The sequence below is a fragment of the Candidatus Scalindua japonica genome (genome assembly GCF_002443295.1).
In the GTDB taxonomy this organism is placed as follows: domain Bacteria; phylum Planctomycetota; class Brocadiia; order Brocadiales; family Scalinduaceae; genus Scalindua; species Scalindua japonica.
In genome coordinates, this window is sequence record NZ_BAOS01000014.1 from 57,672 (window position 1) to 115,342 (window position 57,671).

Genomic DNA, 57,671 nt, shown 5'->3' on the forward strand with positions numbered 1-57,671 from the left:
TCAGAAAACGGTAGATCATGTTGAAAACTTGATAGGAAGTATACATAATCAGAAGTTTGTAAATTCCGGGAAACAGGCAAAGGTTCCAGAAGGCGGCATTATTATCCATAACACTACTGGAACCGCTCAGGGTTTTCTTGTAAAAATTTCTCAAGTCAGTATTATTTGCCTACCTGGTGTTCATACGGAAATGGTACGAATGTTTGAAGACTGGGTTGTACCATATATTCTTAGAGAATCAGGAGAACGTAAGAAAAGATATACAAGAGTATTTAGCACATTTGGTATGCCTGAATCTATACTTGATGAAAAAGTCAATCGATTAGTTAAACCAGATAAATACGTATCTTATAGTACGCTTGTAAACAATAGTACTGTTTTAATTCGCGTCACATTATGCGATAGAGATGAGATTAATGCTGGCTCAATACTTGATAATATTGAAAATGAAATTTGTAGAGAGTTGGGAGTGTCTGTTTTCAGCACCCACGAAGATACTCTTGAAAATGTCATCTCTAATATTTTTAAAGAAAATACTCTGACTTTAGCGGTAGCTGAGTCTTGTACTGGAGGCCTGGTTTCTAACTTATTGACAAATGTCCAAGGCAGCTCAGCTTACTTTTTAGGAGGGATAGTATCATATAATAACAAGGTAAAAGAACGACAGCTCAACGTTTCAGAAAAACTCATTAAGGAATTTGGTGTGATAAGTGCAGAGATTGCAAAAGCTATGGCTTCCGGTGTGAGAGAACGTTTACAGGCAGATATAGGCCTCTCAGTTACCGGAATAGCAGGGCCTACTGGTATTGACATAGGGGTTGATCAAAAAAGGCCTGTCGGACTGGTCTATATTGCAACTGCAATAAATGATGATTTGGAGTGTAAAGAGTATCGCTTTTTTGGGTCCAGAGCAGATATTAAAAACCACGCTGCAAATACAGCCCTGAATACGTTAAGACTATCTTTGTCAGGAAAAACAGCAAAACAGTAAAAATATAACTTTACATAGTCATGCTACGTATTAAATTTTCTTCCCTTTGCTCTTCTTCTTTTAAGTATTGCCCTTCCACCTTTTGTTCTCATTCTTTTTCGAAAACCACACATTCGCACTCGTTTTAGAGAGCTCTTTCTGATTCTTATTTTCATAATTTTGTCCTCTGTTGTATATAATAGATCTCTAGCGTTTAAACTGGCAAGATCTCAACTACTCAACTAAATAATGTCATCCGATTTAATAAGCTAAATGCCTTTTTAGCCTATCCTCTCTATAAATTCCATAAATGGATAAAGTCCCTATTCTATAGAATGATAAATATTTGTCAAATAAAAGATGTGTAAAAAAAAAAGAACCTTTTATAAAAGTCATAAAATCCTGTTGACATAAGTATTTAGACTTGATAGCATGTCCCGAAAGCTTTCAATATTTGTTATAAAGGCTTTCGCAAATGAAAGGGGAGAAAGAGAATGCAGACTACAACAAAGAGAGATTTATGTGAGAAAATTGTACGAAAAACTGACAACTCACAACTATTAGTTAAAGAAACGATTCAAATGTTTCTAGACAGAATTGTTCATGAGTTATCACAAGGTAATCGAATAGAATTGAGGGATTTCGGAGTTTTCGAGGTCAAGAAAAGAGCGGGAAGAAAGGCAAGAAATCCTCGTACAGGAGAAGAAGCTTTTGTGCCCGAAAAAAATGTAGTTGTTTTTAAAGTCGGAAAGTTAATGAAAGAGAAGGTAAACAATAACACAACAAGTCCAGAACCAACTGATATTAATAATCAGGTATAGCACATCACAGCAATACAACTTTCATAACATTTTACTCTTATTTTGTAATGTTGGCATCAGAAAATATTTGACTACCACTTCTAATAAATCAAATCCTACCACCATTTAGTCCAAAAAATATATCACATTCAATTCATAACCATAATACAGGGACAAATACCGTCCGCAATCTGATTGAAACAAACGTGAAAGAACATCTCATTAGTTACATCCAAGATCATGAAAAGGAGATAATTCGCCTGGCGACTGAGCTGATTGGAGCCAATACGGTAAATCCACCCGGCAATGAATATCTGGCTGTCGATATTATTAAGAAGTATTTCAACACTCATGGAATCAAGTATGATATTTTTGAGAAGATTACGGGAAGAGCAAACATAATTGGATATATAGGCAATGGAAGCCCAACATTACTTGTTGCATGCCATATGGATGTAGTTCCACCTGGCGACGGATGGGACACAGATCCTTTTAATTCTGTAGTAAAAGACAACAGAATTTTCGGGCGCGGAGCAAATGACAATAAAGGGCAAATGGCTTCAATGCTGGTCCTGTCGAAGTTGTTAAAAGAGAATGAATCTAAACTTAATGGTAGTTTATTAGTAATTGGCGCAGCTGATGAAGAAAAAGGTTCAGGACTGGGACTGGAATACCTGCTTGACGAGTGTGGAATATCTGCTGATTACGCAATTATACCGGATGTTGCAAACAATATGAAAATAATAGACGTTGGAGAAAAAGGGGCTTTGTTTTTAAATATAATATCATACGGCAAGCAGTCCCACGGTTCAACACCGGAAAAAGGTGTTAATGCTATATGGAATATGATTGAGCTACTTAATCAATTAAAAAAATTAAGATATAAATGTTCAACCCATGAGCTGTTTTCTCCTCCAACACTAAACCTGGGCACTATCACCGGCGGAGCAGCACATAATATTGTTCCTGCCAGGTGCGAAGTAAAAATTGATATACGTTATTTACCAGGTGAAACAGAAAAAGAAATCCTGAAAAAAATTTATGAAATTATTACTTCAATTAATAAACATAATCCAACGGCAAAGTTTGACATTCATGTTGATACGCATCTTCCTCCTACCCAGGTACCTGTAGATAACCCATTGATCAGTTTGATTTCAAAACACACTGAGTCAATCCTTGGGATAAAACCAATACCCATGGGATACTCAGGAGTAACGGTATCCAAACAACTAATAGAAAAAGGTATCATGGCCGTTGGGTTTGGCCCAGGCGATGAAGATCAATCACATATTGCAAACGAGTCCATTGAAATCCGGGAACTGATTGATTTTGGAAAAATAATGGGTCTGATAATATTCGATATACTAAAGTAATTATTTATTTTTAAAGAAAAACAAAATTCGTCTTGACTATGATTCTTTGAAATATATAATTTTACTAATAACTGGAAACGGAATACATTAAGTCAGGTATTTCGCATCACAAAAACCTTTTAAGCTTCATTATTAATGTTTTGCTTTTTGCAGTTTAAAAAGTAGTAAAAGATGGCTTCCAATTTAAAAGTAAATTCTAAAAAGAATTACGATAAAACAGAAAGATTGGCTTTCTTAAAAGAGAGGTACAAAAAACTTATATTAGAACCGAGAAAAGAGATAGAATCTGAGATAGAGAAAGACTTAAACGAAGAAGATATAATCGAAACATCATCTGTAGACAGTCTCTATTAGTTGATAGTTTTAACATCTATAATTACTCAACTATTCTAAATCATTCCTGATGAAATATAATATTTTTTATTAACATTCCTTAAAGTAATGGAGTATTAGTAATCCACTTCTCTTTATTAAGAATCTTTTTTTGGATAATAAGTTGTTTCTTAAAAAACAACTTAACATATATCCTGTATACCATAGAATTCAATCATGAGTATAAATGTCGGGGCGTGGCTCAGCTTGGCTAGAGTGTCCGCCTTGGGAGCGGAAGGTCGCTGGTTCGAATCCAGTCGCCCCGACCATTTTACCAGACTGAAGAAAAAAGAAACAGAAGCACACATAATCTGCCACATATACTAATAACAGGTTTGATTTTTGGCTTTTCAAAAAACCAAATCATGATTGCATTTTCCCTGGACAAAAGATACTGAGGACGTTATTCAGACATCATTGTTTCTGGATTTTCCCGATAACAATTTTGAAATGAGTGTAAATAACAGATTTTAACTTTCTAACAAAGTATCCGAGAATCAATATGCGTGTAGCAATGTATTACAACAACAGTGATATCAGAGTGGAAGAGATGCCTGTTCCACAGATTGACCCAAGTGAGGTTTTACTAAAATCACTGGCTTGCGGTATATGCGGCAGTGACGTAATGGAATGGTATCGTATCCACAAAGCACCACTTGTACTTGGACACGAAGCGACCGGTGAAATTGTTGAAGTAGGAGAAGATGTCACTAAATTCAAAAAAGGAGACAGGGTTTTTGTTTCACACCATGTTCCCTGTAATACATGTCACTATTGTTTAAACGGCAATCATACTGTGTGCGATACCCTGCGAACTACAAATTTTGATCCAGGAGGTTTTGCTGAATATGTTCGAGTACCAGAAATCAATGTGGACAGAGGGATTTTTGTACTTCCTGACAATATGTCACTGGAAGATGGCACCTTTATAGAACCTTTGGCCTGTGTGGTTCGAGGCCAGAGGGTTGCGCGTATTGAGCCCGGGCAGACTGTAGTTGTGATCGGCAGTGGAATGTCAGGACTTCTTCATATACTGCTTGCTCGATCACTTGGTGCCGGAAAAATAATAGCGACTGACATAAGTGAATACCGAATGGAGATGGCAAAAAAATTTGGTGCTGATTATGCCATTTCAGCCCATGAAGACCTGCCTTCACATCTGCTCAGTGTAAATAATGGCAGGCTGGCAGATCGTGTGATAGTTACTGCCGGAGCTATCCCTGCATTAAATACCTCCATTAAGTCAGTAGATCGTGCAGGTACCGTGCTTTATTTTGCGCCAGGTGGTCCGAACGATACACTCAACATACCGTTTAATGATTTCTGGAAAAATTGTATTACCTTAATGTCTACCTACGGTGCCAGCCCTCTTGATATTGATGTGGCAATTGAGCTGATTAGTTCACAGCGTGTTCCTGTCAAAGAGATGATTACTCATCGTTTAGGACTTACAGAAACACAACATGGATTTAAACTGGTTAGTGAAGCTAAAGAGTCGATTAAAGTAGTCATTGAACCTCATAAATGAGTATCTTCTGATAAATCAAACCTCAAAAGCTTCAAAAAAATCTCACCCAAATACAATGCATGAACCCGCTCGTTTGTCCACTGATAAAATAAAACAAAATCTTCGTACAAAAACAATAGGTCAGGAAATAATTATACTTGATCGTACGGCATCTACAATGGACATTGCAAAGAAAATGCTCAAAGAGGGAGTCCCGGAGGGAACAACTATCTTTGCAGAAGAGCAGATTCGGGGAAGAGGACGGTCTGGGAGAGAATGGTCATGCAAAAAAGGGAAAGGTCTGTTGTTAACTACTGTCTTAAGACCGGTAATCCAACCGGAAAAATCTTACCTTTTGATGGTTTTTACTGCAGTTGCAATTGTAAAAACTATCAGGGACATCTTCAACTTACCGGTTGAAATTGACTGGCCTAATGACATTGTAATCAACAAAAAGAAATTAGGCGGAATAATTGTAGAAACACAAATTCATACCGGGAAACCAAGGGACTACATTGTAGGAATAGGTATTAACGTCAACTTACAAAAACATGAACTTCCTGCTCATATAGATCAACCGGCAACATCTCTTACAATTGAAAAAGAAACATTTATTGACCGTACCAGTTTTGCCAGGGCATTGCTGCAAAACCTCGACTCCTGGTACTTAATATTTAAAGATGAACGTTGTGAGTATATTGTGGAGAAATGGCAGGAATTTTGTGTAAATATTGGAAAAAAGATCAACGTCTATTATAAAAAAAAGAATTTTGCAGGTATTTTTCTCGGCATTGCGAATAATGGAGATTTGATATTACTACTAGACAATGGGCACAAGAAAAAATTTAAAGTTGAACATACTGTCATAGAAAACCAAAAAGTATAACCTGCAATCTCGGATCAGATTTTTGCGTGTACAAAGTTTACTACTATTTTTTCACCATACATCATCTAGTTTTGTATCCTCGTAGTTAATTAATCCCTCATCAAGCTGTTTTTCTACAATCTGCAGCTTTGTCTCTAATTTATTAATTTGTTTTGTCAAATCTCTATAAACTATGAAACCAAGGATTAATAATAAAACCGTGTACACAATTACAAATGCCGTTGCGGGGCTGTCTTTTTGTACTGTATCACGAGACTTAGTAGAATAACCATATGCATCCTTACCTAAAACAGTTTTTCGATTTATCTCTGTTATGTCACTGGATTCAAAAGTTTCCTCTTGCCGCAGGCGGCTGGATCCCTTTACATTATCAGACCGGTCACTCTTGTTCCTCTCCTGTTTAAGCGTATCTGATACATTAATAGGTTCGCATGCCTGCTTTTCCTGTTTTTTTTCATGTTCTACGCCTGTTTTTTGTTTATCATTAACTATTTCCGGAGACTTTTCTGCCTGTTTCTCCTGACTACCAATATCCCCCTTCTGGCTCTCAGCATTTTCTTTTTTATTTTCTTCCTTTAACCATTTTAAGGGATCCGACCCAAGCACACTTTTCTTTTGCATTATGCCGCTCCTTTAAGATACTTTTCCTCTTGAGCAATTATCTCTTTAGTTAATGCCTGATAATCCAGGGCGCCATTGGATTCTGGCGCGTATTCTGTAATTGGCATACCATGGCTTGTTGATTCTGAGAGTTTAATATTCTTTCTAATATTAGTAGCAAACACCTTATCTTCAAAATATTCTTTGATCTTATCAAGCACTGCCTGTCCCAATTTTGTTCTGCTATCATACATACAAGGTATTATTCCAGTAATCTCCAACTTACTGTTCAACCGCTTCTTGATAACATCAAATGTTTGTAATAGCTTGCTTACACCCTGCAAAGCAAAAAACTCGGTTTGTAACGGAATGAAAATTTCATTAGCTACAGTAAGTGCGTTCAGGGTTAGAAGTCCTAATGAAGGCGGGCAGTCAATCAAAACATAATCATACATGTCTAACATCTCTTCAATATAGAACTTAACGATTGTTTCTCGCCCTACCGTGTTAACAAGTTCAACCTCCGCACTTGCAAGATCAATATCAGAAGGTATGATGTCCAGACCACTTACAGATGTTTTTATTAACACTTCAGATGCCTTCTTTTTACCGCACATTAAATGATAAACAGAAGAGTCTTTCCCTTGCACGTTAACTCCGAAGTGGATACTCAAATTGGCTTGAGGATCTAAGTCGATCAAAAGTACTTTTTTGCCAAGCGCAGCCAGACACGCTCCGACATTTGCCGTTGAAGTCGTTTTTCCAACACCGCCTTTTTGATTTATGAACGCAATGCTACGCATTCTGGCCTTCTTATCTTATATGAAATGTATTCTCTGTGGTATATGTACTATTGAAAATTCTATCCTTAAAAATATAGATGTCAAGCATATTTATATAAAAAGCTCACACTAATTATTATATAAAGCCCTGTGATCTCAAATACTTATACATATATTGACAGAAATGTGCCGTTTCTATCCCAATGTTTTTTTCGCGTACATATATTGAAAAAGTACTTGTTAGCAATGATTTCCACACCGACTCCAAATTCCTTCCGTCTGAAAAGTATAAATAATTTTACTGATAGTAATGATACATACCGATAAACATTGTAAATTGTCCTAAGATTGTTATTGACATATCGATATAAGTTTGTTATTTTTCCTGTTTCAATAATTTTCATTATTATTATCATAATCAAATTTCATCAATATTATTTAGATTTAGGCCAGCAATTTTTGTAAAAAAACAACTCCATAAGTACCAGTTTACTGTTTTTTGATTGGTATTTTGAGTAATAGTTAGATTTCTGGTTGTTTATTAGGGAGGTAAAATATTGTCTATAGAGAACTTAGAGAAAGATATTACCGCAATTGTAGCAGAAGTAACAGAGTTGGAAGAGAGCGAAATATGGGAAAAGAGGGATGCTGATTTTTTTAAGGATTTGGAGATTGACTCCTTATTGGCACTGGAAATCCTGGCCCTTATAGAAAAGAAATTTAAAGTCCAAATTCCAGAAGAAAAACTCGTAGACATTACTTCATTGAATGCAACAATTGAAATGACAAGGTCTACACTTGAAGGAAAATAGAAATTAGCAAGTATAATGCTTCTTAATCATCTACATGCCTATCCGCATACGATATTAAAGGACTGGCAGTGACTATCAAAATAGAACGAAAGGTTATTATAAATGTTGAATTTTGAGGAAGTGAGAGAGTTGGTTCCTCAAAAATACCCCTTCTTATTCATTGATAAAGTTATTGAGCTTCAAAAAGAAAGCAGAATTGTTTGTCTAAAAAATATCACTGGTAATGAGTCTTTCTTTTCTGGACACTTTCCTGATTTTGCCATAATGCCGGGAGTTTTAATCGTAGAAGCCCTGGCGCAAGCCTCTATTATCCTTTTCAAAAAGAGCTTTGATACTGAGCAGAACAAAGATAAAGTCTTTTTGCTAGCTTCCGCCAACGTACGTTTTTCAAAGCCTGTTTTTCCTGGTGATCAGCTTTCTCTGGAAATTGATATAGAAAAAGTAGTTTCAAGTGCGGCAATAGTTAAGGGAGTTGCTAAAGTGGGAGACAAAGTAGTGACAAAAGCAACTTTGAGCTTTGGTGTTGCAAATAAAGATTCATTAACAAGTTGAAAATATTTGTATTTGTAAAAAGCAGAAATATATGGAAAAAAGAATTGTAATTACCGGTGTGGGCGTAATTTCACCTATAGGAAACAAAAATGATCTGTTCTGGAATGCATTAATTTCAGGTACATCCGGTGTATCTGAAGTTACATCATTTGATACATCTCCTTTTAAAGTACATAGAGGATGTTTCGTTAAAGATTTCAATTATAACGATTATATAAATAATGGCTCTAATCGGGAGATTGGCAAAGGTTCTCAATTTGCTATAGCAGCTGCTAAACTCGCTATTGAAGACTCTAATATTGGCCTAAAAAATATTGACCCCGAAAGAGCGGGTGTTTCAATTGGAACAACAGCAGGTGAAATCCAGATACTGGAAAAAGTTAACTATATCAGACATGAAAAGGGGGCAGATAGCGTTGACCCAGGCCTCTTCCTGAAACATCCTTGTGTTAATATGCCCTCTAACATATCTATTGAATTTGGTTTTAAAGGACCAAGCACAATAATACCTACTGCATGTGCTGCAGGCAACTATGCTATCGGTTATGCATGTGACCTGATAAAATTGGGAAGAACAGATATAATGTTAGCCGGAGGGTCAGATCCGTTTTCAAAAGTAGCTTTTGTTGGTTTTAGCAGACTAAATGCCATTGCACCAGAAATTTGCCAACCTTTTGATAAAGACAGAAAAGGCCTGTTAGTCGGAGAAGGTGCAGGAATGCTGGTATTAGAATCCCTGGAAGGAGCACTTGCCAGAAACGCAAATATATATGCGGAAATTCTCGGTTATGGCTTGAGCTGCGACGGTTATCACATAACAATCCCGCATCCTGAAGGAAATGGTGTCACTTCGGCAATGGAAAAGGCCTTGAAGAATGCTAAAATCAAGCCTGAAGATGTTCAGTATATGAGCGCGCATGGCACCGGAACAGTTGCCAACGACAAAGCTGAAACAATATCTATAAAGAAGGTCTTTGGTGAACATTCAAAAAAGCTGGCTATAAGCTCTATAAAATCAATGCTAGGCCACACAATGGGGGCTGCCAGTGCTATAGAGGCGATAGCGTGCGCTATGGCGATAAAAGAGGGTGTTGTGCCTCCAACGATAAACTACGAAACAAAAGACCCTGAGTGTGATTTGGATTTTGTCCCAAATGTTAAACGCGACATGCAAGTCGATATCGCCATGAATAATGCATACGCTTTTGGTGGTAACAACAGTAGTCTCATACTGAAAAAGTTTAAAGGTTAATAATATATGAATAATCGCCTAGTTATAACAGGAATAAGTATCTTGTCACCAATCGGTGTAAACAAGGAAGAGTTTTGGGATAATCTGACGAATGGTGTTTCCGGAATAAAAGATATCACGTTATTTGATGTTTCAAAATATAAAAGTAAAAAAGCGGGTGAAATATCTGATTTTGACGCAAAGGCAATTTTAGGTAAAAAGGGTATTCGCCACATAGACAGAACATCGTTATTGGTATCCTCTGCGGCAAAGCTTGCCATGGATGATGCTAAGATAACCACCGAAATCTACAGTGAGGATGAACTGGGAATAGCAATCGGATCAACGTATGGCAGTATTGATAGTATCAGTTCATTCGACCTGGAAGGATTACAGGAAGGGCCGACTTTCGTAAATCCAATGGATTTTCCAAATACGGTCCTGAATGCACCGGCTAGCAGGGCTTCTATTTTCTGTAATGCGACAGGCTTAAATTCTACCATATCTACTGGAACTGCCAGTGGATTGGATGCTATAATTTACGCTTCAGATTTTCTGAAACTGGGCAGAGGCAAGGCAGTGTTAGCTGGCGGAGTTCATGGTTTAACAGCCGATATGTTCTGGGGAGCTTATCGTTCAGGAATATTGTCAGGAAGCAGTAATAGCGATATTGAACTTTCCGCACCATTTGATAAAAGACGTAATGGCTTCATAATCGGTGAAGCAGCTGCGCTCATAGTGATAGAAAGGCTCGAAGACGCATTAGAAAGAAACGCAAAAATCTATGCTGAGATAAAAGGATATGGTTGTACATTTAATCCTGACAAGGCTTCCCAAAATGAAATAGACACTACTCAAGGAGTAAGATGCATCTCTCTGGCAATGGAAGATGCCGGGATAAAAACCGACGAAGTTTCTTATATTTCGGCATGCGCTAACTCAAGTGTAACCGGTGACAAAATGGAAGCCAGGATCATTAAAGACTATTTTGGTGATAATACTGGCAAAGTCCCTGTTAGCGCAATTAAGTCAATGACAGGTGAATGCCTTGACGCATCAGGGTCATTACAGTGTGTTGCAGGCGTATTGGCAATCAATAATGGTGTTATTCCACCAACAATAAACTATCAGGAAATAGATGAAGAATGTAGCCTGGATTGCGTGCCTGACAAAAGCAGAGAAGCGGAAGTAAAAAACGTGCTAATCAACTCCTTTTCAGACACAGGAAACATTTCATCCATAATCATCTCAAAATATTCATAAATCCAATACGGCAGTTTTCATGACCAATTTTTCCCTGAACAAATCTGATATTAAATCCAAGTATGATGTAATTGTAATGGGAGCTGGAATTGCAGGTCTAATCTGTGGAACTTTCCTGGCAAAACATGGGAAAAAAACACTTATTATTGAGAAACATAGTATTCCCGGTGGTTACTGTACCTCATTTAAGAGAAAAGGTTTTATTTTTGATTCGGCAGTTCACCATATTGGTGGATGTGGAAAATGGAGTGTAGTCGGCAGATGCCTCAAAGAGCTTGACATAAATATTAATTTACAGCAGCTTGATCCTATGGACAGCATACATTTCCCTTCGTTCTCAATAGATGTACCTGCTGAGATCGACGACTATATTGATCTTCTGAAGGAACGGTTTCTATCAGAAAGAGAGAATATATCACTGTTTTTTAAGGAATTTATTAAACTATACAGGGCCACATTCAGTACTGAAAAGCATAAGATGCTTATCAAATACCAGAACCTTACTTATAAGGATATGCTGGATAATTTTTTTACAGATGAGCAGCTTAAAATGACACTATCAGCACAGTGGGGATACATAGGTTCTCCTCCTCAAGAAGTCTCAGCTATTGGCATGTGTCAAATGCTGATAAACTATTTGAAAGATGGGGCCTATTTTCCTGTTGGAGGCACCCAGAATTTCGCTGATACAATCACTCAAAAATTTATTGACTATGGCGGTCACATTATGCTATCTTCTAGCGTCAACAGAATATTTGCAGATAGTAATATTATAAAAGGAGTTACAACGAAAAAAGGGCTGAAAATTTCTGCTGACAGGTTTGTATCAAACATTGATCCCAAGCAGACTTTTTCCTGCTTATTAGACAAAGGTACCGTTGATGGATCATATCTTCACAGAATTGAGAATATGAAAGAGAGCACCTCGTTCTTTTTGCTTTACCTTGGTCTTGATAATAAAATAGACTTAAAAGGCTTAAAAAGAGGTTTTTATCATATTTCAGATAATTTGAGTTTTTCCGGTAATGGTTGGTTTTATATTTCCGTTCCTACGGAAGTTGATTCAAGCCTGGCTCCTGATAACAAACAGATAATATCTGTTGTTGTTTCCTCACAAGACAATTATGATGAAATAGACGATTGGGCTGTTTACAAAGAAAAAATGAAAAAATATACAATAAAATACCTGGAAAACTTTGTACCTGATCTTCAGTATCATATTGAAGTTATTGACGCCGCAACACCTAAGACTTTATATCGTTATACATACAACTCAAAAGGCGCAGCCTATGGCTGGGCCGTTACCGTAGACCAGACATGGTCAAATAGACTCCCACACACAACACCCTTCAAAAATCTTTTTCTAGCCGGGCACTGGACTAATCCGGGACCGGGGATATGCGCGGTTGTATCCTCTGGTTGGAGGGTGGCTAATATGATTTTAAATAATTAGGAGGACAACTAATATGAGAAAAATGATGCTGATCAATCCACATCCCCCAGGGAGGCATGGTGAAGAGAGCATAACTGTCATAGTGCAAATGCCTTTGAACCTTGCATACATCGCTGCCCTTACACCGGGTGACTGGGAATTTGATGTAATCGATGAAAATATGGAACTGGCCATTGATGACAATGGTGAACTAACATTTGAGCCGGTGGACATGGTTTGTATTACTTCTGTTACCTACCAAGTTTCAAGAGCTTATAAAATAGCTGAGGCCTGCAGAAAAAAAGGCATGGCTGTTGTTATGGGCGGTATACACGCTTCAGTCGTACCTGAAGAGGCTTCAAAATATGTAGATGCAATTTTTATCGGTGAGGCAGAAACACTGTGGCCACAAGTCATTAAAGATTTTGAAAATGGCGAACTCAAAAAGAAGTACAATGGCGGCTTACCAGGTCTGTCAGAGATGAAGCATGTTTTCCCGAACAGGGAACTCCTGAAAAAGAAATATGATTACAAGTTTTCATCTATTGTTACTACCAAAGGCTGTCCAAATTACTGCGATTTCTGTAGTGTGCCCACCTTTCAGGGCAAAAAATACAGAGAGAGGCCGTTTGAAGATGTTCTGGACGAGATGGAAGCAACAGATTATAAGGGACTCATGTTTGCTGAAGACAATTTCTACGGACATAGCAAGAACTCTGCCAACAGGGCGAAAGCGCTGTTTCGTGGTATGATAGAAAGGGGCGTAAAAAAAGATTGGCTTGGTTTTACTGCTCTCAATATATCAAAGGATGCCGAAGTACTTGATCTCATGGCAAAGAGTGGAAATTTTGGATTCCTCTGTGGCATAGAATCAACAAATGAAGCAGTTCTGGAGAAGATGAACAAAACTACTAATTTAAGAATTGGCGCTGATAATTATTACGATAGCGTTCAGAAAATCCACGATCATGGCCTTGTCGTTTGGGGTTCAATAGTCCTTGGAGCGGATGGAGACGACAAAGATTCATTCAAAAGAATGACAGATTTTGTACTGCAAAACAATATTGATGTTCTTACATTTGGCATCAATTGCCCGTTTCCCAAAACCGCACTATATGACAGGCTGGACTCCGAAAAGAGGATATTCCGCAAAAATTATCCTGAAGATTGGAAATATTATGATACGGCCCATGTAGTTCATAGACTGGTAGATATGACACTGGAGAATTTCATTGACGGTATGCAATATATGTATGACAACTTGTATGCTGGTGACAATTTGAGACTGAGATTCAGAAAGTCGCTTAATACCATAGGAAGCACGACTCATGGTAAACGTAATGCTATGTTCGGATTCAGAGTTGGTTCTGACTGGATACAGGTATTTGAGCAGGTACTGGAAAACCTTCGTAAACTTTACGATTCAGGTGATTATTACCAGGATTGGTATAAGAGCAGTGCCGTAACAGTCCCATCAGATAAGGGTGTAGCGGTCTAACTTTTTTATTTAAACTCAAAAGGCACAGAGAAAGATTTTATTTTTTCTGTGCCTTTTTTAATTCTTCAAATGTGAAAACCAATGCTTATCAATAGCCAGGTATAGCTCACTTAAAATTCATCTTTTATGATCTCGTATCTTTCTATATTATCTATCGTCGCGAGACTAGTATTACGTGTTTTTTTCTCACCTCACAATCGTAAAAAATCTATTTTTCTTCCTATAACCAGGAACTAAAGCTAACAAATAATTTGTTATAACAACAACTACTTTACATTACACACTGGCTTTTACCAATAAACTAATCGTGAGCAATTTTAAACCTTAGACCGGGACAAATTTTACTTTATTTGCCTCTTATTTATTGCAGTATATTGACAAATATTATTTTTAAGGTAGAATTTATGAAACGAAAAAAAACAATAAAAGTATAGTATAGATTTGAATTATCGAAGTATTTAGAAAAAGGAAGGTGGACAAATGTTAAATAATATTTTTAGAAAACTTATCATCCCAACGATTGCCTTGTTTGTATTTGTTGTATTAAGTTTTTTGAATAGCTCAATTAGCAAGGTACAAGCAGTAGATTATATAAAAAAACCATCAGAGACTCATCATCAGTCATTTGAACCGTATGAAAATCGAATTGTAATCCCTGATCCAAAGCCTACTGGAGTTACTGTAAGAGTTAAGGAAGTAACGACATACGAGGTTGTTGTTGACGAATCAAAAGTAGCAACAAATAATGTTACCATGGCTGACCTTGACCTTATAGAGTTGAAAGACAAGAAGGAAGTTAATTTCCACCAGGTAGACTGCTATTTCTACGCAAAGGTAAAGCAGACCCAGTCAAAATCAACAGATTATATATCCAGTACACGATGGAGAGAGGGTGAACAATTCTGGTTATCTGATGGTGGAAAGTATGTTGAGTGGGAACCGTGGTCTGAATGGTATACAGGAAATAAATGGTAATGAATATAATACCCTGATATTGAATTGTTTAAGAATGAAGAGTTTCTAATCAGTAACGAAGTATAAATAAGAATACCTGACTGTCCTGAGCAAAATGTTCAGGGCAGTTTCACTCATAATCATCACAAACTGATTACATGTATTTATTATGATAACCAGATAGTACCAAACAGTACAATTCCGAATAGAAAATAAAGCGCATAGAATATAAGTAATCAAACTTCTTATTAATGATCTTGAATTCCTTTCCGCTTTGTCTTGTACAATTCAAAGGATTCATCTTTTTTTGCAAGCTGGCTGATCTTTCTGTTTGTATACATTAGAGACATGATCCTGCTCATTCCCTTATGTGACATCAAATTAAACGATTCTAGCTTAACCTCCATATCTTCTTTTATCCACACCATCTTTTTATGCATTTCATCTTCTTCGACGACATCCGGCTCACCATTCCCCTCTATAAAAATTGCTTCAGTGTTCTTTATATCATCTGCAGCAAATTGCAGGGTATAGTCATTCCAACTACTGAGTATAATGATTTTATATAGTTTGTTTTCATAAAAAAAGAATGTGAAACGACCGCCAACCGAGTTACGAACAAGCATGGTGACATTATTGTTTACCATCGGTTCAAATTCGAATTTATCAGGAGCAGGAAATTTTTTCTGCACAGCGCTTACACTTACCCCGAATTCAAGTGGTTGGTTCACTGTTTTTGTATCGGGAGCTGCCCCATCCTCAGGCACGTATCCAAGCTCTGATTTAATGGCCTGAAGATCCTTAAACAACTCTTGATCTACAGAGGCCTTGTTATCCAAAACTACTTTCTCTGTTGTAGTAGTACAGTTCTGTATTATTACTAATGTAGAAATCAACGACAAAACGAACCAGACGTTTTTCATGTTAATCAATAATCCTATTAAGTTAGGTCGTGTTAAAGGATGAGGATTGTTAAAATGGCAATAAAGTTCTGTGATATCAAGGTACTTCTATATTATCAAAGATCTTTTGTATGACATTTTCAGCCGTCATCTCTTCCGCTTCTGCTTCATAAGTTATGATAACTCTATGTCGTAGTACGTCCATTCCTATTGATTTTACATCTTGTGGAGTGACATAGCCTCTACCTTTAAGAAAAGCATATGCCTTTGAGGCAATTGCCAGGAAAATGGTGGCTCGGGGTGATGCACCGTATTCAATAAATTCACTTAAATCGAGGTTGTATTTCTGAGGATCTCTGGTAGCAATTACCAAATCAACTATATAGTCCTTTATCTTATCATCAATGTAAATCTGGTCAACTACCGAACGCAGTCGCTTAATATCGCCAGGTTGCAGTACAGAATCCACTTTTATATTAGTATCTGTTAATGCCATTCTGTCCAGGATTTCACGTTCTTCTCCTTTGTCGGGATAATCTACATTAAGTTTTAACATGAATCTGTCAACCTGTGCTTCCGGCAAAGGATAAGTACCTTCCTGCTCAATAGGGTTTTGTGTAGCAAGCACCAGGAAAGGGTCCTCAAGTTTAAACGTCTCATCACCTATCGTTACCTGCTTTTCCTGCATAGCCTCTAAAAGAGCACTCTGCACCTTAGCGGGTGCCCTGTTTATTTCATCAGCCAGGATAATATTTGAGAAGATAGGTCCTTTTTTCGTAGTAAACTCTCCGGAACGAGGGTTGTAGATAAGTGTACCTATTAAATCTGCCGGCAGAAGATCAGGTGTAAACTGGAGTCTCTGGTACTGTACCTTAATTGCTTTTGCCAGCGTCATAACAGAGAGTGTCTTTGCTAATCCGGGAACACCTTCCAGCAGAATATGTCCATTAGCCAGGATCCCAATCAACAATCTCTCTATAAGATGCTTTTGCCCTACAATCACCTTCCCCATTTCATTGCTCAAACCGGAAAGAACACCACTCTCTTCTTTGATAACATCTGTTATATTTTTAATATCTTTAGATTCCATTTTTAGTAGTCCACTTTTGTTAAAATAATATGCAAATAAACGATTATAAAATATTTGTAAAAGGTTTGCAACATTAAGGAAATTACAAATTATATAATCTACCTTGATCTTAACCTTGTATATTTCTGATACTCATCACTACTATCTGAGAAAACAAAGCCTATAGAAACGAAATCTCCTCTCTTGATTTGATTTAACAACATTCCCAATTCCTCTAAATTAAAGATCCTATATTGTCCAATGCGAACAAGAACAAATCCAGGCTCAATACCCGCTCTTTCCGCTGGGCTATTGGACTCAACTCCTGAGATTAAAACCCCACCCTTCAGCCAGCCAAGCCTGAGACTTTCAGCAATGGAAGATTTCAATTCCTGAACATCCAGTCCAAATTTATCGCTTGCTAATTGCTCTACAGAAGGCAAAGGTATTTTCTGAAGTTTTACTTTAAGATTTTTTTTAGATTCATTTCTGCTGATCCTGAAAGTGACTATATGATCAATATCTTTCTTTAACATATTTTTGTTGAAATCAAACACCTCATTTATAGTTATTGAATCCATTTCAACAAGAACGTCACCAACTTGTATACCAGCATTTTCTGCGGGACTCTCTTCTTCAACCTTTGTTACCAAAACCCCAATCTTTCCCTCCCCTGTTTCCTCAACTTCGATCCCAAGCCAGATTTTCTTTATTTCCCTGAAACTAAAGAGTTCAGATAGTATGTCTTTTACTTCATCTACTGGAATGGCAAACCCAATACCCTGTGCCTGATTTACTATTGCAGTATTTATACCGATAAGATCACCGTTTATATTAACCAATGGACCGCCACTATTACCGGGGTTTATTAATGCATCTGTCTGAATTAATCCTTTAAATGCTCCAGCTCCATCTTCCCCCCTGATCGAAAACGTTCTGTTTTTTGCACTCAATACACCAGTCGTTACAGAATTTTCAAGTCCGAACGGATTACCCAAAGCAATTACTGTTTCTCCTATCATCAAGTCACTGGAAGTACCCATTTTGATATAATCAAGAGGAGTTGGTGATTCTATCTTCAGTATTGCCAGATCCTCGTGAAAGTCTGAACTAATTAAAGTCGCATCAAATTTTGATCCATCGGCTAGTGTTACTTTTATAACTGTCGCCCTGTTTATTACATGTTCGTTTGTAATAATATATCCATCTTCGTCTATTATAACGCCTGAACCAAGGGGCTGCTCTACACGTTTCTCTGCATGATGGCCAAAGAAATCATTGAAATACTGATCAAAAAAATCATTTCTATAACCAAAGAAGGGGTCTGCTCTTCTATCAACAAGCAGTCTTTCAGTGCTCAGGTTTGCTACAGAAGAGCCAACTTTCTCTACTGCAGCAACTATAGCATTTCTTCTGGGGAATGTTTCCTTAGCGTTGATTGTCGCAGGAAGCAATGAGATGAGTAAAAGAATTTTTACTGCGACAAACCATATAAAGGGTTTATATCCTTTTTTCACGTTTGTAAAAATCCATTATTTGATGCTAATCAAAACAGTATACAATGTTTGAAAATCTTATGAGTATATTTTACTTAATTGCCCTTACTACACTAGCTTGTATAAGATCATCAATCTTGTTTTTATCCATCAGATAGACAAAGTTTGTGTCTGATCCGGTTACAAAATAATTAGTACCGGCTTCGTTGCCCACCAGCAATGTCGCGTCAGCTCCTTCAAATCCGATGGCAACATTGAATTGTGGATCATCAAGTCCATATTTTGACAAATTCTCGTTAGAATACTGGACTATTGACTCTGCCCTTAATAATTTCATAGAAGAAATAATTCGATCTGCTAAATTATTACTCAATAGCATAACTTCAGGTTCAATCATTTGCCAGATATGTTCTTCATTTTTCTGAAAGAGAAGCTTCTTTTCAGGATGTGTGATTTTAATAGACTTAGCATTTGCGGAATCGAAGGCAAATAGTGTCCTGTCAACAAGCTCAATACTGTAATCCCTGACATCAGTCCACCCTACCTGGAAAATCATATCCTCACTATCTACCTTAGCATAGTAGTTTGATTTCTCTTTATCAGGTTCAATCTTGTTGCCTATCAGGAGCGTTTTTGTTTTCAATTTTTTTGGTTTTACCAAGTCTTCTTTCTGACTTATTACTTCATTTTTGTGTGCAGCAGCACCTGTGTCTTCAAATGTAATTGATACTTTTATCAGAGGATTATCAAATCCATAATCACCAGGATTTTCTGCTGAGAGAGCAACTATTTTATCAGCCAACAGGAACGAGAGGTTCCATACCACTTGATTTATAGAGTCAAGTTCCGCCTCCATTTTTACCGGACTTGTCATCTCCCACTTTGGTCTGTGCATTGTAGACCCTTCCGCCGTCTCACACACGAGCGTTTTACCATCCCTGTAGATAACCAGTTTCTGGGCATTTTCTTTTGGAAACTCCATAACTAATTTATCTCTGAACGCAAGGTACCCCGCCCTGGCAACATCATAGAAATTTTCTGTTGGAACAGAGTAGACAGCATCTTCTCCGTCCCGTTTCACATAACAGAGTCCACCATTTTCATCAACATTACCTATCAAAAACTTCACCGTTTCGCCCTCTCCGATTCTTCTGAATACTGAAACTTCAATAGCTGAGTCTGCTAATCCATACTTCTCATAGTTTGCACCACTATCGTCCACATATTGCTGTATCTGTAAATCTTTTATTTTCTCTACGAATTCTCTTACCGTGTCTCTGTCTGCCAGAATTAGTTTCGGAGATTTAATCATCCAGTCATATTGCACTGTCTTTTCCATAACAAGCTCTTTATCTGGTGCCTTTATATCAACCTTTTCTATTCCGTATGTGCCTATTGAATCAAATCTCAAGAGCTGTTTATCTCGCAAATCGTTTAGTTCAAGATCAAGATCACGCAGTATAACATCATGTACAAAGAAAATAGAACTTTCTCCGTCCAGCTTCGCGTAAATTTTCGCATCCAGACTATGTCCTAAATGAAGAGTTTGTACATCTTCTGTCGTACCAATACTGATAGTAAACACAGGTTTATCCAAACCGTAGTTGATAATATCTTCTTCGCTGTCAGATACAAAATCTGCTTTGTTAATCTTTAGATTCTTCAATTCATTAAGAATATCCTTAATTCTTTCCGAATCAGCACGGTCTGAAAGTGGTTGTGTTATCCACCATAGTTGTTCAGCCTTGGAACAAACTACCGGCTCACTCCTGTCATTCTCAAGCCTCACTCTTTCTACTGAATGCTTATCAAACTCAAAAGCCCACTTATTCCTTAGATCATTTATATCTTTGTCTATTTTCTCCAGAAATTTAGCGTTAACGACCGAGACATCCTTATCACCTCCTGCAGTAATATAGACGGTATCTTGCCCGGCAGCTAATCTATCTCCAATGTTAACAGTATACTTAGTAATATCCCCGGTAGTTCCACCAACAATTGTTCCTTTTTTAAGCCAGAGGTTTATAATAAGATCCGGATTCTCAAGACCATATTCTTTCATGTTGAAGTTTGAAATTTCACTTTCAGTAATAGTACCGACTTTTCTCAGGAATTCAAATTGCGAAAGAATCTCTGCCACTTCAGCCTTGTCAGCTCTCAGTTGCAGGGGTTCTAACATCCTCCAACTCTCATTGTCCGTACTCTCAAGGACTATAGTAGTGTCCCCTTTTTTCATTTCGATTTTATTGATCTGGCCTGGTTTGTAATCCGGCAGGACCATTTGCTGTCTCTGTACCCATACATCTGTTCTGTACTGTTTTCTGTCATAGAGAAATATATAAGCAGCGCCAATGGCTGCAACAATTAAGAGTATTATTGTAGTTTTAAACTTCATAGTTAATTAAAGCCTCCGATTATTATCTTCTTCTTCTCCACCAGACGAAGCCGCCAATTATTATTCCTATAGATGGGAGTCCTGCAATAGATAGCCAGAATATTGCGGATAGTTGTCCCGGTTTGACAATTGCTCTTCTGACGTCAGGAGCCTTAGCTGAGATCCCCAGCTCCTTTTCTCTTCTAGCCAGCCAGCTTATAGCATTAAGAACAAGATCCTGATTTCCAGGGTTGTCAGAAAACGCGTTTGCGGCAAAATCTGTATCACCGAAGACAACAACACGCGGACCCTTCTTACCAATATCGACAAAAGCCTGTGTTGCGTGTGGAGGTGCGGTAGGATCAGCTTTCGCTTCTCTTAGCTCCGATGCCACTGCTAAAATAATCGGAGAACTGATATCCGAGTCTTCATCATATTTCGGTCTTTTTTTACCAACAATCTCAGTTTCACCCCAGCTTTGATCAGGAGCCTGTATAATCCCTTTTGCAGCAAATGCCATTGTATCGCTCATTGGGGCGATATTAAGTACGCTTGAACCATAAAAAACTGTGGTCAATTTTTTGATGTCGTTTGTTATCTCATGATCTAAATATTTCTCATCACTGATATACACCTCAACAACGGTCTGCATACCAAAAAGAGGCATATTCACTTTGTTATAAACAACAGCATCATCCCTTACTACTACGCCATATTCTCCAAGCAACGCATTTAATCCGGATGATTTATTGACACCTACAGCTGGTTCGAGCATTACGATTAACTTACCGTTCTTAAGTTCACCTTTATCGTTCATGAGCCTTGCTGAAGTTCCAAGGTAGTCACGAATATAGTTTGTCTCCTGTGTTGAGAAGCTTTTTGTCGGACCCGCAATAAAGAGTATATCACAATTTTCAGGTACTCGTTTCTGTTTTAATAGATCAAGAGGAAGAACATTGTAATTGGCACGTTTAATAGCGCTTGCAAGATTTCCCAGTCCAGCTCGTTCAAAATCACCATAATCTCTCTCTCCATGACCCTTGGTGAAGTAAACGTTTGTCTGCTTATCTCGTGTTACGTTTAAGACTGCTGATGTAAAGATTTCTTCTCCCTTGAATTTGAAAGGAAACTCTCTCTCAATCACCTCGGATTGTTGCACATGTTTGCTTTTATCACCACAGGTGAAAATTACAGAATTGATTTGCAACTGCTCCAAGTCCATCTTCATCTTCTCTGCCAACTCTGTTATTTTAGTGCGATCTGTTAAAGGATTCAGGAGTGTAACAGTGATCTTATCTGATAGGTACTTGTATTCTTCAAGTATATCTATGACCTGCCCGTAAAAGCGATAGTCCTGTTTTTTTACAAGAAGCGAGGTGATAAAAACAGGTTGATCCAGGTTTTTCAGGATCTTCTTCGTTTTCGCAGTTAAAGAATACTTCCCGGACGCAGTAAAGTCACATCTGTAATAATGTCTATCGTTAATATAGCTGACAAAGACGAATATAGCTATAGCGATAAGTATCATAAAAATAACATTAGCCCCGATCAGGGTTTTTTGTTTTTTTATATTTTTTGAGCCCTCTGAAGTTGCTACTTCTTTATTATTCAATGACTTTTCTACCTCCATTTTCTACTCTCAACATTTCGTACTGTTATAAACAAAAGTAATGCCGTAAAACTTAAATAGTATATTACATCCCTGGTATCCACAATACCTTTTGTAAAGGATGACCAATGGTCATAAGTTCCAATATATCTCAGGGCTTCGTAAAACCAGCCATCACCGTAAGTACTTAGAAAACCAATTACCCAGAGAATTATTAATGAAACTATGCCTATAACTGCAGCAACAACCTGATTCTTCGTTAACGATGATACAAGTAAGCCAATAGATACAAAAAGTCCACCCATAAGTATCAGCCCAATATAGCTCGAAAATATTGGCCCGAAGTCCGGGTTTCCAAATATAGACAGGAATAATACATATATCCATGTAGGAAGGATCATCACAGTGTACAGGCTTAAGGCTGCAAGAAATTTACCAAACACTACATCAAAATCTGTTACCGGAGAAGTCATGAGAGTCTCCATAGTTCCTGACTTAGACTCATCCGAAAAAAGTTTCATAGTAATCACGGGTGTAAGCAACAGAAGAAAAAATTGAATTGAATCCAGGCTTCCCTTAAGGGAAGCTTCCTGCCAGAATTGTAAATTTCCCGCAAAAAAGAACCCGGATGCAATAAGGAATACAGAAATCACTACGTATGCAATAGGTGAATAGAAGTAAGATAAAATTTCTCGTTGAAATATAGTAGTTACGTTACGCATCAGCCACTCCCCCCCTCTTCCCTTGTTGTAATTTGATGAAAGATTTCCTCTAAGGTAATGGTCTGTCGTTTCATTTCTCTCAGTATGTAATTATCTTTGACAATACAATTAAAAACATCTTCCCTTATATCTTTTTCACCAGTTCCATCTACATAAAATTCATTTGCGTCACCCTTTTCCTTGAACGTAACAGATTGTACGCTGTCAATGCTGGACAGGCTGTTTTTTATCTTTGCCCCATCTCCTTTTATCTCTAAAACGAGATTCGACCCTGTCTTTAACTGCTTCATAAGATTTGCCGGTGTATCCATTGCTACTATTTTACCCTTATTGATTATCATGATCCTGTCACAAACCATTTCAACTTCAGGAAGAATATGTGTTGACAGCAAAACCGTATGCTTCTGCCCCAAACCCTTTATAACGCCCCTGATCTGCCTGATCTGGTTTGGATCAAGCCCAATAGTAGGTTCGTCAAGAATCAAAATTTTCGGATCATGGATTAATGTATCCGCAAGACCTACCCTCTGTCTGTACCCTTTTGATAATGTACCTATGATCTGGTTTTGCACATCTGTTATTCCAGTCACATCGAGACAATATTCTATTTTTTTCCTTCTTTCCCTTCTGGGTATATTCTTAAGCTTGGCACGAAACATCAGATATTCGCTCGCTCTCATGTCCAGATAGAGCGGAACATTTTCAGGTAAATATCCAATCTGTTGACGCACATTCAGTGAATCCGTAAACACATCGTAACCTGCTACAGTTGCAGAACCAGCAGTCGCCGGCATAAAGCAGGTCAATATTCGCATAGTAGTCGTTTTACCGGCCCCGTTTGGACCAAGCAGACCGACTATTTCGTTTTCTTTTACATGGAAAGAAATATTGTCTACTGCGTTGATATTTACATACCGCTTTACTAAATTATTTACTTTTATCATGTGGGGGTTCTCCAGACTATACTATAAATTTTACAAGCTTTTATTCATTAACAATACTTTGAGAAAATAAGTTCCCTTATTTTTCTTCTGTTACAACATCCTCAGTAATGCTAAGATTACCGCTCGCAAATTCTTCAAACGCAGTTTTAACGGGGTCACTCGAATCCGTCTCAATAAGAGCCGGTGCGCCATCAATCAATTGCCTAACTCTTTTGATTAAGATGGCAGTCATGTGGAAGGTACCATAGTCTTCTGCAGGTTTATCTGAGTTATCGGTCATGTTGTAGAAATGTAGAAATAATTAAAACCATTATTTTTACCATTTTTTTCGATTTCGTCAAGAAAAAACTCCACACATTATTAATTTAATCTTTCTAGACAGGTTTTCTTTATTCATATATTGTATACTTATATCTTGACTTTACGGTTTTACAGAAGTATTTTATGTTAACTATACTAAAACAGACAAGAGGTGTTGCGTACATGTGAGTTCGCAAATCAGCTTCTTTAACTTTCAGTGAAATATTTTGAAGTGTAATGGCTAATAAAAGTTGGAAAGGCTTGAATAATTAAATCTAAAATGGAGAGTTTGATATGGGTTTAGCGGGTTCAGCGTTCAAGGATGTTGGAAAAGAGTTCCCAAAAGGAACAGTATTGTTCAAAGAAGGTGACGAAGGCAAACAAATGTACCTGATAAATTCGGGTGAAGTTAAATTGAGCAGAAAAACTCCGCAAGGAGATGTGGTCCTGGCCAGATTAGGATTCGGCGAATTCTTTGGAGAAATGTCAGTTATCACAAACAAGCCAAGGACCGATACGGCTGAAGCTGTAACTGATTGCAGACTTAATGTCATAACTAAAGATGTTTTAGAAACATTAGTAGCCGGAAAGCCTCTAGTCGCATTGAGCATTCTGAAAAAACTGATGTTCAGGCTTGAAAGCGCATATGATCTGATTGAAGATCTTTATGTAAAGCACATTAAACTGGATAAAGGAAAATAGCATACGTTGTGGAGAATTCTTTCAAATCTGAATACAAGCCAGTCACGAAAGACATGATAAAAACAAACCAGAACAGCCAGATCCATTCATTCTGCTAAATCGATTATCCGAACTTATCTTCCTTGAACTGCTGCTGGATCTCCTCCACTTCCATACGGTTAAAGATTATAGCATCAACACAATCCCTATCCAATCTTTCACCTGACATCTCCTTAAGTATTGCAAATGCCTCGTCGTTACTCCATGCTTTTTTATAAGCACGATCACTGGTTAAAGCATCAAATACATCTGCCACGGCAACTATACGCGCCTCTAATGGAATATCTGTCCCTTTCTTCCCTTCGGGGTAACCGGTACCGTTTATCGCTTCATGATGATACTCGGCAATATTACGCAACACACTGACATGGTCAAAATGGCCAAGTCCAAAATTACTGATCAGATCATCGATAATTTCCCGGCCTCTCCGCGCGTGTGTACGCATAATCTCCATTTCCTCTAAAGTAAGCTTTCCAGGCTTTTGCAAAATGCTGTCAGGGATCCCTACTTTGCCAATATCATGTAGTGTCGAAAAAGAGAGGATGTGCTCAATATAAGAATCATCCAGATTATATTTATGTGCCAGGCAGATAGCAATTAACCGGGAATAACGTGACATGCGGTTCAGGTGGCTGCCTGTCTCAGTATCACGTACATGGGTAAAATGTTCTGATGTCTTAACAGCCGCTGTCAGTGCATGCGCCGCCTCCATCTCGTTAATTACAAGAAGCGAAACCATATGGCCCACTATGTCCAATTTATGGAGTACATCATCGGTAAAAATATCTGCCTTTTGGGAATTAAAAAAGATAAAACCGGAGAACACACCATTATCAAAGAATGGCATCGTATAACTGGCCGCAAAACCTTCACGACCAAGACGTTTAAGATGCCCAAATTCGTTATCCTCAAACGTAACCATATTATTGATAACACGGGGGTTCCCTTTTTCGAGCACTTTTTTCAACGAAGGAAGTTCCTCCAGATGCACCTCACAATGCTGCCATGACGTGGAATCATCACCGCTATCAAGATAAGACTTGAGTAGTGTAGTTGCCGGATCATAAATGGTAATAGCGATCCGCGCCAGGAATGGGAAAAACTGTTTAATCGCTTCATGCGTACATACCAGTTTCTCCTTCAAAGTAAGATTATGATTGAGTGAATCCAGGATATCTTTGTGTACAAAACTTGTATTAGTCATAATGTTTACAAAACAACCTTCCTGTAAAAAAATAGTGTATGAATACAATCTTACGAACAATTCCACACTAAAATAGCAAAAATTAATTGGAAGCCACAACTTTAGAGATTACATTATTATACCTAATGATTAACCACTTTTGACCTTGAATGGTTACCAGAGAATTATTCTGTTTACTATCGTATTATAATCAAAATGTATCAAATTTCAAACGTTTTTTATGTGCCTTTTATTCCTTTATCATCTTATCGTCATTTTCTCAAAAAACTTTAGAAAAATATTAAATACTCACTCGACAAAGCATGTTGGTTGTACCATTAACCACTGTCCTGGTTAACATTGTAGAGGCTGAGTCATAATTGTCATCCCGAACTTGTTTCGAGACCTGTTATGTTGCTAAACTATTGTAAACTTCAGATTCTCCGTTTTTACCTTTTGATTTTTTACATCTCTCCTCAATTTTTATTTAATATTCAAAGTTCATCCTGGTCACCCCGTTATCCCGGTTGAATTATTTTTTAATAATCTCCCGAATATGCTAGAATAAAATTTTCTTTTGTACTTTAGTTTAGAATAAAGGAAAGTGCCAACTGCTTTATTTATCATTACTGTTTTTTGTTTTTATTTTTTCTGTTTAGAATTTGAGGAAAATCTTATCATGGATCCATACCCTCGTTAACAGATAAACAAAAGGTATTACGGGACAAATTGCACAAATATATTACAAAATCAGCCTTGATATCGGTGACCTTAATGAAAACGTTGTCGTATGGCTTACAGGTTCAAAATTAGCTTGAATTTTCAGACTGAGGAGCATAACATTGGTATTTTGATAAGACTTAAGTTCAAGAAGAATTCAATGTTAAACTCTTTATTGTCCTACCTCCTATTCTCCTGATCGGTAATGTAGATATAAGCACAGTATGTTTGTATTGTATTTTTCATAAATTTTAGTCCATTCAATAAAAAAATAAAGTGAAATTATGAAAGCAGAATCCCACTCAATCCGAAAAAATGTAAATCAGATTATCCTCTCTATGTTGATATCCTCCGGCTTCCTTCTTTCAGCCCTGGTATTTCTGCAAAATATCTCATTAGCAAAGCAGACTCCGGAATCAAAAATTGTATCACTTAAAGCTCATGGCAAACTGAAAAAAGCTATGGACTCAATTGATAAATACATTGGCAGTTGCAGAACGAATGAGACTTACAGCTGGGGATACAATGAAAAAGGATGTATTTTCACATTAATGGGAGAATATACTAAAGCCATCTACGCTTATCAGGAGTCTTTACGGTTCAGTGAGGGAGCATCTGATGACTTTATTACCCTGATGAATATGGGCAACCTTCAACACTCTCTCGGAGATTATTCGGATGCTATTTCATATTACGATGAGGCCATTATCAGAATGGACAGGAATGATCCCAGGGTACATTGGCTTAAGATGCATGTTGCATGGTCCGGATTTTATCTCTCACGGGGTGATACTATGACATTAAAACAAGTTTACAAAGAAACTAAACCGACACTCCATATAATAGAAAACAAACTCAACTCATTTAATAAAGGAAAAGCATATTCCCTGGCATCAAAAATTGCCTATCAATTGGGCAAATATAACAATGCGATAAAGTTGTCTAAAAAATACGCGAAAAAAAACCGTGATTCCGCAATGTTAAACTTAGCAGCAAACTTACTCTACTTAAAGAGGGAAGAAGAAGCAAATAGGGTTTTCCGTAAAGTTAATCTGAGAGATGTAGATAAAGCATTGCTTGCGCTATGGTATTGGTTGAATGGTGATGAAAAGCAGGCAAAAATCAACCTGGAAGGGTATTCTAATGATGCCGAAAAGGAAAAAGCATGGAAGCTCATACGTAACGACGAAATATTGCCTTACGATATGTGGAAAGAGGCAAGGAAGCAGAAATGGTTTATAGCAATGATTGGGCCCCTTACAACTGAATATTCGAATGCCTCTACTTATCGAAACAATCTGGGAGCAGCATGGAAAGCAAAGGGGAACTACGACAAGGCGATTGAATACTACGAGAAGGCGCTTAAATCTGATCTGAAGACATTCGGCGAAGATCATCCGAATGTTGCAACCTACCGAAACAATCTGGGAGCAACATGGAAAGCAAAAGGAGAATATGATAAGGCAATTGATTTCTACGAGATGGCATTGGATTCAGACCTAAAGAACTTTGGCGAAAACCATCCAAAAGTCGCAACCCGCTGGAACAATCTTGGAGAGGCATTGCGGGCAAAAGGAGAATACGACAAGGCAATTGGATATTATGAGAAAGCACTGAACTCAGACTTAAAATCATTTGGTGAAAATCATCCAAATATTGCCTCCTACAGAAACAACCTGGGAGTAGCCTGGAACGCAAAAGGAGAACACGACAAGGCAATTGATTATTTTGAGAAAGCGTTGAAGTCCGATCTGAAAACCTTTGGTGAAAATCACTCAAATGTTGCCACTTATAGAAATAACCTTGGAACTGCCTTGAATGCAAAAGGAGAATACTCCAAGGCAATTGAATACCTTGAGAAATCCTTATCCGTTATTCAAGTGAGGTTGGGTAGTGATCACCCCTACACAAAAACATTAAAAACCAATCTACGTCTAGCAAAAGAAGAAAAACCGGAGCAAGAAGGTGAGCTGAAACATACTACCGCACCTACAAGCATCAAAAAAAATTAATTTTGCAATGGATTACTTTGTACATAAAAATGAGTATTTTGTGTCACCGCATCCTTCAGGTTGCATAATTTATCAAAATTCTCAATTCAGGTTAAACAACCCAAAACATGGAAATACTGAATAGCACTACAGCACAGCATATCCTCATCGCATTTATTATAGGTATTATCAGTGCTTTCTCTTTACCGCTTGGCACTATTACTTCTGCATTCTGGAAACCAGGAGATCGAGCCATTGCGTTTTTAATGGCCTTTGGAGGAGGAGCCCTTTTAGCCGCGTTAACGATTGATTTAGTAGGATCTGCTCTTGAAAAAGGTCATTTTCATATTCTGGCATTAGGATGTATTATTGGAAGTTTTCTTTTCATCGGGTTAAACCATATCATCAATGACCATGGAGGGTTTTTACGGAAAGCCTCCACAACCCTATATTACATTCGCCGGAAAGGAAGAAAACGTTTTAAACGAATTCTTTCTCATGTGCGACGTATCGATTTATTTAACAATCTACCAGACGATGAAGTTGAAAAATTAGCATCTTGCTTAATTAGACAAGAATATCCTGAGGGAGCAATGATTTATCAAAACAGTGATCCCAGTAATTACCTATTTATTATTGAAAATGGCAAGGTCAATCTTCTTGACCCTGAAAATGAAATGACCCCTATTTGCAATTTGGAGAGAAATGATGTCTTTGGAGGTATGGCTTTTTTCACGGATTCTCCTCATGCTACAGGAGCTGTTGCCGCCACACATACCAGTATATGGCTGTTACCAAAGAATGAGTTTGAAAAACTTGTTCGAAACACACCAGATCTTTCTGAAAAATTAAGAAAATTCTTAACAGGAGATGAGGTCACCGAATATTTGACCAAACACCAGAACATGTCTTTAGAAATTTCAGAAAAACACTCAAACAGAATGATTCAGCACTACTGGGGGAAAGAACTGTCACAAAATGAAGAGCAGAAAACAGAAACAGAGTTTAAGACAATAATAGAAGGGATTAATCGTGTCCCTATTTTTCAAAAACTACCATCAGAAGAAGTTAATAAAATTGCACCACTCTTCTTTCGTAAACAACATCATAAAGGGTACACATTTTTTCATCAAGACGAACAAGCTGAGAGGTTGTACATTATTGAACGTGGAGAAGTAGAGATGATCGACCGTGAAAGTAAAACGAGGATGTTTATAACCTTAACTGATTATGATGCTTTTGGTGCCATGTCTTTCTTAACAGGAGCGCAGCACACAATGACTGCAGTAGCAGGTAAAGACACTACTGTCTGGGTTCTGCAAAAGCAGGATTTTGAGCGTTTACTGGAAATATGTCCTCAATTTACACGTGCAGTCGAGGACTATATTAAACAGGGTGAGGTTTCAGGCTATTTAACCATGAAACAACACTTCGATACCAACCAGGCTGCCCAGTGGACACATAAAGCGGTAAAAAACATGGAATCCGGAAAGCACATCCCATCTGCCAGGGAAATGATAGAAACTGCCAAAGAGCATACTGGGGCACCAATCGCGATCTGGCTTGGTATTTTCCTGGACGGTATCCCGGAGTCGTTAGTAATTGGCGCGTACATGATCCATTCAAGCCACATCAGCCTATCATTAATAGCTGGATTATTTCTTTCCAATTATCCTGAGGCATTATCGAGTTCCGTGGGAATGCGACAACAAGGTATGTCCTTTAAACGGGTATTGATAATGTGGACTTCTTTGATGATTTTTACGGGTATTGGCGCTGCTTTTGGAAACATGTTTTTCGCTAATGCCCCCGCAATGCTCTTTTCATTTATTGAGGGAATCGCCGCCGGTGCCATGTTGACCATGATAGCAGAAACCATGCTGCCGGAAGCTTACTTTAAAGGAGGCTCTATCGTTGGTATTTCCACCTTACTGGGATTTCTCACTCCAATTTATTTCAAAACAATGGAATAAAGATAACGACGGCATTGCAGAATCAACACACAATAACCCAAAAGGGTCACCCCTTTTCTCTGGGAGAAGCTTTCTCAGCGAACACAAAGAAAATATCGATGCAAACGAGGAGAGAACCGAATAAACAAAGTCAGGCCCGCCACACAGTACGTCGGTAAATGTCTACAATGTAAGTATGTGGTGAAGGCAACATACATTATGTTAATCCATCAAACAGCTTGCCGGACAAGCCAGAAGAACAGAGTGTGGTGAAAGGCCCGCCCAATAAACCGTCCAGTAAACAAAAGACTGTGCCGTTGCTGATACACCAAGGAACACAGGCATTAATGGTTGTCCTCCAGGAATGACACCAGAAATTGCAGCACCAGCACCAAATGACAAATTACTCAAAAATTCATGAGACGCAAGATAGCCAAAGTTTAAATCAGTAGTACCAAAATCATGAATACGCCTTGGTGGTATTAAACCGCTAGGGTCAATTAGTATAACCGGATTATTTTGTACATACGCATAGAGGTTAAGATCACCACCTGCAAATCCTATTGGGTCTTCACTGATAAATCTCCCCGTTTCAGAATCGTAGTACCTTGTCGTTACTCTGGGTGGCGGTGTGTATCCACCATCTACCCTTTCCACGTATGACAATATTTTAGCGCAAATCCTAACGTTTTGAACATTATCAATCATTTGGTCAACAAGCCACTTATGTGACAATGACATTGCCATCCACCCTTGTAAATCATCCCGGTTTTTTAGTAAGTCAAGAGATATAAACAGCTCAACAATAGCTGGCGAGGCATCCACCGGCAAACGAAGCCCCAACCCCGGGTCTCCATTATTTACCTGGTTGATACGCATATCATAATTATGCGTCCACCCATAAACCAATACGCTGTCCTGTAGATTAAGAGCGCTGTTATAAGAGCGACGAAATGACAATCCCGTCGGCGCCTGTCCTCCTGAAGATATATCAGTATGGTCAAATAGATATGCCCCTGTAGCCAAATCAACCGGTTCGATACTTGTCGGGTTTGATAAATAACCACTCTGGCTTAAATCAATACCATCACCTTCATAGCTTTCGACCAGTTCAGGATAATAATTGTATACATTACCAGGCACAGCGTTAAATCCGCCGGCGTAATCACCGCTTATTATCATTCCTATTGATAGATTCAATCCATTTTTCCATTTAGAAATATACCCGGTACCCTCCCATGTTCCGAAACCTATATTCAATTTACCATCACCGGGAAGAATAATCTTTCGACCAGCGTTGACAAGAGATTGTAATTCAACGATCTGCCCGGCCGAATAATTTACAATTTGAGACTGCACAGAAGCAAAATTACTGCTGTTAGCGTAAAACACCTTCTTGCCTTGAATATTAGTGGCATTTAACAGCTTAATGGTAGACACTCCGGGATGATCAGAACCCAGTTTCTGCTCTAAGACACAGTGTTCAAAAGAACTGGCAAGTGACCCGCTTATAAAAAAGTGGGCCTCTCTATCACTATCTCCTTCAAGAGTATTGCGACGTGAGAGAATGCTCACCGTAGTTGTTTTAATATCAATATAATAACCTGCTTCCTGGGCCATACGTCCAACATTGTGATGCCGTATAACAACTGTCCCGGCTAATTCACTTAGAACCCGATCCGTCAGACTTACCTGCTTCATCCATGTCAGCCCCATAACATTAAGAGATTCCCCCAGTACATGCTCGGCAGTATCAGGTTCACCTAAGTACAGTTGTTTACTTAATAATTTTTGTCTCTTATCCAATAGCCCGTTTGAAGCGCCCCCATAATTTGAAATGATCGCGTAAGTTGCCCCACTTTCATTATCATACGTAGAACTTTCATCTATATAAGTGCCTCCATTGGTCGCGTAGGGGTGGTCAATATATATAATCATATCGTACTTATTGCCTAAAGTTGTCGGTGTACCTGACGCAATCAACGCACCCTCCAAACGCAGTTCGGGATGATTATCTCCCGATGCATAGGTAATAGTCAAACGTTTCGCTCCAATCGCAGGAATTTCTAAAGTATGATCAATACCAACATGTTCTATACGCAGGGAAGCAATATGAGTGGACGGAATGTCAGTCCATGTCACAATATTGCTAATTGTATGTGGTAAAGTTAACCCGACTTTCGCTATTCGAGGTATTTTGACGATCTAAGTCTTTATAAATCAACAAAAACACCCTAAAGTCTACACTACAAGTTGCAATCTCTCTACTTCACGATAGCCTCCAAATTAGATGTAATTTTCGGTGGTGGTTGTTTGGGCAAATTAAATTTCATTTGACTCAGTAACATTTTGTGTTCCTTTTCAGGTTGTGTATATCGAGTCAATACGAGCTGCTTTCCATCAGTAGTCGGAAAATGTACATCAAGCATTTGCATCTTCTTAAACTTTTCTATTACGGCCCTTGGTGTTAGTCCTGGAGCTAACCACTTTAACCTCTGCTTAAGCGTAACATTTAAACAATAGGCCTGAAACGCAACAAAAATATGTGCCTCTATTCTTGTGTCTTTCTGATGATGAATTGGACGTATTAACAAGTCACCTTTCATCTCTTTAAACGCCTGCTCTACTTCTCCCAATAACATATACTGCTTCCAAAGTAGCCCAGGATCTGTAGCCGTCAAATTAGATCGAAGCAAATACTTTCCTTCCTTTCTCATCACTTTGCGAAGCTTGTCTTTGTCCAAGCTGAAGGTAAATGTCTCTTTGTTAACTACTTCCTTTGCATCAGGCAAATTGATCTTTACCAACGAGTATGCTCGTCCCGCTTCTTTCTTGGCCGCCCCTATCTTTAATAGCAATTTGTCTCTGCTGTTGCTCTGATCCTGCAACTGCTTTAACCTCTCCAATAGTTTCCTTAGCCTACGTCTACGCATAGCCCTCTCTTTGTTTACACGGTCTGCACTCTCCACCAATACATACAGCTCTCCATCATCCTTGAGTAACTTTACTTTTACTTTGTCTCGGACTTCTTCCCACGGTTTGTCTAAAAACTTTTTTTCAAGCTTGGTCAATCTACCCTTGGGAGTACCTATGAGATATTTTATCGGATACTCTGAACCTTTCATCTTCTCTATTGTTTCATCCGTTGGAATCCCTCTATCCATCAACCACGTACGATTTGATTTCCCATATTGCCCTTCAACCTTTTGCAAAAACATTTCAAGCGTGTTGGAGTCTTTCGTATTGCCTGGCATCACTTCATACGCCAAAGGGAAGCCCTCTGGAGTTACAATAAGAGCTATCACTACCTGTACGCAGTCTGACCTCTTATCTCTACTATATCCAAACTTCCGTAGTCCTGCACCAGGTGGGTCACATTCAAAATATGTACTGGTCAGATCATAAAGTAAAATGTCAAACCTGGCATTGAACATGTTATGCCATCTCTGCCTGAGAAATGAGAAAAGATCTTCTTTATGCTCAACGAGTTTGTCGAGACAACGATACAATTTATCCTTTTGGACTAAACCATAGTCTTCGCCTAATAGATCTGCCATGGCACTTTGTTCATACCACAATCTATGTAAACGCCACTCACTTCCGGGGTCTATTAATCGATAGGCAGTGAGTGTCTTAAAAACATTTAGCCAGCGTGTTCCTTTTCTACCAGGTAATAGTTTGCCTGACCAGAACTGATCTAGTTCTAAGAGATCCCATAGCTCGCAAAACAACCAGCACGCTCCCCACTGACGAGGGTTTTTAATTTGTAATTCATTTAATTTTACATGTATCGCATTCTGAGTTTCGTTGTGTGAAGGAGAGAGTGTGTCTTGAGGGAAAAGATGCATTTGCCTGGGTTGTTCTTGCCCGTCTTCAAATACCTCTATTGCTTTACGCCATGTGTCTTGTTGGTTATCACTTATTTCGCCAAGGTAGAGAACTTGGCGTTGGACAATACGACCAGAGCTTGTTCGCTTGTTTTCGACTATGTTCCAGTACCTATGGTTCTTACCATTTTTAAATCGTTCGTTGCATCTTAGAAACATGATGAGGGTATTATTGCAGAAAGGAATTAAGAAAAAAAGGGGGTAGGTCTACACTACAACGGGTTTTTGCCTGTTTTGGGACTTCTTGAAAAGCTGGATCCTTTATTTACATGGACTTACGTTTTGGTAAACTCAAAAATTTTCCAAAATTTCTTAAATTTAGTCGCGAATAGCGAAGGTTGGGTTAACTGAAGCTGAATGTCTGTTAGTTTTTTCTGGATGATTTCGTTGCCCCCTATGATCCCTTTGACACTGGCATTAGGGTATGACAAAAGCGGTATCCACAAAAACCTAACTGGACGTTTCTGATTAAGGTTAAATATAAAAGAAAGAAGTATGTTCAAGTCTGAAACATAGCCACTAAACTTGCGTTTTAAAATTAATAGAATATAATAAGCTTATATTGAATAGGCTGAAGAAATATCAAATGAAAAGGAGAGAAAAAAATGGAAACTATCTATGAAGGGCATTGGTACCATTCACATGAGAATTCGATCTCGTTAAGGCAGTGCGGACTATACAAAGATAAGATGGAGCATCCAGGTCACACGTATGATGACGATATTACGGACGCAAGTCATATTGACGATCGTGTTGCGGATAAAGGAAACGAGAGAGTCATAAGCGGCAATGAAATAACCGTGAGTATCCAGGAGTTTTTAGAAGTTGGAATGAAGTATAAAATAAGTATTGATGTTAGAGATGACTCGTACAATCTTCGGATTGAGAACACCTGAGCAAGCAATTATCACTTACAGTTACTTTGTCAGAAGAAGACCACACGGAGAGTATATATTCTATGAATATTAAATCTTGATCTATTTACATTTTTGCCGGAACAATCATGACGGGACATGGAGAGCTGCGTACTACACGTTCAGCAACACTTCCTAAAAAGAAATGTTTTACTCCGGTCCTTCCATGAGTTGACATTACGATCAAACTAACATTGCTACTTTTTGCAAATTGAATAATTTCATGATAGACAGATTTCTTTGGTTTAATAACAACCGTTTCAACGGGCAAACCGGCAAATTGTTGTTCCGCAATTTGCCGGATTTTCTCTGAAGCTTGTTTATATGCCTTTTCCAACACTCCCTTTTTGTCCTGAATTGCCAATCCATATTCAAATTTAATATCTGCAGGCGGGACAACATCAATTATTTTCAACAAGGTAATTTTACTCTGCTCATTTCCTGAAAGCTTGAACTGCTCCTTCGCATAATCAAATGCGGATCCAGCCTCTTCTGAAAAATCTGTTGTCACTAGAATATGTTTCATCTTTTTTTCTCCTCCAATGTTCTACAAGTTATCGTTCAATATCGTACTTATCCTATAATAATATTCTTCTTTGTCAAGACAGATATGAATGGAAAAACTGTTCTTATTCAATAAATTGGCAAACGTTAACCCTCTCCTTGCGAATGAAGGGATTAATGTTTATTTACCATTATTTGGATAACACTTCCAATAATCATCAACATCTTTCTGGATAGTGTTTATCACACCCACCTGTTTGACCGGCTCAAACAGGTGATCATATCTGTTTTGTGTTTTGAGGTACTCCTCTACCGGTTTAAATTCTGGTACTACCGTGTGCTCAACAACTCCATCAACCGCCTCTTTAAGCGGCCATATACCAGTCTGTACCGCCAACTTCCCAACTTCTACAGATTTTGAAGCACCATAAGACCATCCCGGAGGGCAAGGTGAAAAAGTAATGAAAAGTTTTGGGCCTTTTATCATGGAAGCCTTTTCAAATTTGCTTGAGAGATCTGTAGAGTGTGATGGTGAAATAGTAGCAATATAAGGAGGCTTTTGTGATCTCCATATTTCAAACAGGTCTTTTTTCCTCTGGATAGTGCCTTCAGGGTTAGACTTGCCTGGAAAAGATGTATTTGTCTTTGAACCAAACGGTGTAGCGCTCGACATCTGAAAGCCGGTATTAGAAAACGCCTCATTATCATAACAGAAATAATAAAAATCCAATCCTCTATGTATTGCCGCAGAAGTGGATTGCAACCCTATGTCATTTGCCGTACCATCTCCCGTGAGGACAACAACCTTCAAGTCTTCATCATCTCTGAGTTTTCCTTTTTTGATAAGTATATCCAGTGCGTCCCTTATACCCTGGGCCCCTGCCGGCGCGCAGGCCATCGCGGTATACATCCATGATGATTCGAAAGGTGAATAAGGATAAACGGAAAGCAGTGTGAAGCAGCCGGCAGCGTTTACAATAACGACATTCCTGCCCAGGACCTTATGTGCTAACCTTAACGCTAAAAGCCCACCACAACCAGCACATAAGGGTGTTCCAGGTGCAATATGCTCTTCCGTAGAGATATCCTTGTAATTTTTATAATGCCTGGTTTCCATGTTAATAAAACCTAAATTGATCGATTACTGTACAAAGTTGTAAGGACTGTTTCCCAAACAGCCTTTATTGTGCCGCCAGTCTGGGAAACTAGCCCTACAATTAATAATTCTACTGTGTTGCCTTTTAGATAAAATACCTGGGTAAAGAATGCTTAAATTATTGTATTCACTCCTCTCTTTCGAGAGGACTCCAGCTCTGGAATCCTCTCGAAAGAGAGGAGTGACATCAGATCAGGACAAACATCCGCTTGACTTTATATCTTCCCCGCAATTTTCTGTAATTTGTCTATTTGACGCAAATCTTTTTCAGTATAAAGCAGTTGAGTTTCAGGAATTATTCCGGTTTCTACACTTTTTTTCATTTCATCAATTATGTAACGGAATTCCACCAGACTGATATCTTTACCACCCAACCCTCCAATAAAAGAGAGTAGTACATCAGGCCGTTGTTTTTCGTGATATAGAGTCTCTGATATATCATTAAAGAAGATCCCGCCTGACCCCGGACTGATATTCTGATCAATAACTGCCACTGCTTTCTTACCATTCAGGAATAATCTGAGTTCTGTCTTTGGAAAAGGTCTGATAAGCCTCAACCTCAGAAGCCCAACCCTTAAACCTTTTTCCCTGAAACTCTTTACTGCCGCCTTACCTTTAATGGCAAAAGAGTTACTCATTACCAGAACATATTCAGCACCTTCCATCATAAACGCCTCAACGGCCGGATACGATCTGCCAAATATCTCTTTAAAATCATTTGCAACCTCTTTATATACCTCTATGGCATTTAAGGAAGCTAAATGCAGTTGATACTTGAAGTACGAATAGGCACTCCCTCCCAGCACAGCTACTCCTTGTGCCATAGGCTTTGATGCCTTAAAGAATGCGTGCTTTGGGTGATATTCAGGTAGAAATTTCCTTATTTCATTGCTATCATGTATTAACACAGGCTCTCTGGTAAACGAAAGATAAAACCCGTCCATATTAATCAAAACAGGCAAGAGCACCCTTTCATCTTCTGAAATTCTGTATGCCATTAATATCGTGTCCAGAATTTCCTGGCAGGTTTCTACATGTATTTGAATAATGCCGGTATCCCTTGCAGAGAGTATATCATTATGGTCTGGTTCCAATGTGATTGGAGCTGAAATCGCACGTGACACATTAATGAGAACCAGAGGCACGCGCCATCCGGCAATATTATACAGCATTTCGAAACCATACAATAAGCCCTGGCTGGATGTTGCAGAGAACACCCTTGCACCGGTAGCGGCGGCAGTACCCGCAGCAGTTATCATTGAGTGCTCAGAATCCATATTAGTAAATTTTGCATTCATCACTCCATTATTTATCCACTTAGAAAGCGATTCTATTATCTCTGTCTGAGGAGTGATGGGAAAAGCCGGTACATAATCAACCTCTGCGAGTCTGGCCCCCCATGCTGCAGCGAGATTCCCGGTTAACATCTCTTTTACCATGCCCTTACCTCACGTTCTTTTGTAATAACCTTTTTTGGACATTCGTCCATACAGGTAAAACAACCTTTGCAGTTGTCGTAATCAATATGAGGATAACCGGATTCATCAAGAGAGATACAGCTATGAGGACAGTGAACAAAGCACGCTCGGCACCTGGAACACCTGTCATGATCAATAACGGGTTTGAAAAATCTCCAATTACCGGTTTTTTTCATAATTGTATTTCCACTCTCATATACTCTGGCTGACCCAACTCTGGCATCAGCATATTCCAACTGTACTACTTTATTTTCATTTTCTTCCTCTGAAAATTTTAAATCAGGAGAAGAGATGGACGGTGTGTTGTCAAAGCAGGTAAGAGCAGCCTGGACATTTTTATCAATAACCTCTTTTTTCAGGTTTATATCAGTCAACTCTTTGATGACGGCCTCTTGTAAATAATCTCTTGAAATAATTCCTGTCAATTTACATGCTGAAGCTGCCGCAACGCTGCTGAGAACTGGTTTGTTTATAATCTTCAGCGCAATATCTGTTATATCAACTACAGCAATTTTTCCACTTACCTGATACGTATCTTTAACATGTGAAGCTGTATAGTGGGTGTTAACAAATGTTATTGTACCATCCCAAGTTCCCTGTAACACATTTGCCGCACTATCTTTCAGTAATGTTTCATCTGCTATAATATTGATATCAGGATTAACAATTATACCCCTCTCCAGTATGGGATTATCAGAGAGTCTCGTAAAAGCAATAATCGGAGCCCCTCTTCTCTCCGCACCATATACGGGAAAATCCTGGGCAAAATATCCCCCGATAAATGATGCAGTACCTACTATCCTGCTGGCAGTCTTCATACCCTGCCCACCTCTACCGTGAAATCTTATATTCTTTAGAATTGTATTTTTGTTTTGTACCATTAGTATTTTAACAATATACGAACAGCACGGACAAGTGAATTTGTCCACGTCGTCCATGTGTATCCAAGACTGGAATCCTCTCGAAAGAGAGGACTATTGTCAGGACCAAATTATTTTTTCTCTCCATACAGTATCAGTTAGCTTTCTATTTCAAGATAACCCTTGCATCAACAGCTTTAACGGATTTTTCATAAGCAAATAACGGGTTAAGTTCCACTTCCTTTATAATACTACAGTTTGTTACTAACTCAGAAATACTAATAATTGTTTTAGCCACTTGTCCTATATCAATTTTCCTGGCACCTCTATAGCCCGACAGAACAGGATACGCTTTAATCCCATTTATCATCTCAAGTGCTTCAGCTTCAGTTACCGGTGCAATCCTGAAGGATACATCTTTATAGAGTTCTACAAACACTCCTCCCAGACCAAACATTACTGCCGGACCAAACTGTTCATCACAAATGCCGCCTACGATTAGTTGAGTTGCCTCAGGTATCTGTTTTTGTAAGAAAACCCCCTCTACCTCGGCATCTGGCACGTTTTTTTTCAGATTATCTATAGCCTTATAATAATTCATCTCCACTTCCTCTACATTTTTTAGATCAATAAACACACCTCCAACATCACTCTTATGCTGTGCGTCTTGTGAAGCGATCTTCAAAACAAGAGGAAATCCGATTTCCTTAGATACTGCCACCGCATCTTCAACAGTTTTAACTAAGGCGTAATCAGGCACATCAATCCCATACAACTCAACCATCGCCAGAGATTCATCAGGAAGTGCGGCTATTCTGCCAGAAGCCACGATCTTATCTACAATCTTTTCCACTTCACGGTTTTTTGAAGTTTCAACAACCATCCATTTTTCCTCTCTCTACCAGAACATTCATAGCTTTCACCGCCCTTTCAGGTGACATGAATACGGGGATATTTTTTGATTCAAATTTTTCTTTGGTTTTCTTAGTATAGACGCTTTTAATTGTACAAACGACAACTGGTTTTCCTGATTCCTTTGCTCTTTCTGAAATAACATCAACCACACCTTCCGTCATGGCAGGTGGAGGCATTAACGGGATTATTATCGCGGCATCATAAAAATCATTGTCTACGAATGCTGTTTTCAACGCAATCCCGAAGTCTTTATCGCCGGCACTCCCGGTAAGGTCAATTGGATTATTAAAGATGAAAAACTCTGGAAAATGTTCAGAAAGATACTCTCTGATCCCGGGAGGAGTTTGCGCAAGATTCAGTCCCGTATCACTACACATATCTGAAACTGCGACTCCAAATCCTCCTCCATTGGTTATTACTAGAATCTTATTTCCCCTTGCCGGTTTTTGCATCAGGAGCACTTTACAAGCGTCAAGAAACTCTTCAAGATTGTAAACCTCCAGAACTCCTGATTTTCTAAATGCAGCTTTGTAAATTTCATACCTACCGGCAATAGCTCCAGTGTGAGACCTTGCCGCGTTAATCCCCGATTCTTGTCTACCGACCTTCAATACAACTATATGCTTATAGCAGGAGCAGAGCCTGGATGCACGGATAAACCTTCTTCCATCATCAACAGATTCCATATAGATCCCTATTACACGCGTAGAGTCATCTCCGGTTAAATACTCGATCAACTCTGATTCTCCAACGTCAACACGGTTGCCGTAACTTACAAATTTAGATACTCCAATACCTTCAAGATATAACATATCCAGCATGGAAGCAGCATATGATCCACTTTGAGACAAAATGCTCAGATGCCCTCTTGAAGGACGTTTTATCTTTGACCAGGGAAGAAAGAATGTACTGAAATTTGAGTAATTGTTCAGAACACCCAAGCAGTTAGGGCCAATTATTCGAATATTATTTTCCCTGCAAATTTTTTTTATTTCGGCTTCGAGAACTATCCCTCTCTTTCCTGTCTCAGCAAATCCACCACTTATAATCACCACATTATTAATTTTTCTCTCTATATGCTGGCTGAGAATTTCAGGAATATGTTCGGAAGAGATTGTAATTATTGAAAGATCTATGTTATCTTCATAATCAAGAATTGAAGGACAACACTTGAGACCAAACACTTTTTCGTAATGAGGATTTACAGGGACAATCGTCCCTTTGTAACCCATTTCAAATAGGTTATTAAAAATTGCGGATGTGATATTCAGTTCATTCTCTGTCGCTCCAATTATCGCTATAGACTGAGGATTGAAAAACTTATCTAAACTCATTTTGTAAACGCTTCCGCTCTCTTTATCGTGTACCCTGAGCACTCCATATCTCTCTAAATGTCAGAGCATCTAAAGGTTAAAGCGATGAGTTACAGCAGACAAAAAGAAACCATGCCTCCTTTAACCCATAGCCTTTTCCTCATCTTACCCGTAACCCGCAAAAGGAGAAAAACATAATAAATCGTTATCAATCCATATCATCAACATCCTTGTCCGCACAATCAATACAGCGGTCTGCAAAAGGGATTGCTTTGAGCCTTTCCGGGGAGATATTCTTTTTACATAATGTACAAATCCCATATTCATTTCGTTCAATGCGCTCAAGTGCCGCATCTATTTTTTCTAATTCTGAACGTGCAAGGCCGCCTAGAGCTTCCAATACATCATCATTCTCGCGCTCCAATGCCTGCTCTCCGGAATCGGGATCCGGCGCGCCATTAGTATGCAGTATATCTTGATCTACCTTGTTCAAGCGACCCTTTATTTCATCGCGCCTATCAATAAGTTTCCTGCGAATCTGATCATATTTCTTCATGTTAACCTCCCACTCGTTATCTTTTTCTGAGAATATATTTTGCAGTTAGATGCTGAAAATATATATTAATGATATCTACTTCTCTTTCACACTGATTCTCTTTCCTCACAAATATTATATCAAAGTTCGGAATTAATTGTTACCTATTTAAAGAAGCTACATACATAACCTGGCTATCAATTGATCTACTATGAGAGTTGGTGATAGACGGCTGGTTTTACATAACAAGTCGGCTTCAAGCATATACTTCCATTTTTCAGGCATTTCCTCCTCTTTAAAATTCCGAGCCTGCTTTATCATTTTATCAACAAATGGCCGATTTACAGTAGTTTTTTCTAAAACATCATTTTTATTTCCACCCTTGTCAAGGACCCTGATAATTTTCCATAAATCTTTCATTCTTTTATGTGCTGAAATTACGATAGTAATCGCAATTGATTTTGGATCAAACGTGATAGTTTTACGCTCGTTCTCCATACCAATATTAAAAATATTTTCTGCCATTTTTACAGCGGAGATACTGTTTTTCATACCAATAGCATCAAGCAGGTTGAAAAGTTTCTCTCTATGGCCAACCCCCGAGAACATTTTAATATCTTCTATGGAAATTTCCTTCCTGTCACCGACAAAAATTGATAATGCATCCAGTTGCCTATCAATAATTGCAAGGCTGTTTCCTGTCCTTTCCATGAGGCAAAATGCAGATTTCAGGTTCATAGTTTTATCATAATTCCCGGCATGCATAACAATCCATTTCGTTAATTCACTGTCATACTCCGGTTTCTTTGTTTCCCATGGCGCAGGTCTGTCAAACAGTTGGCCACATTCAATGAGAATACCTTGTTTGCTGTTCATAGCTTTCGCTATTCTCGTTCTTTTATCTATTGACAAAACTTCTAAAACCAGGCAGTTAATTCTAAAAGGATTTTTAATGTATTCAGAAATTCTTTCCTGATATTTAACCAGGAGGTTGTCAGCATTCTCAACTATTAACAGCTTATGCTTTCCAAACATAGGAGCAGTTTTTGCTTCATCGATAATATCATTAAACAAAGTAGAAATTTTAACGTTTTGTGCAGCACCACCCTGGGACTGATTGACGGTAAAATTACTGCCCGTGTCTTTACCATTAAATTCGATCAAACCTTCTTTGACTCCTCCATCCATAAAAAATCGTCTTTTGATCCCGGACAAAGCCTGTTTTTTTTGGAAATACTCGTTTCCACTTATTAGATAAACAGGTAAGTTACTTGTTTTATTATACTTGTGTATAAAATCGGTAAATTTCATAGCAATATTCTAAAAAGTTTATATTCTGAAACATTATGGTAAATGTATTGTCAAAATATTCAATTAAAAAATCAGCTTTTTTTCTCAAAGATATTGACATAATTAAACTTATGTGTATAATTAGCTGCAATTTGATACCCAGATTTATAGTCAAATACGGTTTTTGAGAATTATAATTGTTTTGGAGTAATGGAATATGACCACAATAACAAAAAGAGAACTAGCAGAGGCTATCTCTCAAAAATTAGGAAGTCCGCAAATAGTTACTAAACAAACAATTCAACTTTTCCTAGAATTATGTACCGAAGAACTTGTAAAAGGCAATCGATTAGAATTCAGGGACTTTGGTATTCTTACTACAGTCGAAAGAGGGTCCAGAATTGGAAGAAACCCCAAAACCGGCACAACCGTAGATGTACCTCCAAAAAGAGTTGTAAGGTTCAAATCAGGAAGACTTCTAAAAGAGAAGGTCCAAAAGAAAGAGAGTTTCGCTCAGAAGGTACCAACAGACTCCGGCAACGATGTTACTACTCAGGGCCAGTAATTAATATCCGGCTGCGCTCCCTTAAATTTATCAACATGATTTCTGTGTGAATTGTCTTTTGAAAAACCATGTTCTTCAAGTATCCATTTACTCCCTGATCTTTTATAAGTAATTTTGTAGGAATAATCAGACAATCGCCATCTCCAAAAGAAAAAATGTGACAATCCTGTCATAAAAATATTTATTTTCTGCGCATATGGATCAATGTCTTCAAATACTGCAATACCCATCCTGGTAACTCCCGGATCGTATTCCCCTTTCATCTTGTCCGGACTTAAATACTTCTCTCCATCTTCGGAAACTTGTTCTGCAATTTTTGGTATATATTTTGCTTCATAAAATTTATCTGTGTCAGTTGACAATATAGTTGATACAGGTATCAAAATCTTCTGATCAATAGTATTACGTATTGAGTATACCCATATCAAATATTTTTTCTCGTTTTCAGAACTCTCATTGAACTTAAAATATTCGGGAACACTCCAGCCAAAATCCACTTGTGATGCATCCGATGTCGCAGGAAACAATATGACAACATTAAGAAACAACATAAAACACAAATACTTGAATTTTTTCATCAATAAACCCCCAACCTGGCTTAGCCAGAATTAAATATTTTATATTTAAGCTTTACTATCTTATCAGTTGTTTCATCTGAAATTGATACATTGCTTTTCCTTGCAAACATTTTCATCGTTTCCCTGTCAGTTATACCTTCCATAAGGTAAATATCCAGATCAGAAGCAGATATATCTATCGTTGACAATGCTTCTTGCCACGATTTGATGTGATACTGCATTCCATAGACGACAACTCCGTCCATATCAAAAATCAGCGTATTAATGTTTTTCATCTTCTATTAACTCCAGCGCATACTTTATAGGAACACCAAAGTTTGCACCGCTGAAACCACGAAAAATCCCATAATTTACAGCAACCACTTCTCCTTTATTATTAAAAAGCGGCCCACCACTACCCCCAACAGTTGTCTGTGCATCATATATAATTCTTTTTCTTAAAACATCGCTAATGTGTCCCTGAGTTGCTATAGGCTTTATCAAACCATGATTAGATAGCTCCTGGGCCGCTTCCAGAAAAGACATTTTAGATATTTCCAGTGCAATTTCCGGATCACTTTTTGCGCAAAGAGCATTTATACCGGCCGGATAACCTAACAGGACAACAGGTTCTCCCTCTATTGCCTCCTTATCACTTAATTCTATATCAAATTCAGGTAATTCAATTCCTTCAGGGTCAAAACTTACAAGAGCAACATCGACAATATCAGAAACTTTTTCTACTTTAAGTGGAACAGGGTCTTTCACCTCAGGAAAGAAAGCCCTGAACACCTCAAGTTTTGGTATAAAGCCTGGTTCAAGAGGAATAGCATGTGCCGCCTGCCGCCACCAAGGCTCAGCAATATGACGATTTGTCAGGATCTTTCCATTACCTATCATAAATCCGGTTCCTGTAAGTTGATTGGTCAGTAGACGCCCATCCCGCCACGATTTTAACGGCTTACCCGTTTTTTCATCAACTAAAGAAAAAGAACACTGAATTAAACAAACACCCTTACTGAAATCTTTTATTATTTTTTCGCCTATAGCACTCTCAAATTCAAGGAGTTCTACTCTTTTTGTTGTTTCTGTCAGACCGGAGAATATGTTATAGATTAATGTAACAATACCAATAAAGGTGAGCAAGAAGAGAAAGACAGTAACAAGTTTAAATTTTGCTGACGATTGTGTAAACGCCTCTGTCAATAGACTCTGAAAAAAAGCCGTCGCCGTAACAAGCGTTCTCCCCTTCTGTGGTTCTCTGGCGATATCCATGGAATCCGCCAGTATTTCACTCAATGGCTTACATACATCTCCCACCTCCTCTTTTATCCTGAAACGTGCTCTTGGCCCGTTGTTACCAAATTCAATAAGGTCACCATCATGAATAACAACCTCCTTTATCTGCCTGTTATTCACAAACGTACCTTCAGCACTGTCTAAATCCTTCAGGACATAATCACACTCCTGTAAAATTATTTCCGCATGAAAAGGTGATGTGTTTTTGTCTATAGATTGATCAAAATTGAGGTTGCACATAGGGCCTGTTCCAACACTGATTTTTGAATCAGTAAAGGATTCTGTCTTACCTCTTTTACTTCCCGACAGATGAACAAAGATAGCCTTCATGTGTTATTGTGAACAAAATGATTGTATATAATATCAGCAAAAGCACTTAGTCCCTTCATATCTTTGCCCAATTTTGATATCTTGTTTCCAAGCGCTTCCCTGTTTCTAAAGTTCTTTGAAACGTATTCGGCTACGAAAGTCTGAGCTGAAATAAAATTAAGATCAATCCCCTGATCATCAGAGCTTTCTGATATTTTATATGCAACCAGATCAGTAATTGTCTTTAATGTAATATCTTTTTTACTGCTTATATTGTTTTTGACTGTTTCAAAATCCAGATGGTCACTGGATATAAAAGACTGATATATCATCTCAGCAAAGGTTTCAATTCCCTTAAGCCCACCATCTAATATTGTTAACTTTTCGCGAAATTCATCAAGGGTACTGTAATTTTCTGAAATATATTCTGCCGTTATTTGCTCTGCTTTAGTAATATTATTTTCAGGACCACTGTCATAAGGACCCTTTGATATTTTTAACGCTACTATATCAGTTATGGGTTTTAATGTAACATCTTTAACATTTCGTATATGATCTACAATTGTTTCCACATCCAGTTTCTTGTCCATTTAAGTGCATTATACTAACGCATAAATATAAATCAACTCTGATATATAACACTCGGTTTAATCGGCAAATATCCAGATAGTTCAGCTTTAATGACGATATATGAGAATGGAAATAAAAGCGAACCAATCAAGAACGCTCGATAAGAAAAAAAACAATGGTTTTGGTGGGGACATGTTTATGTGAAATGATTAAAAAAATAAAGGCTTCAGGGTTAATTTAAACCCTGAAGCCTTTAGTAGTTCTTACTAACGATAAGTTTCAATCAATGACTGCCGGTAGCTGGACGACCTGCAGCACCTAATTCAAATGTCACCTGTACAATTTCACCTGCTTTAACCCTGACTTGTTTGGTAGCTGTATTGTCATGGTGATCAGCAACTGTAACGGTATGGAAGCCATTGTCAACTGATAAAATTGTGTTTCCGCTATAACCGGTAGTACCAGAATTATCTCCTACACTTACCTCAGCTCCTTTAATTGGCGCACCCATTGCTGTTACCATAACAATGACTGTTCCTCCCTGAGTAGGAGGCCACTCACCACCCCTATCATAAGCAGAGCTAACATTGCTCAAGCAGAAAATTAACCCAGCTGCTATCAGCGATACAAAAGCAAATTTCATTTTACTAAGCATTCCCTTCTCCTTTCAAAATTAAAAAATAAAAACACGCAACATTGCAGTAAATCTTCTCTTCATTACAAGAAAACGTGGCTAAAACACCCACCTCTTATCGATGAGATGTTTTGTTAGCCTGAAAAACAAATTAGATCAAGGGATTATACATTAAAACTTGTTTTCGTCAAGTGATTTTCTGTTTTTTGGTTTGAGACAGCTAACCCTTTTCTCTTAATTTAGTTATAAATATTTGCGTATATTAATTGACTAATTATACAATAATAACAAATATTATTATTTTTTTTCATAATGTATTAATGTAGTATAGTAGTCACATAACTAATACAATCATAATCGTCTAATATAAAACAACTTATACCACCTTACAAGCCAAAATTCATTGATTTGCCATGCAAAATAGAGAAATAACGGAAGAGAAGAGTTTCTATAAACATAAAAGAGATTTTCTTAAGGGTTACGCACCTTTTTCCTTATTGTCAAACAATTTATTAAAGAAGATTGTATCTAAAATCCAGATCCAGAATTATGGGACAGGTCAGACTATATGTGAAAGAGGACAGAAGGGTAATTGCCTGTTTATCATCCATACCGGGACCGTGGTAGAAACGTTGGTTGATAACAGTGGAGAAGAGATTACCGTCGCAATACTCAACAAAGGAGATTGTTTTGGTGCAATCCCTTTCCTTACCGATGAATCATACCTGGCAACCAGAAAGGCAAAGGAAGAGGTTGAACTCTTCGTACTTCACGATTATGACATCCAGGAACTGATTCTGAAGAACCCTGTTCTAAGTATACATTTAAGTAGAATTGTCTCTGAAAGGATAAAATCCTTCTTTGATTTCTTTGAAAAGGAAAAGATAAAAATAGTTGAAGTCATTGAAGGTGAATCTGAAAAAGAGAGAAAACTGGAAATAATTAATAGAGTAACCAGGCTATTCCATTCATCGGAAGATATTAACAGGACACTCTTTTTTGTTGTCAAGGCAGTTAACAGAGAAATGAAAGCCGATGCCTGTTCTATTTATCTCGTAGACCCGGTTTCTTATGAACTTGTACTGGAAGCTGCAGTTGGCTTTGATGAAAAAGTAATTACAAATGTGAGAATGCGATTGGATAAAGGTGAAGGGATTACCGGATGGGTAGTAGAGCATGGAGAACCTGTCGCTCTTGAAGATATCCATGCGGACCCAAGGGTGAAGTTTATTACTGAAATCCATGAGGACCGATTTTCATCGCTATTGTCTGTACCGTTAGGTGATAAAAAAAACGTTATAGGCGCGATTAATATACAGACTGTAGACAGAAGAAAGTACACGTATGATGATATAAGAGGATTGACGATTATGGCAAATCACATTGCCCTTGCAATCTCCCATGCACGCCTTAAAAGGAGGATACAGATTGTAGAAGGAGTAAGCGACAGAAACGTTTCAGATAAATCGGGTTTTGTAGGTAAGGGTAAGTATATTGACAAAATAAATGCGTTCGTTGATTTAATGGCTTCTGGTGACGGACCGGTATTAATAGGTGGTGAAGATGGAACTGGTAATGTGCCGATGTCAAAGATTATTCATTATAAGAGCAAACGTTATAAAGGCCCTTTTGTAGAGATTGATTGTAGAAATATTGACAGTGCATCATGGGGAGAAGAACTGTTTGGATATGAAAAAAATACTAAAGTAATTTGCAGTGATGGCCTGACAAAAAATAATTTACAGAACGATTTTTCCCCTCAGAAAGATATTGAAACAGGAAGCCTGGTAACACGTCTGGGATTTATTGAGCTGGCTGATTCAGGAACTATTTTTTTAAATCATGTTGATAGATTGAATCAGGCGAACCAGATTAAATTACTGAATTATCTACAGGAAGGTAAATTTAATCGTGTCAACGGAAATGATACTATTTTTTCAAACGCGAGAATTATTTCATCTGTTTCTCAAAATATCGCTTCATATTTAGAGGAAGGAAGATTTGATAAGAGTCTATATAAAATACTAAATAAAAATTATTACCAATTAAAGGCTCTTAGAGACCAGAAACGCAGTATTCCCATGCTTACCAAAGATTTTATTGAAAATATCAGTCGTGAATTGCATAAAGACGTAAAGGGTATAGCTGACAATGCTATGGGAAGATTGATGAGTTATGATTGGCCCGGTAATGTAAAAGAACTTGAGAATGTATTAAGGCGCGCAGTAATTCTGGCAAAAGGTGATGTAATTACGTCAGAACAGATTTTTTTCGGTATACCGATGGGAGAAAAAAAATGGTCATATGATATTCTTTCATTTGATACGGTTAAAAGTTTCCTGAAAAGCAGACTTTATCCATCAGGCCTTCAGATTTTAAGTTCTATTTTTCTTGTAATTACACTTCTGATGCTTTTTCTGGGACACAAAAACGGGCTGTTAAATCCTGTAAATATATTATTCTGGTCAGCCGGAATATTTGGCATGTACATGATAACTTTTGTTTCCGGAAGATTTTTATGCGGAATATGTCCTTTTGCTGCCACAGGTGATTTGATTAAGCGATTTATATGTTTTAATCGGCAAATACCAAAGATAATGGTTTCATACGGAAGGTATTTTACCATTGGACTCATAATATCAATCTTCTGGTTTGAAGGTGTCACATCAATTCAACACTCTTCGACATTAACGGCATACTTAATTGTATTTATTCTCTCAGGAGCTATTATTTCAGGCATTCTCTTTGAAAGAAGAGCATGGTGCAGGTATCTTTGCCCACTGGGTGGCCTGTTTGGCATTTATTCACTTACATCAATAACCTCTTTGAAGGCAAATAGAAGTGTCTGTCTGAACCAATGTGAAACTCACGATTGTTATCTGGGAACACAATTAACAAAAGGCTGTCCAATGTATTTACATCCTTATGGACTGGAGAATGGTAAAGATTGTGTTTTATGTATGAATTGTTATAAAAACTGCAGTCACGGTTCTATAAAGGTCAATTTCCAGGTACCCGGAAACGATATAGGCAACATGTCCAACAGGTCATTGTCTGAATCTTTACTGTGTTTGTCAATGTTGGGGATTTTGTTAGTTGAGTATGGGAGCCTTCTCAGTATAGAGTCTCAGCTCTTTCAATCTTTATCTCGCCTTATCGGAATCAATCAAACCATACTTTACACGTTGATATTCATCTCTGTATCTTTTCTATCGTCCGGTTCTATCGTTTTTCTCGATTATGTATCTAATGGGTTCTCGTTTGACAATGTGAAAGCAAGAATTATAGACTTCGGATACTCTGCAATTCCACTCGCACTTATGGGACATCTTGCCTTTTACTGGAACAAAATTAAAGCGGATTTCCGAAAGCTGATGGAGTTAACCGGTATATACCAACCGGTAAGGGTTGAAAATGAAGTTTTAATTGCAGAAAAAATAGAGGGTATCTCAGCTATTGAATTATTATTTATTTTTGCAGGTTTTTTTGGAAGTGTTTATATTTTCTATCTTCTATCAAAAAAGACAAAACATGCTTTGACAATATCGACCACGACCAGTTATTTATCTGTATTCGCTGTCTTTGCATTTACATATATATGTTTATTGTAGAACACAAGTTACGGTTGTATTCTGTAGTTTTGAAATTGTTGAGTTTTCTGTTTCAGTTCACATTATTCAGCTAAAGATGAGGGGTTATACAGTTTAGACTTATTATGCGAATCTTTTGGACCTAAAAAACATATGAACTCTTTCAGCAATTCCTTATTAAAAAAATTTTCCTTTTTACTTTTCATCTCTGCCAGCGCCGCAAAAGGAGTCATCGCATCTGCGTAACCCTTGTTGCTAGTCATTGCATCATACGCATCAACTATTCGTGATATACTGCCAAATAAATGGATATCACCTTCTCCAATTCCATAAGGATACCCTGTACCATCATGATTTTCATGATGTTGAATAACTACTTTTAATGACAGTCCATCAATATTACCCCTCTGTTCTAAAAGCTCAAGTCCCGCTTTAGGATGCCTCCTTATTACATCCAACTCTTCTCGGGTAAGTTTATTGCTATTGTTGATAACATCAGGAGAGATGGTTGCCATTCCTATATCATGCAACAACAAACCTGTACCAAGGCAATCCAATTCATGCGGCTTTAAGGAAAGATATTTACCAAAAAGTAAGCCAATCACCGACACATTAATAGAATGTGTATATAACTGGTAATTTTGGGAAGTGACTGTAAATAAACTGTAAAATGTGTTTTCATCTTGCACGATGTGTTGGACTGTATTACTTACCCACTCAGACGCCCTTTCGATATTTTGGCCGGACTTTGGGTCGTCCAAAATCTCCTTTGTAATATTCTCAGCAACCTGATAGAGAACTCCGGATTTTTCTAAAGAGTCCTTACTACTGTCTTCAATGATTTGTTTAAGGTTTTTTTCCTGATATCTGAGATATTTATCAGTGTCTTTTGTAGAAATATAAAGCCTTTGTATATTCCTGTTTAATAATTCCCCTTTTCTCTGCTGGCTAAATTGCTCGTTTCCACGGCAGAATAAAATATATTGCGAGCGTCCTCTGATATCACTTCTTAAAAAAAGATCAAACTCTATCTTTGTATTTTCAATTAAAGTATTTTTTGTTATGGCTATATATTCATTCATTATCGAAGAAATGTAGATTTCCAGGCAAAAAAATTAATTCATTTTTTAATTTAAATTTCTACTTGAAACCAAAAAGTACGTTTATCTCTTTTGTGTTTTTTTATTGTCACAGTATCGTTTGTAAGACGGTATACAAATTGTTCGAATAGGCTATTTTACTTAGGACGTATTCATCTGCAATATATTATCATCTCTGGGTTTTTTGCGAGGATCTTTAAGCCCAAGAAAGCAGATAAACTCTTTCAACAATTCATCGTCAAAGCAGCCCTGCATCTCTTTTTTAATTTCTGCCAGTGTCGCAAATGGCTTCATTGCGGACGCATATGGTCGGTTGGATGTCATTGCATCATATGAGTCAACTATACGGGAAATATGACCAAATAGATGAATTTCATTACCTCCGATTCCATAAGGATATCCTGTACCATCATTATTTTCGTGGTGTTGAACAACAATTTTCAGTGACGCACCATCAATATTTATGAATTGATCTAAAATGTTCAGTCCCAATTTAGGGTGTTTTTTTATTATACCGAATTCTTGACTCGTAAGATTTCTACGATTATTTATTATCTCTGATGGGATTTTTGTCTTACCAATATCATGTAGAAGCAGGCCCGTTCCCAGATTTTTCAATTCCTTAGAATCTAAAGCAAGATATTTTCCAAAAAGTAATCCGATTACTGAGGTATTAATAGAATGTGTATAAATATGATAATCACGAGAGGTAACTTCAAACAAGCTGGAGAACGTGTTTTCATTTTGAATAATGTGGGTAATGGTGTTACCGACCCAGGCAGAAGCCCGTTTGACTGTCTGGGTTGGTATTGGATCTGCCATGATATCACGAGTTAAATTTTTTGCAACTTGATAAAGTGCTCCTGATTTTTGTAAAGAACTTTTACTGCTATCCGTAACGATTTGGTTAAGATTTTGTTCCTGGTATATTAAGTATTTGTCTGTGTCTTCTGAGGAGATATAGAATTGTTCTACCTTTTTGTTTAATAACTCTTCTCTCAACTGAGGGCTGAAGAGTTGGTTTCCTCGGCAGAATAAGATATATCTTGAGCGGCCGTTAAAATCATTTCTCAAAAACAAATCAAACTCTATCTTAGTGCCTTCAACTAAAGCATTTTTTGTTATGGCTATGTATTCACTCATTCAGAATTTGTAGAACTTTCTTGATATAGATACTAATTCAAAGGTATTAGTACATTTGGAATAAGAGAACATTTTATATCGTTTATTTTTGTTTATAATACTTCTTACAAGATTTTTTCTCTGTTTGTTTGCCAACAAGAGTCATTGTCGCTAATTTCATGCCTATCGCATAAAACATACAAACAACAGACTAAAAGAAACAAGCAATTTGCTATAAGTATCAATATTGCAAATATTTGTCTTTAATACATGGCCGCAAGAATTTTTCAGGTGACAACTCAATTCATTCTATATTATTTTATAGAATTGTTTATATTTACAACATTTTTTAAAAACCTTTTACTTTGCTCTTATTATACCGATACACATTTATGCAAACATCTTAAGTATTTGTGTGTACCAGGAGTGTCAAGGTTAGCTAATATTGTACCCAAACGATTGATAAATATAGTAAACAAATAGTACAGAGAAATGTTTGTGGCAAGCACCAACATACTAACGTCTTATCCACTGAGTGTGTTTTGTGGATTTTGTTAAAAGACAGTTATTACTGTTTCAACTTGTCATTAATATTGTTAATAATACCCAGCGTTTTTGGGGTAATTATTTTTTGTCGTGCATATTCAGGCAGGTTAAATCAAAAATGAATGGATATGTTGAGTTTTACAAAAAAAGCTATTACTATTTTTTTGTCTTATTGATTGCGTCTCTTATCATACTTTTAGTTGGAAAATCCACTTTTTTCCCATCTACACAATAATGACGACTTCTCAAACCATAATTTTTAATGGCTTGCATATTCGGTTCTAAATCTCTTCCATTGATTCTCACTGTGGGAGAACCGATAAAATGTAATCGTCTTGCATCTTCCGGTGTTTCCAGAATAAACAAACTAATATCTGCATCAATGCCCTCTTAATCAATAACCTCCTGGATATTATCTGTAATAGATGACAGGTCTGGACTGCCATCAATAACGAAAACTCCAATATTGACAATATTTCTTGGAGTTTGTGTTATCGTAACCGTTATTTCATCACTGTTGTCTCTGAACCCTTCCCCGAACTTACCAATTAAGTCATCATTCATGGATAGATATAAATAATTACCCTCATCACCGGGTAAAACATACGCAGATCCTGACAGGCCCATTGAGAGGACCATATCATCATTAATTTTGCCAAGAAGCATACCGATGTTCTCTCCAGGCAAAGAATAACTTTCTAAAGCAGGAACAGGTATTCCATCTGCAGTATGTCCATCGGGAAACATTGTTGAATTAAAACTCCAGTAATCATCCTCTTTTACTTCCCAATTTATAATATGGTTTTTTTTCAGGATGATATCTGTCATTTGCCATGCCTGGTCTGCATGGACTACAACGATTTCCGCAGAAACATCTTTTGGTCCATTTACTATAAATATTACCAGGATAGTAAAGGCTATGATATGAACGAATTTATTCATTTTTTTTAATAACAATATATAGAAGTATTGAAAGGTTCCATTATACTACTGAAACAGATTATGTCAACTTACACGGATAAATGCGGTGTACAGTGGAAAACTTTTATATATCTTTTAAGAGTTTATTGGCAGAAGATTTTTCAATTGTATCATTAAACGTGTCCAGAGTACTTGTTAATATCTTTAACTCCCTGTTTTGTGCGACAGGTATATCGTTAGTCCCGTTTTTATCCAGAGCATCAATTACGTGCTTTATGGTAAGCAAAGTAATGGTACATGCAGGCTGGTATGCAAACTCCTGGTCCTCTTCAATATTGGTTTCAACGGCAATCCCACACTCAACTAATTCATAGAGAATCTGATGTACCAACCGAATGGGTATTTCCAGGGTATGAGAAATCTTGCTTGCGGTCAAAGGTTTGACTTCATCAGAAAAATTCTTTATTATTAAGTGAGTTATCTGTAACGCAAGTAATCTCTTGTATGAGAGACTTACACGTGAACAGTCAGGTTCAAACTCATATGTGTCTATATTCTGAAGAGCAAAAGAAATTTCTGCTCCAAAAAGGACGATCAACCAGCTAATCTGTAACCAGATTAAAAAGAGAGGTAATGCGGCAAAGCTTCCATAAATAGCATTATACTGCGCTACACCAACCTGAGAGTAGATATAGCCCCATTGCGCTACTTGATAAGCTACCGCCGCAATCGCACCTGCTATCACACCATACAGGAACCTGACCTTTGTGTTAGGCATAAAGATATAAATAAAAGTAAAAGCCCCACAGATTGCGCAGTAAGGAAGTAGTTTAAACGAAAGAAATATCAGAGGACTGAAGAATCCTAAAAAGGCAAACCGCTCAGTTATAAGAGTAATCTGGGTAATCAAAAATACTGTTATACCACTTGATACAATGATAAGAACAGGGCAAATCAGCATTATAGATATGTAATCTGTTATCTTCCTGACGGTACTTCGTGATTTCTTAATTCCCCAGATGTCATTAAATGAATGCTCAATATTGCTTAACAATTTAATTACTATCCAGAAAAGTACTGCCAGACCTATACCGGCCACCATCCCTCCTTTAGTTTGTTCGAGAAGAGAACGGGCAAATCCCATAACCTGCACAAGCACCTCTTCCTGACCTGGAAATTTTTTCAAGAGTTGATTTTCCAGGGCCTGATCAGAACCAAACCCTTTCGCTATACCAAATATCAGAGCAACTACAGGAACAATTGAGAGCAGTGAGTAGAAGGTTAGAGCAGATGCTCTTAAAGTACATTTATCTTCATAAAATCCACGAAATGCCAGTATCACAACTCTAAGCTGCGTAATCAAGAATATTTTCTTACGAGGATGGTCTTGTAGGCGAATTCTCCATATGTCAGTTGTGACATAATCAATAATTTCTGATAACATAGTTTTCATATGATAAGAAACCTCACCAGATAACATATTGCGGCATAGCCACCCGCCTGAATAAAGAAGTCGGCCAGAAAATCAATTTTGAAACATCTTGATGTATTCTTGCTGGCAGGCAAGAAAAGTGCTTAACATAATAAAAAATTCTTCCATAACTTTAGCTCACTTCAAACTTCATACCAGACTACGTTATTCACGCGGGTAAACGTTTTTAACTTATTTTGCTTATTCTATAGTATGGTGAAATGAGTTGTCAACCGTTATAATTAACAGTTCAAACGAGTGACTAAAGGAAAAAAAAGATTTGTTTTCTACCACAACTTTAGCCCACTTCAAACTTTCTGCCCGATTTCGTCATTCAGGCGAGTAGGTGCTTTTAACTTTTATAGTATAAAGGAGTGTGTTGAAATGAAAAGCTATCGAAAAGAGTTATCGTTTAACGTTACAAAGAGAAGGGAGTTTATAAACATTACTCCTGAAGTAAATTCCTGTCTCAAACAGAGCGGTATACGAGAAGGGCTCGTCCTGGTTAATGCCATGCATATTACCGCTTCTGTCTTTATAAATGACGATGAATCCGGCCTTCATTACGATTATGAGGAGTGGCTGGAAAAGCTGGCGCCTCACGAGCCACTTTCACAATACCGTCATAACAATACGGGAGAGGATAATGGAGACGCGCACCTCAAGCGTCAGGTTATGGGTCGTGAAGTCGTTGTCGCCATCACCGAAGGCAGATTAGACTTTGGGCCATGGGAACAGATATTCTATGGAGAGTTTGATGGCAGACGGAGAAAGAGGGTCCTGGTGAAAATTATTGGTGAATAAAAATTTGTGTTTGCAAATTGGTTATTGAATATCTCTGTGGACATCCTGTTATTCAAAAACCATTTTAAAATATTACGTAAAGGCAGCATGGACAAACTTGTTTGTCCATGCTGTTCATCCTGACAGTTTCTTACGGCTCGGTCTCCGGCAGCGCCAGACTCAACCGTTCATGACTTTGTACCATGCGGAATTGTGGTTTTTTGATAACATTTACACCGACAAATACTTCCATACTTTTCAGGAAGCTTCGGCATTCATCGCTGAGATGTTTCAGGTGTAGCCGTTTACCTATA

At 37.8% G+C, this 57,671-nt stretch carries 53 protein-coding genes and 1 tRNA gene (2 of these 54 cut by a window edge); 21 read left to right on the forward strand and 33 right to left on the reverse strand.

Annotation, left to right across the window (positions count from 1 at the left end; all coding sequences use genetic code 11):
• A protein-coding gene (locus SCALIN_RS09065) for a competence/damage-inducible protein A (protein ID WP_096894184.1) crosses the window boundary here: on the forward strand, positions 1-991 show its 3' portion. 275 nt of this gene lie to the left of the window's left edge; only the last 991 of its 1,266 coding nucleotides appear in the window; its start codon lies beyond the left edge, outside the window; it ends in the stop codon at positions 989-991.
• A gap of 23 nt (positions 992-1,014) precedes the next feature.
• Here SCALIN_RS09065 and rpmH read toward each other — a convergent pair whose 3' ends face one another.
• Positions 1,015-1,146, reverse strand: a complete 132-nt coding sequence (gene rpmH, locus SCALIN_RS09070) for a 50S ribosomal protein L34 (protein WP_096894185.1) — start codon at positions 1,144-1,146, stop codon at positions 1,015-1,017.
• Positions 1,147-1,464: 318 nt separating this feature from the next.
• Between rpmH and SCALIN_RS09075 the strand changes: the two genes are divergently transcribed.
• The 6 genes from SCALIN_RS09075 (at position 1,465) to SCALIN_RS09100 (ending at position 5,911) form a co-directional block, all read left to right on the forward strand.
• Entirely contained in the window at positions 1,465-1,791 is a 327-nt protein-coding gene (locus SCALIN_RS09075) for an HU family DNA-binding protein (protein ID WP_096894186.1), read from the forward strand.
• A 185-nt stretch (positions 1,792-1,976) separates the two neighbouring features.
• Positions 1,977-3,146, forward strand: a complete 1,170-nt coding sequence (locus SCALIN_RS09080; RefSeq protein WP_162532235.1) for a M20 family metallopeptidase — start codon at positions 1,977-1,979, stop codon at positions 3,144-3,146.
• A gap of 171 nt (positions 3,147-3,317) precedes the next feature.
• Positions 3,318-3,500 carry a hypothetical protein gene (locus SCALIN_RS09085; protein WP_096894188.1) on the forward strand — a complete coding sequence of 61 codons (183 nt, stop codon included), beginning with the start codon at positions 3,318-3,320 and terminating at the stop codon, positions 3,498-3,500.
• Between the two features lie 209 nt (positions 3,501-3,709).
• Positions 3,710-3,787 (forward strand) — tRNA-Pro (locus tag SCALIN_RS09090).
• 233 nt (positions 3,788-4,020) lie between these two features.
• A complete protein-coding gene (locus SCALIN_RS09095) occupies positions 4,021-5,046 on the forward strand; it encodes a zinc-dependent dehydrogenase (RefSeq protein WP_096894189.1) in 1,026 nt (341 codons plus the stop codon).
• 73 nt (positions 5,047-5,119) lie between these two features.
• Positions 5,120-5,911: a biotin--[acetyl-CoA-carboxylase] ligase gene (locus tag SCALIN_RS09100; protein WP_162532236.1), complete on the forward strand. Its 792-nt coding sequence runs from the start codon at positions 5,120-5,122 to the stop codon at positions 5,909-5,911.
• A 51-nt stretch (positions 5,912-5,962) separates the two neighbouring features.
• On the opposite strand, the gene SCALIN_RS09105 is transcribed toward SCALIN_RS09100, so the two are convergent.
• On the reverse strand, positions 5,963-6,532 hold the full coding sequence (locus tag SCALIN_RS09105; protein WP_096894191.1) for a hypothetical protein: 570 nt from the start codon (positions 6,530-6,532) through the stop codon (positions 5,963-5,965).
• On the reverse strand, positions 6,532-7,314 hold the full coding sequence (locus tag SCALIN_RS09110) for a ParA family protein (protein ID WP_096894192.1): 783 nt from the start codon (positions 7,312-7,314) through the stop codon (positions 6,532-6,534). The genes SCALIN_RS09105 and SCALIN_RS09110 overlap by 1 nt, the downstream gene beginning before the upstream one ends.
• A gap of 536 nt (positions 7,315-7,850) precedes the next feature.
• Between SCALIN_RS09110 and SCALIN_RS09115 the strand changes: the two genes are divergently transcribed.
• The 7 genes from SCALIN_RS09115 to SCALIN_RS09145 all read left to right on the forward strand — a co-directional run bounded on the left by SCALIN_RS09115 (position 7,851) and on the right by SCALIN_RS09145 (position 15,056).
• Positions 7,851-8,105, forward strand: a complete 255-nt coding sequence (locus SCALIN_RS09115) for an acyl carrier protein (RefSeq protein ID WP_203415412.1) — start codon at positions 7,851-7,853, stop codon at positions 8,103-8,105.
• Between the two features lie 102 nt (positions 8,106-8,207).
• Entirely contained in the window at positions 8,208-8,657 is a 450-nt protein-coding gene (fabZ, locus tag SCALIN_RS09120) for a 3-hydroxyacyl-ACP dehydratase FabZ (protein WP_203415413.1), read from the forward strand.
• 31 nt (positions 8,658-8,688) lie between these two features.
• Positions 8,689-9,909, forward strand: coding sequence for a beta-ketoacyl-[acyl-carrier-protein] synthase family protein (locus SCALIN_RS09125; RefSeq protein WP_096894193.1), 1,221 nt, complete (start codon positions 8,689-8,691; stop codon positions 9,907-9,909).
• A gap of 6 nt (positions 9,910-9,915) precedes the next feature.
• The gene (locus tag SCALIN_RS09130; protein WP_096894194.1) at positions 9,916-11,151 is read left to right on the forward strand and encodes a beta-ketoacyl-[acyl-carrier-protein] synthase family protein; all 1,236 of its coding nucleotides are present in this window, start codon (positions 9,916-9,918) and stop codon (positions 11,149-11,151) included.
• Between the two features lie 19 nt (positions 11,152-11,170).
• Complete coding sequence (locus tag SCALIN_RS09135; protein WP_096894195.1) at positions 11,171-12,604, forward strand: phytoene desaturase family protein; 1,434 nt, start codon at positions 11,171-11,173, stop codon at positions 12,602-12,604.
• A gap of 13 nt (positions 12,605-12,617) precedes the next feature.
• Positions 12,618-14,081, forward strand: coding sequence for a B12-binding domain-containing radical SAM protein (locus SCALIN_RS09140; protein WP_096894196.1), 1,464 nt, complete (start codon positions 12,618-12,620; stop codon positions 14,079-14,081).
• 480 nt (positions 14,082-14,561) lie between these two features.
• The gene (locus tag SCALIN_RS09145) at positions 14,562-15,056 is read left to right on the forward strand and encodes a hypothetical protein (protein ID WP_096894197.1); all 495 of its coding nucleotides are present in this window, start codon (positions 14,562-14,564) and stop codon (positions 15,054-15,056) included.
• A 227-nt stretch (positions 15,057-15,283) separates the two neighbouring features.
• Here the strand turns inward: SCALIN_RS09145 and SCALIN_RS09150 are convergent, their stop codons facing one another.
• The 8 genes from SCALIN_RS09150 to SCALIN_RS09185 form a co-directional block, all read right to left on the reverse strand.
• Positions 15,284-15,958 carry a hypothetical protein gene (locus SCALIN_RS09150; protein ID WP_133111797.1) on the reverse strand — a complete coding sequence of 225 codons (675 nt, stop codon included), beginning with the start codon at positions 15,956-15,958 and terminating at the stop codon, positions 15,284-15,286.
• Positions 15,959-16,034: 76 nt separating this feature from the next.
• Positions 16,035-17,027 (reverse strand): AAA family ATPase, encoded by a 993-nt coding sequence (locus SCALIN_RS09155; RefSeq protein WP_096894199.1) that lies wholly within the window; start codon positions 17,025-17,027, stop codon positions 16,035-16,037.
• Between the two features lie 98 nt (positions 17,028-17,125).
• Positions 17,126-18,523 (reverse strand): trypsin-like peptidase domain-containing protein, encoded by a 1,398-nt coding sequence (locus tag SCALIN_RS09160; protein WP_096894200.1) that lies wholly within the window; start codon positions 18,521-18,523, stop codon positions 17,126-17,128.
• A 70-nt stretch (positions 18,524-18,593) separates the two neighbouring features.
• The gene (locus SCALIN_RS09165) at positions 18,594-20,897 is read right to left on the reverse strand and encodes a DUF4340 domain-containing protein (RefSeq protein WP_096894201.1); all 2,304 of its coding nucleotides are present in this window, start codon (positions 20,895-20,897) and stop codon (positions 18,594-18,596) included.
• A 22-nt stretch (positions 20,898-20,919) separates the two neighbouring features.
• Positions 20,920-22,506 carry a GldG family protein gene (locus SCALIN_RS09170; protein ID WP_096894202.1) on the reverse strand — a complete coding sequence of 529 codons (1,587 nt, stop codon included), beginning with the start codon at positions 22,504-22,506 and terminating at the stop codon, positions 20,920-20,922.
• Entirely contained in the window at positions 22,497-23,207 is a 711-nt protein-coding gene (locus SCALIN_RS09175; protein ID WP_096894203.1) for an ABC transporter permease, read from the reverse strand. Before SCALIN_RS09175 ends, SCALIN_RS09170 begins: the two co-directional genes overlap by 10 nt.
• Complete coding sequence (locus SCALIN_RS09180) at positions 23,207-24,151, reverse strand: ABC transporter ATP-binding protein (RefSeq protein WP_096894204.1); 945 nt, start codon at positions 24,149-24,151, stop codon at positions 23,207-23,209. Before SCALIN_RS09180 ends, SCALIN_RS09175 begins: the two co-directional genes overlap by 1 nt.
• A gap of 76 nt (positions 24,152-24,227) precedes the next feature.
• On the reverse strand, positions 24,228-24,431 hold the full coding sequence (locus SCALIN_RS09185) for a DNA-directed RNA polymerase subunit omega (RefSeq protein ID WP_096894205.1): 204 nt from the start codon (positions 24,429-24,431) through the stop codon (positions 24,228-24,230).
• A 314-nt stretch (positions 24,432-24,745) separates the two neighbouring features.
• On the opposite strand from SCALIN_RS09185, the gene SCALIN_RS09190 reads away from it, so the two are divergent.
• Complete coding sequence (locus SCALIN_RS09190) at positions 24,746-25,153, forward strand: Crp/Fnr family transcriptional regulator (RefSeq protein ID WP_096894206.1); 408 nt, start codon at positions 24,746-24,748, stop codon at positions 25,151-25,153.
• Positions 25,154-25,256: 103 nt separating this feature from the next.
• Here SCALIN_RS09190 and SCALIN_RS09195 read toward each other — a convergent pair whose 3' ends face one another.
• A complete protein-coding gene (locus tag SCALIN_RS09195) occupies positions 25,257-26,396 on the reverse strand; it encodes an HD-GYP domain-containing protein (protein WP_096894207.1) in 1,140 nt (379 codons plus the stop codon).
• A 983-nt stretch (positions 26,397-27,379) separates the two neighbouring features.
• Between SCALIN_RS09195 and SCALIN_RS09200 the strand changes: the two genes are divergently transcribed.
• Both SCALIN_RS09200 and SCALIN_RS09205 read left to right on the forward strand, forming a co-directional pair.
• Complete coding sequence (locus SCALIN_RS09200) at positions 27,380-29,107, forward strand: tetratricopeptide repeat protein (RefSeq protein WP_096894208.1); 1,728 nt, start codon at positions 27,380-27,382, stop codon at positions 29,105-29,107.
• Positions 29,108-29,214: 107 nt separating this feature from the next.
• On the forward strand, positions 29,215-31,059 hold the full coding sequence (locus SCALIN_RS09205; RefSeq protein ID WP_096894209.1) for a cyclic nucleotide-binding domain-containing protein: 1,845 nt from the start codon (positions 29,215-29,217) through the stop codon (positions 31,057-31,059).
• A gap of 201 nt (positions 31,060-31,260) precedes the next feature.
• Here the strand turns inward: SCALIN_RS09205 and SCALIN_RS09210 are convergent, their stop codons facing one another.
• Positions 31,261-33,180: an RHS repeat-associated core domain-containing protein gene (locus SCALIN_RS09210; RefSeq protein ID WP_203415414.1), complete on the reverse strand. Its 1,920-nt coding sequence runs from the start codon at positions 33,178-33,180 to the stop codon at positions 31,261-31,263.
• A 122-nt stretch (positions 33,181-33,302) separates the two neighbouring features.
• Complete coding sequence (locus SCALIN_RS09215) at positions 33,303-35,084, reverse strand: IS1634 family transposase (RefSeq protein WP_096894210.1); 1,782 nt, start codon at positions 35,082-35,084, stop codon at positions 33,303-33,305.
• 446 nt (positions 35,085-35,530) lie between these two features.
• Between SCALIN_RS09215 and SCALIN_RS09220 the strand changes: the two genes are divergently transcribed.
• On the forward strand, positions 35,531-35,821 hold the full coding sequence (locus SCALIN_RS09220) for a hypothetical protein (protein WP_096894211.1): 291 nt from the start codon (positions 35,531-35,533) through the stop codon (positions 35,819-35,821).
• 85 nt (positions 35,822-35,906) lie between these two features.
• Here SCALIN_RS09220 and SCALIN_RS09225 read toward each other — a convergent pair whose 3' ends face one another.
• The 8 genes from SCALIN_RS09225 to holA all read right to left on the reverse strand — a co-directional run bounded on the left by SCALIN_RS09225 (position 35,907) and on the right by holA (position 43,911).
• On the reverse strand, positions 35,907-36,365 hold the full coding sequence (locus tag SCALIN_RS09225) for a universal stress protein (RefSeq protein ID WP_096894212.1): 459 nt from the start codon (positions 36,363-36,365) through the stop codon (positions 35,907-35,909).
• A 159-nt stretch (positions 36,366-36,524) separates the two neighbouring features.
• Positions 36,525-37,460 (reverse strand): thiamine pyrophosphate-dependent enzyme, encoded by a 936-nt coding sequence (locus SCALIN_RS09230; RefSeq protein ID WP_096894213.1) that lies wholly within the window; start codon positions 37,458-37,460, stop codon positions 36,525-36,527.
• A gap of 254 nt (positions 37,461-37,714) precedes the next feature.
• Positions 37,715-38,938, reverse strand: a complete 1,224-nt coding sequence (locus tag SCALIN_RS09235; RefSeq protein ID WP_096894214.1) for a pyruvate synthase — start codon at positions 38,936-38,938, stop codon at positions 37,715-37,717.
• The gene (locus SCALIN_RS09240; RefSeq protein WP_096894215.1) at positions 38,932-39,915 is read right to left on the reverse strand and encodes a 2-oxoacid:acceptor oxidoreductase family protein; all 984 of its coding nucleotides are present in this window, start codon (positions 39,913-39,915) and stop codon (positions 38,932-38,934) included. Before SCALIN_RS09240 ends, SCALIN_RS09235 begins: the two co-directional genes overlap by 7 nt.
• 88 nt (positions 39,916-40,003) lie before the next feature.
• Positions 40,004-40,720, reverse strand: a complete 717-nt coding sequence (locus tag SCALIN_RS09245; RefSeq protein ID WP_096894216.1) for an acetate--CoA ligase family protein — start codon at positions 40,718-40,720, stop codon at positions 40,004-40,006.
• Positions 40,710-42,086 (reverse strand): acetate--CoA ligase family protein, encoded by a 1,377-nt coding sequence (locus tag SCALIN_RS09250; protein ID WP_133111799.1) that lies wholly within the window; start codon positions 42,084-42,086, stop codon positions 40,710-40,712. The genes SCALIN_RS09245 and SCALIN_RS09250 overlap by 11 nt, the downstream gene beginning before the upstream one ends.
• 187 nt (positions 42,087-42,273) lie before the next feature.
• On the reverse strand, positions 42,274-42,621 hold the full coding sequence (locus SCALIN_RS09255) for a TraR/DksA family transcriptional regulator (RefSeq protein WP_096894218.1): 348 nt from the start codon (positions 42,619-42,621) through the stop codon (positions 42,274-42,276).
• A gap of 156 nt (positions 42,622-42,777) precedes the next feature.
• Positions 42,778-43,911, reverse strand: a complete 1,134-nt coding sequence (holA, locus tag SCALIN_RS09260; protein WP_096894219.1) for a DNA polymerase III subunit delta — start codon at positions 43,909-43,911, stop codon at positions 42,778-42,780.
• A gap of 196 nt (positions 43,912-44,107) precedes the next feature.
• Between holA and SCALIN_RS09265 the strand changes: the two genes are divergently transcribed.
• Positions 44,108-44,455 carry an HU family DNA-binding protein gene (locus tag SCALIN_RS09265; protein ID WP_096894220.1) on the forward strand — a complete coding sequence of 116 codons (348 nt, stop codon included), beginning with the start codon at positions 44,108-44,110 and terminating at the stop codon, positions 44,453-44,455.
• On the opposite strand, the gene SCALIN_RS09270 is transcribed toward SCALIN_RS09265, so the two are convergent.
• From SCALIN_RS09270 to SCALIN_RS09290, 5 genes are all read right to left on the reverse strand, one after another.
• Positions 44,443-45,033, reverse strand: coding sequence for a hypothetical protein (locus SCALIN_RS09270; RefSeq protein ID WP_096894221.1), 591 nt, complete (start codon positions 45,031-45,033; stop codon positions 44,443-44,445). The two genes, SCALIN_RS09265 and SCALIN_RS09270, sit on opposite strands and share 13 nt — an antisense overlap.
• Before the next feature lie 20 nt (positions 45,034-45,053).
• Positions 45,054-45,308 carry an HAD family hydrolase gene (locus tag SCALIN_RS09275; RefSeq protein WP_096894222.1) on the reverse strand — a complete coding sequence of 85 codons (255 nt, stop codon included), beginning with the start codon at positions 45,306-45,308 and terminating at the stop codon, positions 45,054-45,056.
• The gene (locus tag SCALIN_RS09280) at positions 45,295-46,641 is read right to left on the reverse strand and encodes a trypsin-like peptidase domain-containing protein (protein WP_096894223.1); all 1,347 of its coding nucleotides are present in this window, start codon (positions 46,639-46,641) and stop codon (positions 45,295-45,297) included. Before SCALIN_RS09280 ends, SCALIN_RS09275 begins: the two co-directional genes overlap by 14 nt.
• Positions 46,638-47,210, reverse strand: coding sequence for a hypothetical protein (locus tag SCALIN_RS09285; RefSeq protein ID WP_096894224.1), 573 nt, complete (start codon positions 47,208-47,210; stop codon positions 46,638-46,640). The genes SCALIN_RS09280 and SCALIN_RS09285 overlap by 4 nt, the downstream gene beginning before the upstream one ends.
• A gap of 263 nt (positions 47,211-47,473) precedes the next feature.
• Complete coding sequence (locus SCALIN_RS09290; RefSeq protein ID WP_096894225.1) at positions 47,474-47,845, reverse strand: PEGA domain-containing protein; 372 nt, start codon at positions 47,843-47,845, stop codon at positions 47,474-47,476.
• Positions 47,846-48,237: 392 nt separating this feature from the next.
• Here SCALIN_RS09290 and SCALIN_RS09295 point away from each other — a divergent pair, with 392 nt between their 5' ends.
• Positions 48,238-51,435 carry a sigma 54-interacting transcriptional regulator gene (locus SCALIN_RS09295; RefSeq protein WP_096894226.1) on the forward strand — a complete coding sequence of 1,066 codons (3,198 nt, stop codon included), beginning with the start codon at positions 48,238-48,240 and terminating at the stop codon, positions 51,433-51,435.
• A gap of 62 nt (positions 51,436-51,497) precedes the next feature.
• On the opposite strand, the gene SCALIN_RS09300 is transcribed toward SCALIN_RS09295, so the two are convergent.
• From SCALIN_RS09300 to SCALIN_RS09320, 5 genes are all read right to left on the reverse strand, one after another.
• Complete coding sequence (locus SCALIN_RS09300) at positions 51,498-52,496, reverse strand: HD-GYP domain-containing protein (RefSeq protein ID WP_096894227.1); 999 nt, start codon at positions 52,494-52,496, stop codon at positions 51,498-51,500.
• Between the two features lie 159 nt (positions 52,497-52,655).
• The gene (locus SCALIN_RS09305) at positions 52,656-53,657 is read right to left on the reverse strand and encodes an HD-GYP domain-containing protein (protein WP_096894228.1); all 1,002 of its coding nucleotides are present in this window, start codon (positions 53,655-53,657) and stop codon (positions 52,656-52,658) included.
• A gap of 681 nt (positions 53,658-54,338) precedes the next feature.
• Complete coding sequence (locus SCALIN_RS09310) at positions 54,339-54,548, reverse strand: hypothetical protein (protein ID WP_096894229.1); 210 nt, start codon at positions 54,546-54,548, stop codon at positions 54,339-54,341.
• 24 nt (positions 54,549-54,572) lie between these two features.
• Positions 54,573-55,124, reverse strand: a complete 552-nt coding sequence (locus tag SCALIN_RS09315) for a hypothetical protein (RefSeq protein ID WP_096894230.1) — start codon at positions 55,122-55,124, stop codon at positions 54,573-54,575.
• 103 nt (positions 55,125-55,227) lie between these two features.
• The gene (locus SCALIN_RS09320; protein WP_096894231.1) at positions 55,228-56,556 is read right to left on the reverse strand and encodes a YihY/virulence factor BrkB family protein; all 1,329 of its coding nucleotides are present in this window, start codon (positions 56,554-56,556) and stop codon (positions 55,228-55,230) included.
• Between the two features lie 402 nt (positions 56,557-56,958).
• Between SCALIN_RS09320 and SCALIN_RS09325 the strand changes: the two genes are divergently transcribed.
• Positions 56,959-57,378 (forward strand): secondary thiamine-phosphate synthase enzyme YjbQ, encoded by a 420-nt coding sequence (locus SCALIN_RS09325; RefSeq protein ID WP_096894232.1) that lies wholly within the window; start codon positions 56,959-56,961, stop codon positions 57,376-57,378.
• Positions 57,379-57,508: 130 nt separating this feature from the next.
• On the opposite strand, the gene SCALIN_RS09330 is transcribed toward SCALIN_RS09325, so the two are convergent.
• Positions 57,509-57,671: the end of a SulP family inorganic anion transporter gene (locus SCALIN_RS09330; RefSeq protein ID WP_096894233.1), read on the reverse strand. The gene runs 1,397 nt beyond the window's last position; 163 of the gene's 1,560 nt are visible here — the last part of the coding sequence; its start codon lies beyond the right edge, outside the window — the gene reads right to left on this strand; the stop codon is at positions 57,509-57,511.

What these genes read in the sequence shown, in the direction of transcription:
- rpmH (WP_096894185.1), bottom strand. Translation starts at nt 1,146, where the DNA reads ATGAAAATAAGAATCAGAAAGAGCTCTCTAAAACGAGTGCGAATGTGT.
- SCALIN_RS09075 (WP_096894186.1), top strand. Translation starts at nt 1,465, where the DNA reads ATGCAGACTACAACAAAGAGAGATTTATGTGAGAAAATTGTACGAAAA.
- SCALIN_RS09085 (WP_096894188.1), top strand. Translation starts at nt 3,318, where the DNA reads ATGGCTTCCAATTTAAAAGTAAATTCTAAAAAGAATTACGATAAAACA.
- SCALIN_RS09095 (WP_096894189.1), top strand. Translation starts at nt 4,021, where the DNA reads ATGCGTGTAGCAATGTATTACAACAACAGTGATATCAGAGTGGAAGAG.
- SCALIN_RS09105 (WP_096894191.1), bottom strand. Translation starts at nt 6,532, where the DNA reads ATGCAAAAGAAAAGTGTGCTTGGGTCGGATCCCTTAAAATGGTTAAAG.
- SCALIN_RS09110 (WP_096894192.1), bottom strand. Translation starts at nt 7,314, where the DNA reads ATGCGTAGCATTGCGTTCATAAATCAAAAAGGCGGTGTTGGAAAAACG.
- fabZ (WP_203415413.1), top strand. Translation starts at nt 8,208, where the DNA reads ATGTTGAATTTTGAGGAAGTGAGAGAGTTGGTTCCTCAAAAATACCCC.
- SCALIN_RS09125 (WP_096894193.1), top strand. Translation starts at nt 8,689, where the DNA reads ATGGAAAAAAGAATTGTAATTACCGGTGTGGGCGTAATTTCACCTATA.
- SCALIN_RS09130 (WP_096894194.1), top strand. Translation starts at nt 9,916, where the DNA reads ATGAATAATCGCCTAGTTATAACAGGAATAAGTATCTTGTCACCAATC.
- SCALIN_RS09135 (WP_096894195.1), top strand. Translation starts at nt 11,171, where the DNA reads ATGACCAATTTTTCCCTGAACAAATCTGATATTAAATCCAAGTATGAT.
- SCALIN_RS09140 (WP_096894196.1), top strand. Translation starts at nt 12,618, where the DNA reads ATGAGAAAAATGATGCTGATCAATCCACATCCCCCAGGGAGGCATGGT.
- SCALIN_RS09145 (WP_096894197.1), top strand. Translation starts at nt 14,562, where the DNA reads ATGTTAAATAATATTTTTAGAAAACTTATCATCCCAACGATTGCCTTG.
- SCALIN_RS09150 (WP_133111797.1), bottom strand. Translation starts at nt 15,958, where the DNA reads ATGAAAAACGTCTGGTTCGTTTTGTCGTTGATTTCTACATTAGTAATA.
- SCALIN_RS09155 (WP_096894199.1), bottom strand. Translation starts at nt 17,027, where the DNA reads ATGGAATCTAAAGATATTAAAAATATAACAGATGTTATCAAAGAAGAG.
- SCALIN_RS09165 (WP_096894201.1), bottom strand. Translation starts at nt 20,897, where the DNA reads ATGAAGTTTAAAACTACAATAATACTCTTAATTGTTGCAGCCATTGGC.
- SCALIN_RS09170 (WP_096894202.1), bottom strand. Translation starts at nt 22,506, where the DNA reads ATGGAGGTAGAAAAGTCATTGAATAATAAAGAAGTAGCAACTTCAGAG.
- SCALIN_RS09175 (WP_096894203.1), bottom strand. Translation starts at nt 23,207, where the DNA reads ATGCGTAACGTAACTACTATATTTCAACGAGAAATTTTATCTTACTTC.
- SCALIN_RS09180 (WP_096894204.1), bottom strand. Translation starts at nt 24,151, where the DNA reads ATGATAAAAGTAAATAATTTAGTAAAGCGGTATGTAAATATCAACGCA.
- SCALIN_RS09185 (WP_096894205.1), bottom strand. Translation starts at nt 24,431, where the DNA reads ATGACCGATAACTCAGATAAACCTGCAGAAGACTATGGTACCTTCCAC.
- SCALIN_RS09190 (WP_096894206.1), top strand. Translation starts at nt 24,746, where the DNA reads ATGGGTTTAGCGGGTTCAGCGTTCAAGGATGTTGGAAAAGAGTTCCCA.
- SCALIN_RS09195 (WP_096894207.1), bottom strand. Translation starts at nt 26,396, where the DNA reads ATGACTAATACAAGTTTTGTACACAAAGATATCCTGGATTCACTCAAT.
- SCALIN_RS09200 (WP_096894208.1), top strand. Translation starts at nt 27,380, where the DNA reads ATGAAAGCAGAATCCCACTCAATCCGAAAAAATGTAAATCAGATTATC.
- SCALIN_RS09205 (WP_096894209.1), top strand. Translation starts at nt 29,215, where the DNA reads ATGGAAATACTGAATAGCACTACAGCACAGCATATCCTCATCGCATTT.
- SCALIN_RS09215 (WP_096894210.1), bottom strand. Translation starts at nt 35,084, where the DNA reads ATGTTTCTAAGATGCAACGAACGATTTAAAAATGGTAAGAACCATAGG.
- SCALIN_RS09220 (WP_096894211.1), top strand. Translation starts at nt 35,531, where the DNA reads ATGGAAACTATCTATGAAGGGCATTGGTACCATTCACATGAGAATTCG.
- SCALIN_RS09225 (WP_096894212.1), bottom strand. Translation starts at nt 36,365, where the DNA reads ATGAAACATATTCTAGTGACAACAGATTTTTCAGAAGAGGCTGGATCC.
- SCALIN_RS09230 (WP_096894213.1), bottom strand. Translation starts at nt 37,460, where the DNA reads ATGGAAACCAGGCATTATAAAAATTACAAGGATATCTCTACGGAAGAG.
- SCALIN_RS09235 (WP_096894214.1), bottom strand. Translation starts at nt 38,938, where the DNA reads ATGGTAAAAGAGATGTTAACCGGGAATCTCGCTGCAGCATGGGGGGCC.
- SCALIN_RS09240 (WP_096894215.1), bottom strand. Translation starts at nt 39,915, where the DNA reads ATGGACGACGTGGACAAATTCACTTGTCCGTGCTGTTCGTATATTGTT.
- SCALIN_RS09245 (WP_096894216.1), bottom strand. Translation starts at nt 40,720, where the DNA reads ATGGTTGTTGAAACTTCAAAAAACCGTGAAGTGGAAAAGATTGTAGAT.
- SCALIN_RS09250 (WP_133111799.1), bottom strand. Translation starts at nt 42,086, where the DNA reads ATGAGTTTAGATAAGTTTTTCAATCCTCAGTCTATAGCGATAATTGGA.
- SCALIN_RS09255 (WP_096894218.1), bottom strand. Translation starts at nt 42,621, where the DNA reads ATGAAGAAATATGATCAGATTCGCAGGAAACTTATTGATAGGCGCGAT.
- holA (WP_096894219.1), bottom strand. Translation starts at nt 43,911, where the DNA reads ATGAAATTTACCGATTTTATACACAAGTATAATAAAACAAGTAACTTA.
- SCALIN_RS09265 (WP_096894220.1), top strand. Translation starts at nt 44,108, where the DNA reads ATGACCACAATAACAAAAAGAGAACTAGCAGAGGCTATCTCTCAAAAA.
- SCALIN_RS09270 (WP_096894221.1), bottom strand. Translation starts at nt 45,033, where the DNA reads ATGAAAAAATTCAAGTATTTGTGTTTTATGTTGTTTCTTAATGTTGTC.
- SCALIN_RS09275 (WP_096894222.1), bottom strand. Translation starts at nt 45,308, where the DNA reads ATGAAAAACATTAATACGCTGATTTTTGATATGGACGGAGTTGTCGTC.
- SCALIN_RS09280 (WP_096894223.1), bottom strand. Translation starts at nt 46,641, where the DNA reads ATGAAGGCTATCTTTGTTCATCTGTCGGGAAGTAAAAGAGGTAAGACA.
- SCALIN_RS09285 (WP_096894224.1), bottom strand. Translation starts at nt 47,210, where the DNA reads ATGGACAAGAAACTGGATGTGGAAACAATTGTAGATCATATACGAAAT.
- SCALIN_RS09290 (WP_096894225.1), bottom strand. Translation starts at nt 47,845, where the DNA reads ATGCTTAGTAAAATGAAATTTGCTTTTGTATCGCTGATAGCAGCTGGG.
- SCALIN_RS09295 (WP_096894226.1), top strand. Translation starts at nt 48,238, where the DNA reads ATGCAAAATAGAGAAATAACGGAAGAGAAGAGTTTCTATAAACATAAA.
- SCALIN_RS09300 (WP_096894227.1), bottom strand. Translation starts at nt 52,496, where the DNA reads ATGAATGAATATATAGCCATAACAAAAAATACTTTAATTGAAAATACA.
- SCALIN_RS09305 (WP_096894228.1), bottom strand. Translation starts at nt 53,657, where the DNA reads ATGAGTGAATACATAGCCATAACAAAAAATGCTTTAGTTGAAGGCACT.
- SCALIN_RS09315 (WP_096894230.1), bottom strand. Translation starts at nt 55,124, where the DNA reads ATGAATAAATTCGTTCATATCATAGCCTTTACTATCCTGGTAATATTT.
- SCALIN_RS09320 (WP_096894231.1), bottom strand. Translation starts at nt 56,556, where the DNA reads ATGAAAACTATGTTATCAGAAATTATTGATTATGTCACAACTGACATA.
- SCALIN_RS09325 (WP_096894232.1), top strand. Translation starts at nt 56,959, where the DNA reads ATGAAAAGCTATCGAAAAGAGTTATCGTTTAACGTTACAAAGAGAAGG.